This is a genomic window from Sphingomonas sp. MA1305 (assembly GCF_016107325.1).
In the GTDB taxonomy this organism is placed as follows: domain Bacteria; phylum Pseudomonadota; class Alphaproteobacteria; order Sphingomonadales; family Sphingomonadaceae; genus Sphingomonas.
Genome location: NZ_RCVT01000001.1, coordinates 1,457,264 through 1,514,769, shown reverse-complemented (window position 1 = coordinate 1,514,769; position 57,506 = coordinate 1,457,264). Strand labels below are relative to the sequence as shown.

Sequence of the window (57,506 nt, the reverse complement as noted above, 5' to 3'; positions counted from 1 at the left end):
GCACCGCCGCGAATGCCGCGCCCCCATCTACCGCGGCGCGGCCAACCATCGTGCCCACTGCCACCGCTGCCGACACGAGCCTGCCCCCTGCGGCCACAGAGAATCCGGAACTGGCGCGGCCGTTGGTGCCGCTGTCCAGCTTCGATACCACGCCGTTGCAGACGGCGGCCGACGTGAAGGACCCGAACCCGCCGCAAATCCGGTACGACACGGTGCTTAAGGGGCTGGATGCACTGAATCTCGACGGGCAGTTCAAGTCGCTGTCGGCACTCCGTGAGGGCGGCGGCAAGGCGGCCAATGCGACGCAGGTGTCGGCCCGCGCTCGCGAGGACGAGGCGCTGGCGGTGCGACTGATGAAGTCGCTCGGCTATTACGACGGCACGGCGGTGTCGACCGTGGAGACCATCCCCAACGACGCCGGCCGACTGCGCGCGACGGTGAGCGCGACGCCGGGCCGGCTGTATCACCTCTCGTCGGTGACGGTGAAGGCCGATCCCGTCGTCCCGGCCGACCTCATAACGCACAATCTGCCGCTGAAGGTCGGTGATCCGATCGAGGCGGCGCGGATCGAGGGGGCGGAAGCCAACGTCAGCCTGGTGCTGCCGCAGCAGGGCTATCCCTTCGTCAAGGTGGGCGAGCGTGACATCCTGCTCGACGACGTGGCGGATCAGGCGACCGGCGCCTATACGCTGCCAGTCGATTCGGGCCCGCGGTCGAGCTTCGGCCAGCTGACCACCAAGGGCGATGCGGTGTTCGATCTCGATCACCTCAACGTCTTCCCGCGGTTCGATCAGGGCGATCTGTACGACGCGCGAAAGACCGATGACCTGCGCGATGCGCTGGTCGCGACGGGTCTGTTCCGCGGCATCGCGGTCGAGCCGCAGCGGACGGGACGGCCGGGGCCGGACGGCACCGAGCAGGTCGACCTGCTCGTTACGCAGACCAAGGGGCCGCCGCGCAGCCTGGGCGGCACGCTCGGCTATTCGACCGGCCAGGGCTTCCGCGCGGAAGGGACGTGGACGCACCGCAACCTGTTCCCGCCCGAGGGCGCGCTGATCGGCAGCGTCATCGCGGGTACGCAGGAACAGGGTCTGTCGGGCACCTTCCGCCGCTCCAACGCCGGCAAGCGCGACCGGACGTTCCAGATCATCGCGTCTGCCAACCACAACAATTACGACGCCTATGATGCCTTCACCGGCACGCTGGGCGTGCGCTGGAGCTACGATTCGACCCCGATCTGGCAGAAGCGGATCACCTATGCTTATGGCGCCGAGCTGGTTGGCACCAACGAGAGCGTCTGGGACTTCAGCCGCAACGAAAGCGTTCGGCGGACCTATGGCATCGTCGCGCTGCCGGGCCAGATCCAGTGGGATACGTCGGACAGCCTGCTCAACCCGACCCGCGGTTATCGCCTGAAGCTCAACCTCAGCCCCGAGACGTCGGTGCAGGGCAGCGTCAGCCCCTATGTCCGCACGATGATCGAGGGGACCTTCTACTACCCCGTGTCGAGCTCGATCGTCATCGCCGGCCGTGCACGCGCCGGCTCGATCCAGGGCATCGATCGCGACGATCTGGCGCCGTCGCGCCGTTATTACGGCGGAGGTGGCGGATCGGTGCGCGGTTACGGCTATCAGCGGCTCGGGCCGCTCGATCCGCAGGGCAATCCGGTCGGCGGCCGCAGCCTCAACGAATTTGCGGTCGAGGCGCGCTACCGCTTCGGCAATTTCGGCATCGTGCCGTTCGTCGATGCCGGCAACAGCTATGAATCGAGCCTGCCCAAAGGCTCCGACCTGAAGTTCGGCGCCGGCATCGGCGGTCGCTTCTACACCAATTTCGGCCCGCTGCGCCTCGACGTCGCGACGCCGCTCAACCCGCGCAAGGGCGACGGCAAGGTCGCGCTGTACATTTCGATCGGGCAGGCCTTCTGATGGTGGACGAGACCGTGCCCGCCGCGACCGAGACCGTGGTCGTCGTGCGCCGCCCCTGGTGGCAGCGTATCCTCAAGTGGATCGGCATCGCGATCCTGGGGCTGCTGCTGCTCGTCGCGATCGTCGTGTTCGGGATCAATACCGATCCCGGCCGCCGCTTCGTCGCCAACCGGATCGGCAATTACACCACCGCCTCCGGCCTCAACATCAAGGTCGGACGGATCGACGGGTCGCTCTATGGCGAGATGATCCTGTCCGACGTGCGCGTCGCCGATCCCAAGGGCGTGTTCCTGACCAGTCCGCGACTGAGCGTCGACTGGCGGCCGTTCGCCTTCGCCAGCAACCATGTCGACGTTCGCGCCTTGTCGACCGACCTGGTGACGATGGCGCGACGCCCGGAACTCAAGGCGACGCCGCCCAGTCCGAAGAACGAGCCGCTGCTTCCCGACCTCGACATCGACGTCAACCGGCTGCACGTCGGTCGTCTGGTGCTGCAGAAGCCGGTGACCGGGCAGACGCATATCGTCCGGATCGACGGCAGCGTCCATATCGCCGACCGCCGCGCGCAACTGGTCGCCGATGCCGCCGCGTTGCGCGGGCCGGGCATCGCCGGCGGCGACACGCTGCGGCTGAAGCTGGACGCGGTGCCGGACCAGAACAAGCTCGACGTCAACGTGAAGCTCGCCGCACCGGCCGGCGGCGTCGTCGCGACCATGGCGTCGCTGAAGGCGCCGCTGACCGTGAGCGTCGACGGTCGCGGCAGCTGGGCGGCGTGGCAGGGCCGCGCCGCCGCGACGCTCGGCGCGGGGCAGCTCGCCGACCTCGGCGTCACCGCCCGCAACGGCCATATCGAGGTGCGCGGCTATGCGACGCCCGGCCTATACCTGCAGGGGCCGGTCGAACGGCTGACCGCGCCGCGGCTCGACCTGGCGATCGACACGACGCTCGACCAGCGTCGCGCCGACACGCGGATCAAGGCGCGTTCCAGCGCGCTGGCGGTGGACGCGGGCGGTATCCTCGATCTCGCCAACAGCAGGTTCGGCAACTTCGCGGTCGACGCGCAGTTGCTTACGCCCGGCGCGATCGCTCCCAATCTCAACGGCCGCGACGTGCGGGCGCGGGTTGTCCTCGACGGCGCCTTCGCGACGCCGACGGTCGACTATAAGGTCAGCGGCCGCACGATCGGCTTCGGCACCACCGTCGTGCAGGACGTCTATGCCGAGGGGCTGGCGCGGGTGAATGCCGACCGCATCCTGGTGCCGGTCAAGGCGCGGGCGCGGCGCGTCACCGGGCTCAACGCCGCGGTCGGCGGGCTGACCAACAACGTGCGCATCCAGGGCGACTTTGCCGTGTCGATGCCGAACATCCTGTCCGACAACCTGCGCATCCGTTCCGACAACATCGACGCCACCGCGGTGGTCGTCGCCAATGTCGCGACCGGCCGCTACACCGGCGCACTGAAGGGGCGGGTCAACAACTACCGGGTCGAGAGCATCGGCATCATCGACCTGACCACCGACGCCAAATTGGTGCCCGGGCCGAACGGCGGCTTCGGCGTCACCGGCCGTGTCGTCGCCCGCACCCAGCAATTGTTCAACAGCGGCGTGCGCAGCTTCCTCGGCGGCAATGCGATCGTCCGGGCGGACATCGGCTATAGCCCGGAAGGGATCGTCAGCTTCCGCAACCTGCGCCTCAACGCCCCGCAGTTCCGCGTCACGCGCGGCGACGGGCGCTTCAATCCGGCCAATGGCGCGGTGCTGGTCGATGCCGACGCCTATTCGACGCAATATGGCCCGTTGTCGGCGCGGGTCACCGGCAGCGCCGACGCACCCGTGGTGGTGCTCCGCGCGGCGCGGCCGAATGTCGGCATCGGTCTCGCCAATCTGGAGGCGCGGGTCGTCGGACGGAACGGCGCTTATGCGGTGACCGCCAAGGGCGGCACCAATTACGGCCCGTTCACCGCCGACGTGCTGGTGCGGCCGAGCCCCCGCCTGACCTTCGACGTGCGCAGCCTCGTCCTCGCCGGCATCACGGCGCGCGGGCAGGTGCAGGCGACGCCGCGTGGGCCGTTCGCCGGTCAGCTGACCTTCGCCGGGCGCGGGATCAGCGGCACGGCGCGCCTAGCGGATCAGGGCGGCTATCAACGCGCCGACGTCAACGCGCGCGCCTATAACGCCACCATCCCCGGCGCCGCGGACTTCACCATCGCCCGCGCGCTCGTCAACGCCAGCGTCGTCCTCTATCCCAAGGCGCCGGAAGTCATCGCCGACGTGCAGGTCGGCGACACGCGCTACAATGGCCTCGTCATCCAGGCGATGCGCGCCAAGGTGAATTATCGCGGCGGCCGCGGCACGGCGCAGGCGGTGCTGACCGGGTCGAGCGGCGTGCCGCTACGCGTCGCGGTCAACGCCCAGCTGTCGCCGGGGCAATATCTCGTCGCGCTACAGGGACAGGCGAACGGCATCCCGTTCCGGACGATCAACCCGGCGCGGATCACGCAGGCGGCGCCCGGCTATGTGCTGGCACCGACGCGGATCGACTTCGGCCAGGGGCCGACGGCGGGTTCGGCGCGGCTCGCCGGTTCCTACGGCGGCGGCACCACCGCGGCGCAGGTCCGGCTCGACCGGATGAACCTATCGATCCTGTCCGCCTTCGTCCCCAACCTCGGCCTGTCCGGGGCAGTCAGCGGCAGCCTCGACTATCGCCAGCAGGGCGCGGCGATCCCGCAGGCCGACGCGCGGCTGACCGTCGCGGGCTTCCAGCGCACCGGCCTGGCGGCGGTGTCAGAGCCGGTTGATATCCAGTTCGTCGGTCGCCTGCTGCCCGACGGTGGCGAGGCGCGGGCCCTGGTCAAGCGCGGCACGATGACGGTCGGGCGGATGCTGGCGACGTTGCGCCCGCTGCCGCCGGGATCGGGGTCGTGGACGACGCGCCTGATGCAGGCGCCGCTGTCCGGCGGCATCCGCTACAACGGTCCGTCCGCGGTGCTGTTCAGCCTGGCCGCCCTGCCGGGGCAGCAGCTCAGCGGGCCGATCGCGGTCGCCGCGGACTTTTCCGGCCGGGTGTCCGCGCCGCAGCTCAACGGCCTGATCCGCGCCGACAACCTGACCTACGACAACGAGACCTACGGGACCCGCCTGTCGCAGATGAAGATCGCCGGCCGGTTCAGCAACGACCGGTTGGAGCTGACCAGCCTGACCGCGCGCGCCGGCGACGGCAGTGTGCAGGCACAGGGGACGGTCGGCCTCGCGGCGGACAGCGGCTTCCCGATCGACGTGCAGGCGCAGCTGAACAATGCGCAGCTGGCGAAGAGCGATGCGATCGCGGCGACCACGTCGGGCACGATCCGCTTCACCAACGGCCGCGACGGCGCGCTGTTGAAGGGCGACCTGACCGTGCCGGAAGCGCGCTACCAAATCATCCGTCAGGGTGCGGCCGAGGTGCCGGAACTGACCGGCGTCCGCCGCAAGAGCGAGATCCGCGTCGCCCGGCCGACCGACCGGCCGAACGCGCCGCCCGCGCCGGCCAAGGTGATCAAGCTCGACCTCAGGGTGCGGGCGCAGAACCAGCTGTTCGTGTCGGGCATGGGCCTCGAATCCGAATGGTCGATGGACCTGCGCATCGGCGGCACCTCGGCGGCGCCGACGATCGGCGGCGGCCTGGACCTCGTCCGCGGCACCTATTCGTTCGCCGGCAAGCGCTTCGAGGTGACGCGCGGCACCATCCGCTTCCGCGGCGGTGCGCTGACCGATCCGGACATCAACATCCAGGCGTCGACCACGACCAACGGCATCACCGCGATCATCGCGATCACGGGCACGGGCCAGCGGCCGCAGATCAGCTTCACCTCGACCCCGACGCTGCCGCAGGACGAAGTGCTCAGCCGCCTGCTGTTCGGCACCAATCCGGAGAATCTGTCGGCGACCGAGGCGATCCAGCTGGCGAGCGCGCTCAACAGCCTGCGCGGATCGGGCGGCGGCGGGCTCAACCCGCTCGGCAAGCTGCGCTCGGCGACCGGGTTCGACCGGCTGCGCGTGCTCGGCGCCGATCAGGCGACCGGGCGCGGCACCAGCCTGGCGGCGGGCAAGTATCTGACCGACGACATCTACGTCGAAGTGGTCACCGACGCGCGCGGCTTCACGGCGACCCAGCTGGAGATTTCGCTGACCAAGGCGCTCAGCCTGCTCACCTCCACCGGATCGTTCGGCGGCTCCGACGTCCGGCTGAAATATTCCAAGGACTATTGAGCCGAGGACGACCAACGCGCATCTTGTCGCTGACATGAGTGTCAGCAACAGGAGCGCGGCGGTGGCCGAGCATTTCGACGTGGTGATCGTGGGAGCCGGCCTGTCGGGGATCGGCCAGGCCTATCATCTGCAGCGCGACTGCCCCGATCGCACCTTCACGATCCTGGAGGGGCGGGGGGCGATCGGCGGGACATGGGACCTGTTCCGCTACCCCGGTGTCCGCTCCGACAGCGACATGCACACGTTGGGCTTCGCCTTCCAGCCGTGGACCGCGGCCAAGGCGATCGCCGACGGGCCGTCGATCCGGCGCTACATCGAGGATACCGCCCGCACGCATGGCATCGACCGGCATATCCGGTTCGGCCATCGGGTGACCGCAGCGGACTGGTCAGACGAGACGGCGTGCTGGACGGTGGATGTCGAGGGGCCGGACGGGGCGGAATTGCGCTTCCGCTGCAATTTCCTGTGCCTGTGCTCCGGCTATTACAATTACGCGCGCGGCCATGCGCCCGCGTTCGCCGGGCAGGAGCAGTTCGCCGGCCAAATCGTCCATCCGCAATTCTGGCCCGAGACATTGGACTATGCGGGCAAGCGCGTCGTCGTGATCGGCAGCGGCGCAACGGCGATGACGCTGGTCCCGGAACTGGCGCGCAAGGCGGCGCAGGTGACGATGCTGCAGCGGTCGCCGACCTATGTCGTGTCGCGGCCGGCCGAGGACCGGATCGCCAACGGCCTGCGTCGCATCCTGCCCGACCGTCTGGCCTATGGCGTGACGCGCTGGAAGAACGTGCTGCTCGGCCAGCTGTTCTACACGATCGCGCGCAAGCGGCCGGAGGGGTTCAAGCGCCGGCTGATCGCGATGGTGCGCGACCAGCTCGGCTCGGACTATGACGTCGATAGCCATTTCACGCCGCGCTACGCGCCCTGGGACCAGCGGCTGTGCCTGGTGCCGGATGCCGATCTGTTCGACGCGATCAAGGCTGGGCGCGCCGACGTGGTGACCGACACGATCGACACCTTCACCCCCGGTGGCATCCGGCTGACGAGCGGCAGCGAGTTGCCGGCCGACATCATCGTCACCGCCACGGGGCTGGAGGTGCAGTTGCTCAGCGGCATCCGCTTCACCCTCGACGGCGTGCCGGTCGATTGGCCGAACCGCGTCCAGTACAAGGGGATGATGTTCTCCGACGTGCCCAATCTGTCCTACACCTTCGGCTACACCAACGCCTCGTGGACGTTGAAGGCGGATCTGGTCGCGGGCTACGTCTGCCGGTTGCTCCGGGCAATGCGGCGGCGGGGCATGGCGCGGGTGACGCCGCGCGTCGCCGACCCGGCCATGGCACGACTGCCGTTCGTTGATTTCACGTCGGGCTACGTTGCCCGCGCGATGCACCTGCTGCCCCAGCAAGGTTCTCGCAAGCCATGGAAACTGAACCAGAATTACGCGTTGGACGTGCTCGCGCTGCGCTATGGCTCGATCGATGACGAGATGGAATTCACGCCCCTGACCCAGGCGGGGACGCGTCGCGTCGCCTGACCCACGGCACTTTTTGCCGCATCCCGCGTCTAACATCCGGCAACAGGCGGGCAACAAACCCGCGCGCGAGCAAAGGGGCCGCAATGAGCGAAGGCGAACGCGCGCACGATCAGGGCGCAGGCGACGGGCACGACCAGGATCACGCGGGCGACAAGCGGCACGATTCCGACAAGACGAACGATCGCGACCGGTCCGGAAAGGGCGGCGACGACGAGTCCGACGAGGACGAGGGTGGCGACGCCAAGAGCGACGGCGATGGCGACGGTGAGGACGGCGACGGGGACGGTGGCGATCAGGACGGCGACAAGAAGAAGCCATCGATCTTCAAGAAGCCGCTGTTCTGGATCATCCTGATCGTCGTCGTCGCAACGCTGGTGATCGGCGGGACGCTCTACTATCTGCACGCCCGCCAGTTCGAATCGACCGACGACGCCTTCGTCGACACGCATATCGTCCGCATCTCCGCGCAATCCGCCGGCCGGCTGATCCAGGTCGCCGATCTCGACAACCGCCATGTCGAGGCGGGGCGGCTGCTCGCGGTGATCGAGCCGTCGGGTCCGGAAGCGCAGCTCGCCGAGGCGCGTGCGAACGTCGTCCAGTCGCAGGCGCAGGTGCAACAGGCACTGGCGCAGGTGTCGGCCGCGATCGCCAACCGCGAGCAGGCCGCCGCCGCCGCGCGTGCGCCGCTCGCCGCCGCCGAAAAGGCGCGCAACGATCTCGCCCGCTACGAGGCATTGCTGCGGCTCGACCCGAGTGCCGTCGCCGGGCAGCAGCTCGACCAAGCGCGCGCCCAGGCGCGCTCGACCGCGTCCGACGCGGCCGCCGCACGCCGCCAGGTCGACGCCGCCGAGGCGCAGGTCACCGTGGCGACGCGCCAGGTGAAGTCCGCCGAGGCCGTGGTCGGCGCCCGCAAGGCGCAGGTGTCGCAGGCGAATACGACGCTGGGCGACCTGCAGGTCAAGGCGCCGGTGCCGGGGCAGGTGGTCAACCGCCAGGTCAATTTGGGCTCCTATGTGCAGCCGGGTAGCCAGCTGCTCGCGATCGTGCCGGACCGGATGTGGGTGACGGCCAATTTCAAGGAGACGCAGCTGACGCTGATGCGAATCGGCCAGGCCGTGACGATCAAGGTCGATGCCTATCCGGACGTCGAATTCCACGGCCACGTCGACTCGATCCAGCGTGGGGCGGGTCAGGCGTTCGCGGTGCTGCCGCCGCAGAACGCCACCGGCAATTACGTCAAGGTGGTGCAGCGCGTGCCGGTCCGGATCGAATTCGATCATCGCGACGGCGATCCCGATCCGCGCCGCTATCCGATCGGGCCGGGCATGTCGGTGGTGCCGACCGTCAAGGTCCGCTGAGCGTGGCGAGCAAGAGCGCGGCCGGCAAGGGCGGCGGTGGCAAGAGTAGCGGCGGCAAGGGTAAAGGCGGCGACGCCGGCGGCGGCTGGAGTCCGAGTCGCTCCGCCGCGGGCCGTTATTCGCCCTGGCTGATCGTCGCGATCATCTCGATTCCGACCTTCATGGAGGTGCTCGACACCTCGATCGCCAATGTCGCGCTCGATCATATCGCGGGAGGCCTGTCGGTCTCGAGCGACCAGGCGACCTGGGTGCTGACCAGCTATCTCGTCGCCAACGCCATCGTCATCCCGATCTCCGGCTGGCTGTCCGACGCGATCGGGCGGAAACGCTATTTCCTGATCTCGATCGCGTTGTTCACCCTGTCGTCGCTGCTCTGCGGGCTCGCGCCGAACCTGTCGACGCTGGTGCTCGCCCGCGTCATGCAGGGAATCGGCGGTGGCGGCCTGGCGCCGGTCGAACAGTCGATCCTCGCCGACACCTTCCCGCCCGCCAAGCGCGGCATGGCCTTCGCCGCCTTCGCCATCGTCGTCGTGGTGGGGCCGGTGCTCGGGCCGACGCTGGGCGGCTATATCGTCGAATATTCGACCTGGCATTGGGTGTTCCTGATCAACGTACCGGTCGGCATTGCCGCCTGGTTCCTGGTCGAGATCTTCGTCGACGAGCCCGAGCAGGTGCAGCAGGACCGCAAGGAGAAGTTCAAGAACGGCCTGCGTATCGACTATATCGGCGTCGCGTTGGTCGCGCTCGGCCTCGGCTTCCTTGAGATCACCTTCGACCGCGGCGAGCGCGAGGACTGGTTCTCCAGCCCGCTGATCCTCGGCTCGGCGATCATCGCCGCGACATCGCTGATCGCACTGGTGATCTGGGAGCTCAATCACGACGATCCGGTGGTCGATCTCAAGCTGCTCAAGAACCGCAACTTCGCGCTGACCATCGGCGTGATGGCGATCACCGGCCTGATCCTGTTCGGCACCACCCAGCTCATCCCGCAGATGCTGCAGCAGGTGCTCGGCTATTCCTCGCTCGATGCGGGTCTGGCGCTCACCGCGGGCGGCGTCGCGACACTGATCGCGGTGCCCTTCGCCGGTCGACTGGCCGGCGCGGTCGACGTGCGCTTCCTGCTGTTCCCGGCGTTGCTCGTCCAGGCGGCGGCCTTGTGGAACATGTCGCACCTCAATGCCGATATCACTTTCTGGGATGCGGCGACGGCGCGCCTGTATCAGGCGATGGCCTTGCCCTTCCTGTTCGTGCCGATCAACGCGATCGCCTATGTCGGACTGCGCCAGAACCAGACCGCGCAGGCGTCGAGCCTGCTCAACGTCGCGCGCAACCTGGGCGGTACGATGGGCATCAGCCTGTCGCAGACATTGTTGTCAAACGGCCTGCAGAAGCATCAGAGCGAGCTGGTCAACACGCTCAACCCGCTCGACCCCAATTACAACCAATGGATCGCGACCGCCGGCCGCACCTTTGCCGGGCAGGGCGACCCCGGCACGCTGCCGCTGGCCGTCCTGTACAGCCAGATGCAGCGGCAGGCGACGATGCTCGCCTTTCTCGACGTATTCCGCACGCTGATGATCGTCGTGCTCGTCGTCGCGCCGCTGGTGCTGGTGATGCGTGCCAACAAGACGGGCCAGGCCCCGCAGGGAGGACATTGAGATGCGGCGGTTCGCGGCTCTGAATGGGGCAATGCTGGGCGCGGTGGCGCTGGCGGGCTGTACCGTCGGCCCCAATTACACGCCGCCGGCCGCGGCGGTGCCGCCGGCCTTCGTCGGGCCGCAGGCCGGCGTGCAGGCAGCGGGGCAGGCGGACGTCACGCATTGGTGGCGCGCCTTCGCCGATCCGCAGCTCGACCGGCTGGTGGAGCGTGCGCTGAAGGATTCGCCCGATATCGCCATCGCGGCAGCGCGGGTCCGGCAGGCGCGGACGCAGGAGATCGCGGCGCGCGCGCAGGGCCTGCCGCAGGTCAATGCGAGTGCCAATGCGACGCGCGTCGAGTTCAGCAAGAACGCCGGCTTCTCGTCGCTCGCCCGCCTGTTCGGCGGGAGCAGCGGCGGCGGGTCGTCGGGCGGGTCCGGATCGAGCAGCGGCATCGCATTGCCCGGCAGCGGCATCACCACTTATGCGGTCGGGTTCGACGCCAGCTGGGAATTGGATCTGTTCGGCGGCGTCCGGCGGCAGGTGCAGGGCGCGGTCGCCCGGACCGAGGCGGCGGAATGGAATCGGCGCGACGCGGCCACGATGATCGCCGCCGAGGTCGCCCAGGCCTATTTCGCGATGCGCTTCGACCAGCAGCAAACGGCGATCATCCAGTCCGAATTGCAGCGCCAGCGCGGCGCGCTCCGCATCGCCGGCAATGTCGCCAAGGTCGGGCTGGTGCCGCCGATCGACGTCACCCGCCAGCGCGGCTCGATCACCAGTACCGAGGCGAGGCTGCTGCCGATCGCGGCGGACATGGCGGTGCGCCGGCACGCGCTCGCCATCCTGCTCGGGCTCGAGCCGGCGGCGCTGGACGCGGAATTGGCCGCACCTGCCGCAGCCCCGATCGCGGCCCTGCCGGTGATCCCCGCCGGGCTGCCGTCGGACCTCCTTCGCCGTCGCCCCGACGTGCGGGCGGCGGAGCGCAATCTCGCCGCCGCTACCGCCGACATCGGCGTCGCAGTTGCAGACCTCTATCCGCGCTTCAGCCTGACCGGCATGGCGCAGCTGATTTCGACGGCCTTGGGCAATCTGTTCAGCGGCGACAGCCTGCAGTTGACCGGAACCGGCGCGGCGCAATTCCCGCTGATCGATTTCGGTCGCCGTCGTGCGACGGTGAAGGCGCGTGAGGCGGCGCGAGACGAGGCCTATCTGGAATATCGCCAGACCGTGCTACAGGCCCTGCGCGACGTCGAGGATGCGTTGGTCCAGCTGGATGCGGAACGACAGCGGCACGTGGTGCTGATGCGCGCCGTGGCCGACGCGGATGCGAGCGTTCGGGCGACGACCGCGCAATATCGCACAGGTTTCGTCGCACAGGACGCGGTGCTCAACACCGAGGCACAGTCGCTCTCGGCGCGGGAGCAGGTGGCGATGAGCGAGGCGCAGCTGCGTCAGCAGACGATCGCACTGGCCAAGGCTCTTGGCGGCGGTTGGGAGGACGTCACGCCGGCGAGGTAAGGCGTGAACTCACTGTAAAATAAACCCAACTCGGCAGAGAATATCGGCCCGGACGCAAGCGTCCGGGCCGACGAAACCGTTTACCAAGGCTTGATGTCGAGCCCGATAACCATCTTGATGATGAGCGCCAGCATTTGCTTTCTCCCTTAGTGGTGCGCGAACGCCGAAACGCCGCGCACGCATTTAGGTTAACCTGATGTTTACCAAAATTCAATCTCCAGAATCCAATGATTAACGCTATTTTTAATCCTTGGGCGGTATCCGCTTAGCTGATGTTTTCAGGCGATCGTCCGGAGTCGATGGTGCAGCAGAACGCCGCGTTCGAGCCGATTGGCGTATCCGAAACGGATGCGATCGATTGCCTGCTGCTCGTCGAACTGGCCAATTTCGTAGCGTTGCGACGTCGGCTCGGCTGTGTCCGTGCCGATCTTCTCGCCGGCCTGGCGTCTGAACGGCTTGGCCGCATTCTGCCGACGGCGAGCATCGCAAGCGTCGGCCGCACGCTCGTCACCTGCCGCTTCCGCGGCCAGGCGGCGGATGAGATCGATCGACGCATCGCCGCGATCGAGGCCTCGTTCGCCCGTCCGTTCGAGATCGATGAGGCGTCGATTCGCATCGAGCTGACCTTCGGCGCGGCGGCAGCCGAGATCGGCGTGGACGAAGTCGCGCTGGTCGAACAGGCCGAACTCGCGCTGGCCGAAGCTCGGACCGCCTATCGCGCCATACGCCACCAGGTTGCGCCGCGTCCTCAGCGTGACGTCGTCCGGATGGCGCGGGAGCTCGACAGGGCAATCGACAAAGACGAACTGGTCCTCGCCTACCAGCCCAAGGTCCATGTCCGCCGTCAGGAGATCACGAGCGCCGAGGCCCTCGTCCGCTGGCGCCATCCCGAACGCGGCATGGTGATGCCCAACGATTTCATTCCGATCGCCGAGCAATGCCAGCTGATCGACCGGATGACGCTGTGGACCATCCGGCGCGCCATCGCCGACCAGCAGGAGCTGGCCAGGCGGGGTCACCATCTGCGATTGTTCATCAACATTTCCGGCCAGTTGCTCGCGGACGCGGCCTTTGTCGAAGAGGCGTGCCGCCTGGTCGGCAGCAGCGACGCGAACTTGGGATTCGAGATTACCGAGACCTCGGTGATCCGCGACCCGGCCAGCGCGATCGCCAACCTCCAACGGTTCGCCGATTACGGCATCACCATCGCCATCGACGATTACGGTGCCGGCCTGTCGTCGCTCGCCTATCTCAAACAGCTGCCCGCGCGCGAACTGAAGATCGACAAGCTGTTCGTCACCCAGCTGACCAGTTCGAACCGCGATCCGCTGATCGTGCGTTCGACGATCGATCTCGCCCATGCCTTGGAGATGGAGGTCGTGGCAGAGGGGGTTGAGACCCACGCCGCCCTGGCGTTGCTGACGGTGATGGGCTGCGACATGGTGCAGGGCTATCTGATCAGCCGCCCGGTGGCTCTCGATGCGCTGATCACCTATCTCGATGATGGATCCCATCGGCGCCCGGGACCCGACCCGTTGACCTTGTTCGGAGGGCTGACCTCGGTTCGCCGGGAAGCCTAGAGTGCGCTGTCCCATCGCTATCGTCGGGCTGCTGTCGTTCTTCCTCGTGGCGACGCAACCTGCGCCTGCCGCAACCCCGGAACAGTTCGACCGGCTGATCGCTGATGCCAAGGGCGCGATGCTCGCGGACCCGAATGTCGCGATCGTCAAGGCGCAGGACGCCGAACGATGGGCAGGAAGCCGGCCGCCGTCGACCGACCGCGAGATCATGCGTGCCACGGCGCAATGGCTGCAAGGCGAGGCGCTGTTGCGGATCAACAATGTTGCCGCGGGAAAACTACTGGTGACGCGGGCGCTGGCAACCGCATCGCGGCTCGCCCCTGGGTCCAAGCTGCAGGCGGACCTGCTGCTGTCCGACGGCTGGATCAATACGGTTGAGGCGAACGTCGCAAAGGCGCTGGTCGACTATCAGCGCGCGCATGCACTGTTTGTCACACTAGGCGAGGTGCGAAGTCAGGCGAAGGCGCTGCAGTCAATTGGCTCGCTTTACAGCAGTGGTCGGGATTTTGCTGCGGCGCTGAAATATTACGATCAGGCGATTGCTGCCTACAATGCCGACCCCAATCTGCTGCTCTCGATCTATAACAATCGCGGCAACACATTGCGCGAGCTGCATCGCTATCGCGATGCGGAAAAGCAGTTTCGGGAAGCCTTGGCTCTAGCGACGAGCATGCAGAGCCCGCTGCTGCGGGCGATGGTGCTCGGCAACATCGCGGAAACGCAGCTTGCCGCCGGCAATGTCGCCGGCGCTCAGCGCAACATCGACGAGGGGCTGCGGCTCGCGGGCCGGCCCGAAGCCGCTGGCTTCAAGGCGCTGCGCGAAACGCTGCAGGCGCTCGCAGCGCAGTCGGCGTTCCAGAGCGGTGACCTGACCGCTGCGCAACGTCTGATCGGTCAGCGCTTCGCGGGGCAGGATCCGGCGCAAGCCACGGTGGTGGACCGCCCCGCGCTTAAGACCGCCTATGACATCTACCGTGCCGTCGGGCGCGACGATCTGGCACTGGCACACCTGGCTGCGTGGAAGCGGCTGGACGACGAGGCGACCAACCTGGCGCGGTCGACCAATGCGGCGCTGATGGCGGCGCGGTTCGATTTCGCCAATCAGGAACTGCGCATCGCCAATCTGCAGCGCGACGAGGCGCGGCGCAGCGTCGCCTTCGAACAGGCGCGGGCCAAGACGCAGCGGACGATCTTCTTCGTCGCGGCGGGCGCGACCGCGATCGTCATCGCATTGCTCGGCATCGGCCTGTTCACTATCCGCCGCAGCCGCAATCAGGTGCGGGCCGCCAACGACGATCTCGCCGTCACCAACACGGCTTTGGGTAAGGCGCTGGCGGCGAAGACCGAATTCCTCGCCACCACCAGCCACGAAATCCGGACGCCGCTGAACGGCATCCTCGGCATGACGCAGGTGATGCTGGCCGATCCTACCTTGGGCGACCCGATCCGCGAACGCATCGGTATCGTCCACAGTGCCGGTACGACGATGCGCGCGCTGGTCGATGACATCCTGGACGTTGCGAAGATGGAAACCGGCAACCTTACAATCGAGGCGGCACCGTTCGACTTGTGCGCGATGCTACTCGAGGCGAGCCGGATGTGGGAGGAGCAGGCCAGGGCCAAAGGCATTGCCTTCGTTCGCGACCTGCACGACAGTCCAAAGCGGATCATCGGGGACGTGACACGACTGCGGCAGATCGTGTTCAACCTGACAGCCAATGCGCTCAAATTCACCGCCATCGGTCAGGTGACGCTGCACGTCGCTGCGGTCGGTGAACGGCTGCATATCGCCGTAGCAGATACCGGCGTGGGGATCGCGGCGGACAAGATGGAGGAAATTTTCGAGTCCTTCCGCCAGGCCGACGCCAGCACGACCCGCCAGTTCGGGGGTACGGGGCTCGGCCTGTCGATCTCACGCAATCTGGCGCGCGCCATGGGCGGGGATGTGCGGGTCGAAAGCGAGCTGGGCCGCGGGTCGCGGTTCACCGTCGATCTGCCGCTGGCACGGGCCGAAGATATCGAGGAGCGGGAGCCGGCAGGGGGCGGCGCAGCCTTGCTGATCGTCGACCGCAATCCGATCACGCGCAACATGTTGAAGGCGGTTCTGTCACCGCTGGTCGAGGAGGTTCGGGCGGTCGCCAGCCTCGCGGAGGCGGTCGCTTGCTGTGCCGCAGAGGCGGTGGGGCGGATCGTCGTCGATGCCTCGGCGATCGGGAACGATGTCGCGGCATTCGCGGCGCTCAGCGCTGCTGCGGGAGACCGGCGCATTGCGGTGCTGTTGCCCGCCGGTCAGGCAGCGCCAGAGGGAGCGCTTGCCATCGCTAAACCAGTGTCCGGCACCGATTTAATCGCCGCTTTGTACGGTATCGGCGATCAGCCGCTTGTGTCCCGGGCGGCATGAAGCGTAGAGGCGCGTCCATGCCCCGTGCAGACTTTCACTTCGGGATTTCCCGACGGCCATGAACATTCTGTTTATCGAGGACGACCGGATGAACCGCCGCGTCGTGCGCGACATGCTCGACGTGGCTGGGGCGGCGATGGACGAGGCGGAAAATGCGGAGCAGGGGCTCGGCAAGATTGACGCCGCCACCTACGACATGCTGCTGATCGACCTGCGCATGCCGGGGATGGATGGGCTGACCGCGATCCGCCATATTCGGGGGCGCGACGATGCAAAGGCGTCCGTGCCGATCATCGTGATCACTGCCGATACCGCGCTCGATTTACGCGAGCGCTGCCTGGAAGCGGGGGCGGATGAGGTGCTGTTCAAGCCAGTGGCGATGGACGCGCTGTTCGAGGCGATGGGCCGGATCCTTGCCCGCGACGCCGATGGCGTGATCCGCTGAAGATCGTATCGCGGTCGGCAACCTGCCGTTAGGCCGAATCCGGTTTGGGCGCGAGAGCGGCCGCCAGCGAGGCGGTGCCGCTGCCACGACGGGCGGGTTGGGGCTGCGAGGCGTCCGGCGCCCAACCGGTCAGGAAGATGATCGAGAACCGTTCAGTGGTGCGGCCGTCCGGGCCAGCAGCGTCGGCGAAGGCAGCGGCGGTACGCGCCAACGTCTCGCGCGACAGCGCCGTACGGCTGGCGAGCAGGTTGGATGCCGCCATGCCGCGCAGATCGTCGAGCAATCGCCCGAGACTGGCGTAACGCACATCCAGCGTCTCGACGTCGGCGACAGGCAGGGTGAAGCCGGCGCGGACGAGCAGATCGCCCGCCGACCGGACGTCGATCTGCGGATGCAGCCGCGCCGCCGGCCGTTCGCCCTCGGCCGCGCGCAGTGCGGCGCGCAAGGCCGGCAGGCTGCCCGCCCCCAGAAACGCACCGAGGAACAGGCCATCCGGCCGCAGAGCCCGTCGGATCAGCGTTAGCGCGCCGGGAAGATCGTTGACCTGGTCGAGCACGCCGGCGCTGACCACGCAGTCGAAGCTGGCGCTTGCGAAGGGAAGGCGGTCCTCGTCGCCCTGGATGCCGCCTGTCACGCGGGCAAACCGGGCGCCGGCATCGATCCGCGCCATGCGTGCCCCGGGGACCGCCAGGCTCTGGTCGCTAGCGCCGATATCCAGCGCCTCGCCGAACGGCCGCTTCACCGCCGCGAGCCGCTCCAGCAGCCCCTCGACCATGACGTCGCGGAGAAAGGCGTGGGCGGCAGGATCGCCCGCCGCAGCACGGTCGCGGCGTAGCCGGCGCGCCGTGCGATCGAAGATTTCCGTGGCAATCACGCGGCGGCTTGTGCCGTTTCCCGACGCGGGCGACAAGCATCGATCATGGGCTTCGGGTCGATGGCGGCAGGCTTGGGCAGGGGGGCGGTAGCGCTGGTGCTGCCGCCGCGCTGTCCCGGCTGTGGGGTGCCGGTGGCGGACGACCATCACTTTTGTGCATCGTGCTGGAACGACTTGCGGCTGATCGCGCCGCCGTGGTGCGCCGCCTGCAACCGGCCCTTCGCCTTTGACCGCGGTGAGGGTATATGCTGCGCGCGCTGCCTTGCGGAGCCGCCGCGTCATGCCGGGGTGCGCGCCGCCGTTGCTTATGGCGCGATCGCGCGATCGCTGGCGCTGAAACTGAAATACGGCGGCCATATCGGCATCGCGGCGACGATGGCGGAGCGGATGCGCGCGATCGTGCCCGCCGGAACCGAGCTGCTGATCCCCGTGCCGCTGCATCGGTGGCGGCTGTGGAGGCGCGGCTACAACCAGGCTGCGCTGATCGCCGCCGCACTGGCCCGTCGGACGGGCATCGCCCACGATCCGCTGGCGCTCGTTCGACGGCGTGCGACGCCGGCGCTGCGCGGCCTAGGCGCGCGCGAACGGGCTCGGACGGTAGCCGGCGCTTTCGCCGTTCCGGATCGGCAGCGGGTCGCGGGACGGACGATTGGGCTGGTCGACGATGTCTATACCAGCGGCGCGACGACCGACGCCTGCACGGCGACGCTGCTACGCGCCGGCGCGGCATCGGTGACCATCCTCTGCTGGGCGCGGGTGCTGGGCGACGGCGACGATTGACAAGCCGCGTGCCAGTCCACACCTCCTGCCTATGGCAAAGGTTGAAATCTACACCAAGGCATTCTGCCCCTATTGCAGCCGGGCGATGCGACTGCTCGCGTCGAAGGGCGTGGAGCCGGTCGAATATGACATCACCTTGGGTGGTCCGAAGCGCGGCGAGATGATCGAGCGCTCGGATGGCCGCACGACCGTGCCGCAGGTGTTCATCGATGGCCGTCATATCGGCGGTTCCGACGATCTGGCGGCGCTGAACGCATGCGGAGGGCTCGACCCACTGCTCGCCGCATGAAGGCGGCGGTGCTGCAGATGACGAGCGGGATCGATCCCGCCGTCAATGCCGCGACCCTGGTCAATGCGGTGCGCGAGGCGGCGGCGGACGGTGCGGCGATGCTGTTCACGCCAGAGATGTCGGGGCTGATCGATCGCGATCGGCAGCGCGCGGCGGCGTCGATCCGGGTCGAGGCGGAGGATCGGGTACTTGCCGCGGTCTGCACAGCGGCAAAGGATCACGGCCTATGGGTGCATCTCGGCTCGCTGGCGATCCGGCGGCCGGACGGACGGCTGGCCAATCGCGGCTTCGTCATCGACCCCGCGGGCGCGATCCGCGCGCGCTACGACAAATTGCATCTGTTCGACGTCGACCTGCCGACCGGGGAATCGTGGCGGGAATCGGCGGCTTATGCCGCCGGCGAAGGTGCGGTGGTGGTCGACACGCCGCTCGGCCCGCTCGGCCCGACGGTCTGCTACGACCTGCGGTTCCCCGCCCTCTATGCGACGCTGGCGGAAAGTGGCGCCACAGTACTGGCCGTGCCGGCGGCGTTCACGCGGCCGACCGGGGCGGCGCATTGGCATACGTTGCTGCGCGCCCGCGCGATCGAGAATGGCTGTTTCGTGGTGGCGGCGGCGCAGACCGGCCAGCATGACGATGGCCGCGCCACCTATGGCCACAGTCTGGTCGTCGATCCCTGGGGCGAGGTGCTGCTCGACATGGGCGAAACGGCGGGGGTCGGCTTTGCCACCATCGACCCAGAGCTGGTGACGGCGGTGCGATCGCGTATCCCGGTGCTGGCACATCGCCGGTCGATCCCGACCCCGGTCGTGGCATGATCGTCTTCGACCTGCGCTGCAGCGGCGGCCACGTCTTCGAAGCGTGGTTCGGATCGAGTGAGGCCTATGCCACGCAGCGCGACGCCGGCCAGATCGCCTGTCCGCTCTGCGCGGACACGCGGATCGACAAGGCATTGATGACGCCGCATCTGCCGGCGAAGGGCAACCAGCGCGCCGACACGCCGCCCGCGTCGATCAAGGCGGCGCTGCAGGAGCTGGCGGCGGTGCAGAAGCGTGCACTGGCGGACTCGCAATGGGTCGGCAGCGATTTCGCCACCCGCGCCCGGGCGATGCATGACGGCGAGGAACGGCATGCGGCGATCCACGGCCAGGCGACGCTGGCCGAGGCCAAGGCGCTGGTCGACGACGGCGTGCCGGTCGCGCCGCTGCCCTTTCCGGTGATCCCGCCGGAGGCGGCGAATTGATTGACCGGTCCAGCGCGAAAAACTAGGAACGCTGGCGCTGCCCCCGTAGCTCAGCCGGATAGAGCGACGGTTTCCTAAACCGCAGGTCGGAGGTTCGAGTCCTCTCGGGGGCACCATTCCAGTCACATCGAACCGGCTATTGAACGAGGCTGGGCGTCGAGCCTGATCCCGTCGCTTCCCGGCTAAGATTCCGATTGACTTGTTGGATTTTGTTCCTCAAATGTTCCTACCGTCTGAAGCGACGGGGGTGGCATGATTCTCGTATCTGACAGCGAGCGGCGACGGGCTTTCTCGATCTGGCTTCGAACCGGCAGATTGCCGAGCATAGCCGCGGCGGATGGCGTCGAGCTCAAGTTCAATCCTTGGCATGATCCGGCGGACGGGCGTTTCACGTTCGCCGGGTCGGGACGCGCTTCCGGCCAAGATGGCAGAGGCCAGTTTCGAGGTGGGGGAGGAGGCTCGTTTGGCGGCGGGGGTGCCTCGTCACACGAGGCGTGGCCACGCGATGCTCGATCGGACGCCAATCGTCAGCGGCCCCGCATGACGCCCACCCCCAGGGCACAGATATCAGGTTCGACCTCTCGCTCTTCGTTGCCGAAGCCAGACGCGGCACGGCCGATCTCGCAGAATGGCTGGGGCGGCGGTGGCTTCACGGGTGGTGGGGGCGGGCGCGGCGGCGGTGCGGGGGCATCAGGATATTGGGGTAATGATGGGCCGGCACAAAGGACGGTGCCAAAAGCTTCCACCACTGTCGTCACAAGCCGGCAATTACCATCCCGGACAATAAGGCCGTCCCCCCATTCCGCAACATCGACACCGCTTCGTCGCGAAGTGCGCAACGGCTACGAATACCAGATCGACGGAACGGGACGCACCCGCAGAGTTTCGGGCACCCTGAAAATCGTCGATAAGCGGTGCGATCGAAATCAGCGCAGGCCCAGGCCGGTGGGGCCGATCGCCGGCCGACTGACGACGGCGGTCACTATATCGCGGCACGTTTTGATGGACCGACCGACGCGTTCAACCATTTCGCGCAGGATGCGAATTTTAATCGCGGCGAATATCGCCGCCTTGAAGATCAATGGGCGAGCGCGAAGCGGGCGGGACGGAACGTCACCGTCAGAATCCTGCCGAGCTATGACGGCGCGTCGAAGCGCCCTTCCGAGATCAACATTTGGTTCAACATAAACGGCCATCGACAAAGTCTGGCAATTCCGAACGAGCCAAAGGAGAAGCGTGGTGGCAAATGACGAGACGGACCGCCTGCTCGGGGAAATCGGCCAGCTTCTAGCCGAGGACACGGCGTATCCGCTTGACGGCACGTTGCTCTATGCGCGCGTGAGATCGTCGTTGGTCGCCCCCTCAATCTTCAAAAACCGCGCGAACAGCATTGTATACCGCGACCCCGACTTAAGTCGATGGTTCCAGCTGCTTCTTGACCTCTGGGAGGCCGAGAAGCCGGAACACCGCTGGGCGGAAATCGAATATCTCATCACCGGCGACACGTTCGAAGTGGCTTACACCTACGCCGACGAAATCGATCCAGACGAGGACACGTTCGAGCGTCGCGACCGGATTGTCAGGCGGTATTTCGGGGATAAGCCAATCGTCTATCCGCCAGGCCCACCCGACGATGACGATGCCCCGTACTACGACCTCTAGAGCCGATGGGCATTCGGGTATGGCAGGCCATGGTTCGTCATCCCCGCGGAGGCGGGGATCCAGAACCCCTGACGTCACGGCTCTCCAAGCAGCCCCCGCGCGTCTGGATTCCCACCTTCGCGGGAATGACGGCAGGGCGTTTCTAAAGCCTGTGATGCTGAATGGCGACCGGTCCTAGTCGTCCACACCGCGGCCAGAGAATTAGGGAGCCGGATCGCCTGAAGTATTAACGTCAATCCGTATCGTCTATGGGGTGCCCGGCTTGGCGGTCCCGCTCGCTACGTCACGGGGAGTTGACGGCCAAGTCGGAGATGTGTTCAGCGGCGACTACGGGGACCACCGGCTGAACCGGTGCGGTCAGGAGCTGCCAGCCGGTCGGCAGATAGTCCGTCGACATATAGAACCAGAAGGCACAGCTGCCGTCGGCGCGATAGCTGCCGCCCTTGAGGATGCCATAGGCGACGGTGCCGAGGAACACCGGGCTGCCGCTGTCGCCCGATTTGCAGATCGGGCCGGCGACCGTGGTCCAGGTCGGCAGGCAGGCGCCGCCGCACAGGTCGCCGGCCGGCGCGAAATCGGTCAACTCGACCTCCGAACAGCTGTAGCCGGTGCGCTCGCCGCGGTGGCAGACGACGTCGCCCGCGCGCATCCCCGCCCGGGCGCGCGCGGCGGTGACCGGCCGGCTGATCGTTCGCGCCGCGTCGGTATAGAAGGTCGGCGGCAGGGGCAGCGGGCTGGCGTTGACCTGTACGTCCTGATTGCCCCAACCCCATTGGCCGACGAACGGCAGCACGGTTTCCTGCCCGTCGGCATCGCGCGTCGACAGCGTGTCGGGGCAATGGGCCGCGGTCGACAAGGCCGTGCGCTGGCCGTCGGTGACGACAAAGCCGGCGGTGCACAGATAGCGGTGCGGATCACCCGGCACGCTGCCGGTGACGCGGGTGCCGCCGGCAATGCCGCTCATGTCGAGTTCGGGCTGGTCGATGACGCGCAGCCGCACCGGCACGCCGGCCAGAGTTGCGAGGCGGTCGCGCAGGGCCGTGGCGCCTTCGCGCTCGACATCGCGGCGGGCGACTACCGCGACCAGTTCGCCGGTGCGGGGATCGACGCCCAGGCCCGGCGGCGTCAGCAGACTGGCGCGGATTTCCGCCTGATGCGCGCTGATCGCCTGGACCAGCGCCAGACGTGTGGCAGCGGCACCGGTGGCGAAGCGGACCGGCACCGCCTCCCCATCGACGACGAGCGTCGTGTCGGCAATCGGCTCATTGCCGGTCAGCAGGATGCGGATCGCGAAGTCGGGCTGATGAAGCACGGCAATGCCGGCGAGCCGCTCGGCGTAGCGGTCGGCGAGGGCATCGGTCGCGGCGACGCTGTCCGCCTGCAACCGGAGCTGGTGGGCCGCCGCGTCGGCGGTAACGCCGAGCCGTTCGGCGATCGCCGCCCCGTCCTGTGCAAAGGCCGCGTCGATCGATTGCGGGTTTAGGTCGCCAGCTTGCGCCTGCGCGACGCTCGCACCGAACGTCGCCGCCAACGCCGCCAGAATGATGCCGACCCGCCCCACTGTTACTTCATAGCGCGGGACAGATAACCGCGTGCTGAACGGCGCGAAGCGATCATCGGCTCCGCGTCGCGGTGGAAGTCGCGATCATGCCTGGCCGAGCCACGACCAGTCGCGATCGCCACCGCCCGCGGCGATGATCGCATCCATGCGCTCGGCGAGCAGGCTGGCGAGCGGCAAGGGCGCACCGTCGGCGGCGCTGATCGCCAGGCCGACGTCCTTGCGGCCGAGCGTCAGCGGAAAACCGGCCGGCTCGAACCGCTGCGCGGCGATCATCGGCGCATAGCTGCCGAAGATGCGGCTGCCGAAGTCGCTTTCGACCAGCAGCGCCGCCATGCGGTCGGCGGCGATGCCTTGTGCCCCGGCGATGCGCATCTGTTCGCTGATCGTCTCGATCACCGCGGCGATACCGAAATTGGCGGCGGCCTTGGCGGCGGCGGCCATCGCGGGCCGATCGCCCATAACGATCGTCTTGGCGCCGATCGCCGCGAACACCGGCGCCGCAGCGTCGAGATCGTCGGCCGCGCCGGCCGCGATCACCGCCAGCTTGCCCGCCGCCGCGACGTCGGGTCGGCCGAGCACCTGGGCCGAGACGAAGCGCTGGCCGGCCTCGCGATGCGCCGCAGCGAGCCGGTCGGTCAGCGCGACGCTGACAGTGCTGCACGCGATGTGGAGCAGCCCCGGACCGGCGGACAGCAGCCCGTCGTGCCCGAAGCAGACCGCCTCCAGCGCCGCGTCATTGGCGAGCATCGTGACCGCGACGCCGCTGCGCGCCGCGTCGGCAGGATTGGCGGCGACGGTCGCGCCACGCGCCGCGAACGGTTCGGCCTTGCCGGTGTCGCGGTTCCAGACGGTGACGCGGTGGCCGGCGTCGATCAGCCGCCCGGCCATGCCGTGGCCCATCTGACCCAATCCGATAAAGGCGACGTCCATATCCACGCTCCTGCCGATGCGGTGAGGCCGGCAGATGATGCTCCGGTCGGCGATCGGCAAGGGCGCGCCGCGCCGGCCGATCAGAAGGCGGGCAGCACCGCGCCTTGATAGCGGCGGACGATGAAGGCCTTGGTCGCCGGGCTGCGCAGCGCGGCAACGAGCGCGCGGACGCGGGGATCGTCACCGGCGCCGGGCCGGCCGACGACGAAGTTGACGTAGGGCGAATCCTTGTTCTCGATCGCCAGCGCGTCACGCACGGGATTAAGCTTGGCATCGAGCGCGTAATTGGTGTTGATCAGCGCCAGATCGATCTGGTCCAATACCCGCGGCAGCGTCGCCGCCTCCAGTTCGCGGAACTGCAGTTGGCGCGGATTGGCGGCGATGTCGCGCACGGTCGCCAGCGGGTCGGTTGGGTTTCTGAGGCGGATCAGCCCAGCCTGCTGGAGCAGCAGCAACGCACGGCCGCCATTGCTCGGCTCGTTGGGGATCGCCACCGTCGCATGCTGCGGCAGCGCCGCGATCGACCGCCAGCGGCGCGAATAGGCACCGAGCGGTTCGACATGGATGCCGGCGATCGGCACCAGCTTGGTGCCGCGCGAGGCGTTGAATTCGTCCAGATAGGGCTTGGTCTGAAAGTAATTGACGTCAATCTGGCCCTGATCGACCTGCAAATTGGGCTGGACATAGTCGTTGAACACCCGGACCTCCAAGGTCAGGCCCTGCTTGGCGAGCACCGGCTTGACCTGCTCGAGGATTTCCGCATGCGGCACAGCGGTGGCGGCGACGGTGAGATGGTGCGGGTCGCTGTCCTTGTGACCGCAGGCGGCGAGCAGCAGGGCGGGGAGGGCGGTGAGCAGCAGCCGGCGGGGGAACATGGGCAACCTCAGCGATGGTCCAGCCGGCGGGCGAGCCAGTCGCCGCCATATTGGAGCAGTTGGACAAGGGCGACCATCAGCGCGACGGTGACGAGCATCACGTCCGTCTGGAATCGCTGATAGCCATAGCGGATGGCAAGGTCGCCGAGGCCGCCGGCCCCGACCACGCCGGCCATTGCGGTGAAGGAGACGAGCGCAACGGCGGTGACGGTCACGCCCGCGACGAGGCCGGGCAGCGCTTCCGGCAACAACGCCTTGGTGACGACCTGCCACTTCGTGGCGCCCATCGCCTGTACCGCCTCGATCGTGCCGCGCGGCACCTCGCGCAGTGCCTGTTCGACCAACCGGGCGTAGAAGGGAGCAGCACCGACGACGAGCGGCGGGATTGCCCCCGCCACTCCCAGAGACGTGCCGACCAGCCGCAACGTCAGCGGGATCATGACGATCAGCAAGATGACGAAGGGGACCGAGCGCAGCACATTGACGAGGATTCCGGCCGTTTGGTTGAGCCAGCGGCGCTCCGCCAGCTGGCCGCGGTCGGTCAGGAACAGCAGCACACCGAGCGGCACGCCGACGAGGATGGTGAGGATCAGCGACACGCCCAGCATCACCAGCGTGTCCCGGCTCGCGGTCAGCATGTCGCCCCAGACGATGTTGCCGAGCCAGCCGCTCATGCCGCGTCTCCAAGCAAGGCGAGCGTCGTTCCGTGGGCCGGATCGGCAAGCATGGCGTCGGTGGTGCCGCTTTCGACCAGACGACCGGCATCGAGCACCGCGACACGATCGCAGACGGCGCGGATCACCGCCATTTCATGGGTGATCAGCACGACAGTCAGTCCCAATTCCTGGTTTAGCTCGCGCAGCAGACCCAGCACCGAACGGGTCGTCTCCGGATCGAGCGCGCTGGTTGCCTCGTCGCACAAAAGGATATCAGGCCGGGTGGCGAGGGCGCGGGCGATGCCGACCCGCTGGCGTTGGCCACCCGACAGCCGTGCGGGATGGACGTTGGCCTTGTCGGCGAGACCGACGCGGGCCAGCAGCGCGGCGGTCCGTTCGTGCCGCTCGGCGTGGGGGATGCGGGCGAGTTCGAGCGGCAAGGCGACATTGGCGGCGACCGTGCGATTGGCGAGCAGGCCGAAGGACTGGAAGATCATCGCGGCACGGCGGCGTACCGTTCGCACCGTCTCCGCATCCGCCCCGGCGAGGGACAGGCCATCGACCGTCACCGTGCCGGCGCTCGGCTGCTCGAGGCCGTTGATCAGGCGGAGCAGGGTCGACTTGCCTGCTCCAGAACGCCCGATGATGCCGAACATCGCGCCGCGCGGCACGGCCAGCGACACGTCCGCCAAGGCAGCGGTGCCGTCGGGAAAGCGCTTCGACACGCGGTCGAGCAGGATGATCGGATCGGGGGACAGGTTCATGGCGGTGCGGTACCGCCGCCGCAGCTAGCCGAAGACTGCCGGCGATCGGCGCAAGTTCGTCTTCGTCGGCGGTAAGCTCCGCTTGTCGGGTTCGCGCCAGCCCGGTCTCTAGCGCCGCCGGCGGTGGCCCTGCGTCATCGGATCGGGCTTGGGCGGGGGGCGCCAGCCGGCGCGTGGCTCGACGCGCTGCTGACTGGTGCCGAGACCCATGGAGCCCGGCCGCTGACGGGTCAGCGCGACCGCGTCGACGGCCGCCGCCTCGCTCTCGGAAGCACCGCCGCGGATCAGAGCGATCCGGTCGCGCAATCGGCGAGCCTCCTCGAAGTCGAGCGCCGCCGCGGCGGCCTCCATACGCATCTGCAGGTCCGCGATCGTGTCGGTCATCGCGCCATAACGAACGGCCGCCGCGAAGGTGGCGCCAGCCTAAGCCCTAGGTGCTTGTCGCTTCTGAATTGTTTGTCTTGCGGGAAACTGCCAGAGCGGTCGTGTATCGCGTCGCGATGCCATGCTTGGGTTGCAAGGATGGCGCGTGCGACGGGACGGGCGCGTGACGAGGGGGGTTGGCCACGGCGATGCCACAGACGAACAGGTCCGCAGCGACGGAGGAGGCGGCCGCAACGGGAGAGATCGACCGTTATCGATCGATCGTCTTTCCCAATCGGGTCCGCGATGTCCGGCGGCAGTGCGGCATCCCGACCTTGCTCGGCCTGGCGGCGCGATTGCCCGACATCCCCTATGTCCGACTGTCGAAGATCGAACGGGGCGAGGTCGTCGCCAAGGCCGCCGAGCTGCGCCGCATCGCATCGGCGCTCGACGTCGCGCCCGAGGCGCTGTTGCTCGACATCGACGCGCCCGATTTCGACATCGCCGACTGGGCGGTCGATCTGCAGGACTGGACCGAGGAGGACATCGAGGAGGATCGCTTCGCCGTGCTGTTGGCCGCTGCGATCCGCGCCCGGCGCGAGGCGGACCGCAGCCTGTCGATCCCGCAGGTCGAACGCCTGTACGGCATCGCTCCGGTCATTCTGTCGCGGCTCGAAAATGCCTTCAAGCCGATCGGCCGGTGGAATGCGCAAGCCGTTCGCGCCGTCTGCAAGATGCTGGGTGCGGACAGCGTCGCCGCATTGCGGGAACAGGTGCTGCGGGCAGCTGACGCCGGTGAATACGACCGCCATATCCCGCTGATTGCCGGCGTCGATGTACGCCGCGACAAGACGCGGGCGCGGATCGCATCGCTGCGGGACGAACTGGCGGCGAACCCGCCTCAGACCGAAGAGGGTGCCGTTGGCGCTGAAACCGTTGCGCGTTCGGCACCGCCGCCGCGTCAGGGCGATCATGGCACCGACAGTACCGTCCTCGCGGCGATCCATGCCGCCGACAGCGTCGTCGTGCGATTGGTACCGGTGTTCGGCGTGCCATTGCGTGATGGCTTGATGCGCAGCATGCGCAGCACCACCTCCGCGAACAGCTCCTGCGGCAATTCGGCCAGCACGCGCGCCGCGTGATCGGGGCGGAGCTTCTGCAGGATCACGGCGATGGTCTGCGGATATTCGTTCTTCAGGTAATTGGCGAGCAGGCTCTCGCTGACGTTGGACAATTTGTCCCACATCGTCCGGCCGGAGGGGCCGCGGATATTGTCCATGATCTCGCGGACACGATCCTCCGGCATCACCGCGCGCAGCAGCCGCTCGGTCGAATCGAACGAGCCGTGGAGGTTCGCCATGCCGGCGACCTCGCTGGAAAACTGCACCAGCAGATGCTCGACCACCGAAGACGGCACGCGGCCGAGCTGGGCGATGCAGCCCGACAGTTCGGTCACCTCGTCGATCGACAATTGCTCCCAGATCGGCGCGCCGTGGGTTTCGCCGAGCGCCAGCATCAGCGCGCCGGCCCGTTGCAGACCCGAATATTTCTTCAGGTCGGCCGGTTCGATGACCGGCGCCGTCATGCTCATGCAATCCCCCGAAAGTCGACGGTGCGCGACCGAACCGGCCGCGTTTCGTCTATCTTATAGGAGGAATGCGCCGGTCTGGAGCAGGGAGGCGGCTATGGTCGACATTTACGGCGGGATCATCGGACTGAGTTTGCTGGGCGGTGGCGGCAACGCCTTCGGATTCGGCACCGCGAACGTCCCGGTCGAAACCGCCGCGGCCCGTGCCGCGCGCAAGCTGTTCACCACCCCCGCGACCCAGGCGCCGTGGCGCACTGCAGCCAAGGACCCGACTTCGCTCGATGCGATCGAGGGTCAGGCGGCGAGCGTCCGCGGGATGCATACGATCGTCGACGCGCCGCGCCCGTCCGAGGCGGCGGGGTCGGACGACGTCGAGACGACCTTCGTCACCTATCGCGCGCTCGACCGGCTGAAGGCGCTGGCCCGCGCCGGGCAGCAGGCGGGGCTGGGCGACGTCGAGCGGCAGGGGCTGCAGCGCGCCTTCGCCAAGGGGCTGGCCGATCTGCGCACCTTCCTGGCCAATGCGCCGGGAGGGAAGGTTGCGCTCGCCTTCGGCCCGCCGACGACCAATGTGAAGAGCGCGCCCGGCCTCGCGACCAAGGATATCGGCAGCTTCACCGGCACCGGCGTCGTCGCCGATCTCGATGCCGGCCTGCCCGGCATCACCGGGCAGGAGCGATTCACCGTGCAGCTGGACAACGGCACGCATCACGACAGCGTGACGGTCGATCTGTCCTCGCTGCCGCAGCAGCCGCCGACGCTCAAGCAAGTGGCCCAGGCGTTCAACGACGCCATCGCCGCGTCGTCCAGTGGCTTCAACTATGAGGTCAAGTTTGCGCCCGCGATGATCGGCGACAAATACGGGCTGACCATGACCACGACGGCGGCGACGACGGTGTCGCTGCAGCAGGCGGGCGCGGGCGATGCGCTGACCGTGGTCGGCAGCGGCACGCAATTCGGCGCGCCCGCGGGGGCCAGCCTGTCGCGGGTGGCGGACCCCTCGGCCTCGCTCGACCGACAAATGCTGGGAACGATCGTCGCCACGGATCGCGCCGGGACCGCGGCGGCGCAGGCCAAGGCCGATGCCAAGGCCGCCGACGCCCGTAACGCGGAGACCTACGATCCGACGGCCGATCCGGCCGCCGCGGCGGCACCGGTCACCGTCAACGCCAAGCTGCAGGCGCGCGCCACCGTCACCGCAGCGGACGGCTTCACCTATGTCGTCGGCACGACGCAGGGCGACATCGGCACCTCACGGGTCAATGGCCACGACGACCTGTTCCTCAGCAAGCTCGACAGCGAGGGCAAGGTCGTCTGGCAGCATGCGCTGGGTCCGACGGGCACCTCCGAAGGCGCCGCGATCAGCCTGACCCCGCAGGGCGACGTGGTCGTCGTCGGCACGGTCACCGGCCAGTTCGACGGCACCGCGATCAGCGGCAGTGCGATGATGCTCGCCCGCTACGATGCGACCGGCGAGCGCAAGTTCGCCACCGCCCTGCCAAGCGCCGGGAACGACGAGGCGACGGCCGTCGTCGCCGCGGCGGACGGCAGCATCTATGTCGGCGGCCGCTCGGACAATGCCAATGGCGGCGCCGCCTATCTCGCCCATCTGGATGCGCAGGGTCATCTAATCGAACAACGGGCGATCGCCGGCAGCGGGTCCGGACGCGTCAATGCGCTCGCCATCGACGGTGACGGCCGGCTGCTGGCCCTGACCCGCGAAAACGGGACCGCCCAGCTGCGCAAGGTGGACGCAGACGCCCTCGGCACCGACCTGGGCAGCGTCGACTTCGGCAGCGCGAATGCCCGCGCGCTCGCGGTCGCCGTGGACGGTCATATCGCGGTCGTCGGCGCGACGACTCAGGCCGTACCGGGTAGCAGCGGCCTCGCCCCCGATCACGGCACCGACGCCTTCGTGACGCGGCTGAACGCCGATTTCAGCGGCGCGAGCACCACATATATCGGCACGGCCGGGGAGGATCAGGCGGACAGCGTCGCCTTCGTCAACGGGACGATCTACGTCGGCGGCCGCACCACGGGCAGCCTGAGCGGCCAACGCCAGGGAACGGTGGACGGTTTCGTGGCGCGGATCGATCCCTCGACCGGCGCTGTCGGGGCGGTGTCGCAGTTCGGCGTCACGGAAGGCGTCAGCGACCCGGTACTCGTCGCGACCGCCAAAGGCGGCAACAGCGTGCTGGGAGCGCTCGGTCTGCATCGCGGGTCGCTCAACGACGACGTCGCCACCTCGCTCGCCGCCCAATTCGGGCTGGTCGCCGGCGACAGCTTCACCGTCCAGCTCGACACGCAGGTCGCGCATCGCGTCACGATCGATGCGGGGGAAACGATGACGAGCCTGCGGCTGAAGCTGCAGCAGCTGCTGGGCAGCGATGCAGTCACGGTCATGACGCCGCGGAACGACGACGGCAATGTCCAGCTCAGCCTGTCCGTGCGTCCCGGCCATACGCTCAGCCTCACGGCCGGCCCCCAGGATCGCGATGCTCTCGCCAAGCTCGGCCTCGCACCGACCCGCATCCACGCCGACTCGCCGCGCAAGGCGAGCGATCCGAAGGTCACGCCAGGTGGCAGCTTTGGCCTGTCGCTCACCGATACGCTCAGCATCGCCACCATCGACGCCGCAAAGGCGGCGGGAAGCGCGGTCGACGACGCGATTTCGATGACGCAGAGCGCCTATCGCTCGCTCTATTGGGACAGCGGCAAGGCATCGCGCGTCAACGGCACGATCGGTCCCGGTACGGCGCGGCAGCAGGCGCAGCTGGCATCTTACAAAGCGGCGCTGGCGCGGTTGAACGCCGGTGGTGGCGGCGGCGGGCTGTTCTGACCTTCGAACCTGCAAGGACGTTTGCGTTGACCGACGCCATTCCCCTGATCGACGGCCTGACCCGCGCGATGAAGAATCTCGCCGAACGCCAGCGGGTCGTCGCTCAGAATATTGCAAACAGCGAGACGCCGGCCTTCCGCGCGCAGGAGGTGGAGGCGCCGGACTTCTCCGCATTGCTGGTCGACCAGGGCAAGCCGCATGTCGCGCGCCCGCGCGTGCGCGCCACGGGCGGCATGGTCGCGCTCGGCCTCGCCCCGAGCAGTGATGGCCACATCTTCGCCGATCCGCAGGTCTCCGAGACGAAGCCGGACGGCAATACGGTGACGCTGGAGGATCAGCTGCTCAAGATGGGCGACATCCAAAGCCGTTTTCAGACGATGACCGATCTGTATCGCAAACAGATCGGCCTGATCCAGGCGGCGATCGGTCGCTGACGGAACAGGGCGTCGTTCAGCCCGCCTGGTGGATCGCCAGCTCACTGGCCAGGGTCGCGACCAGCGCCGCCGCCGGCATCGGTCGCGACAGCGGCGCGCCCTGACCGGCCCAATAGGCGCCGTAGCCGCTTTCGCCGCCGGATCGGGCGGCGACATGCAGCGCCTTTCCGGCATCATAGGCGATCGGATAATCGGGCGGCCTCAAGGTATGGAGCGTATCGGCAAGAGCATCGAACCGACCGGGCAGGGCACGCGCCGGCCGGCCCGAGATGCGGTCGGTCATCCGCGTATGCCAGGCGCCCGGCCCGGCCAGTCCGGCGCGATAGGCCGCATCCGCTGCGCTTTCCGGGCAGCCGATGAAAGCGGTGCCGAGCTGTGCCGCAATGGCGCCGAGATCGAGCGCGGCTGCGATCCCGGCACCGTCCATGATGCCCCCGGCGGCGATAATCGGCGACTCCACGTGGCGCACGAGCAGTCGCGTCAGTGGTAATGTGCCGAGCGCATCATCCGGTGCGGCGGGGTCGAAATGGCCGCGATGGCCGCCCGCCTCGATCCCCTGGGCGACGATCGCGTCGATCCCGACTGCGGCGGCCGCCTGCGCCTCCGCAAGACTGGTTGCGGTCGCCAGCATGAGTGTACCGCGGGCTTGGAAGGCGGCGACCGTCGCCGCATCTGGCAGTCCGAAATGGAAGCTGACGACCGGCGGCGCCTCGGCGAGCAACATGGCGCGCATTCCGGCATCGTCGCCGAAGCTGGTGTAGATCGCGCGCAAGGCGACGGGCGGCTGCGCGCCGACTGCTGCGAAGCTGGGCGCCAGCGCGGCGATCCACGCAGCTTCGCGGACCGGATCCGGCGTCGGGGTGGCATGAACGAAGACATTGACGTTGAAGGCGCGATCCGTCCTGGCGCGCACCTCCGCGATGGCGGCCTGCGCCGCGTCGACACCCAGCGCACCGATCGCGATGGCGCCGAGCCCGCCCGCGTTCGATACCGCCGCCGCCAGCGCAGCGGTGGAGACGCCGGCCATCGGCGCCTGCAGGATCGGCAGCGCGACGCCGAGCCCGGCGAGCAGGGGGTGGATCATGACGCCTCCATCCCGGCCGCGGCGGCGCCGGACGATCAGCGCCGCCGGCCGAGCTTCACGCCGACATAGATGTACCGACCGAGCGACGAAATCGGATAATCGTAGCTGTCGGCGTCGGGCTTCTGCCCGGTCAGATTGTTGACCCCGCCGTAGAATGCGAAATCGTCGGCGACGGCATATTGCAGCTGCACGTCATGCTGCCACAGCTCCTTGTAGCGCAGCAGGTCCGGCGCGGCATAATCCGGGTTGGCGTCGGTCGCCGCCTTGGGGAAGCGCCGGGTACGGTCGAACCAGCGCAGATTGTAGCTGATCGTCAGCCCGTCGAGCGTCCAGGTCGGCGAGGCGACGAAGTTGAACTTGGGTCGACCGGGCTGGTCGACCTGATCCTCCGGCGTCGCGCCCGGCGTTGCGATCTGCTCCAGTCGGTCGAGATAGCCGCCGACGAACCGCAGGTCGAAGGTGCCGGCGCGGGCGGTGCGCACGACATAGCTGAGGTTGACGTCGAGCCCGGCGGTGCGGAAGCTCGCGACATTCTGCGGCTGGACCGAGAAGCCGTTGATATAGGCGGTGCCCTGTCGACGCCGGATCGCGCTGCAGAAGACGTTGTCGAGCGTCGGCTGGTCGACGCACAGATTGGCGATGGTGTTGGCATCGGCGGTGTTGATCGCGTTGCGCAACCGGATGTCATACCAGTCGGCGGAAATCGACAGGTCGGGCAGGAAGCGCGGACGCAGCACCGTGCCGGCGGTCCAGGTCCGCGCCGTCTCCTCGCGCAGGCCCGGATTGCCCGTGCGCGAGCCGTTGATCAGCACCGCGGCATCGGGATTGTTGTTGGCGGTGAAGGTCGCCGGATTGCCGCCGAGCGAAGTGATCAGCGCGACGCAATTGGCGGCGCGGGTCGCCGATCCGGCGTTGCGGTTCTCAAGATAGCAGGGGTCGACGAAGTAGTTCGTCGTCGGGCTGGTCGGCTGGAACAGCTCGCCGATGTTGGGCGCGCGCACCGACTGGCCGTAGGAACCGCGGAAGGTGATATCACGGATCGGCGCCCAGACGCCGTTGAACTGCCACGCCTGGGTGCGGCCGACGGTGGAATAGTCGGACAGGCGGCCGGCGGCGCCGACCGACAGGGTTTCCGCGAATGGCACGTCCTTGAGCAGCGGCAGATTGAGCTCGCCGAACGCCTCCCACACGTCGAACGCGCCGCGCGACGGCGAGATGACGTAATTGGGGTCGAAGCTGTCGCCCTCGTCATATTGATACCATTGCTTGCCGGTCAGGAAGCTGTTGGGATTGAAGCGGCTGGTCTCTCGCCGATATTCGCCGCCGACCGCGAACTGGACGGGCCCGCCGGGCAGCCGGAACAGCGCGCCGAAGTCACCGGTCAGCTGCGCGCTGGCGACCGATTGGGTCAGCCGGGCGGTGCTGATGTTGTTGCCGTTGGTCGCCCAGGCGAGCGCGGCGGGGTCGTAGACGCCCGTGCCGAAGGTGTTGAGCGGCAGGCAGCCGCTGTTGGCGCCCGGCGTGAAGCTGTATGCCGCCACCTGCAGCGCGGCGGGGTTGAGGTTGGACCGGCAGGTCGCCTTGCCGGTCGCCGGATCGGTGACGACGTCGAGCGCGGCGGTGAAGCGGTCGTTCCAGCGGCTGTTGAGCTTGGTGATGCGCACGTCGGTCTGGCCGTAGGTGAACGACACGTCGTATTGCGCATGATCGGTGATGCGGCCGCTCGCATCGATCACGCCGCGCCAGGTGCGCCGGCGGTCGCTTTCGCCCAGGCGGGGAAAGTCGGTGTTGTTGCGGTTGGAGACGATCGTCGTGTCGCCGGCGAGCAGCGCGGCATTGCGCAGTGTCGTCGGGATATACGGATTGTCGAGCGTGAAGACCGCAGGGTAGTTGCCGGAGAAGCCGCCAAAGGTGGTCGCCGTGGTCTGGACGAACTTGCCCTCCAGGCTCAGCTTGAATGCGTCCGAGACATCGTAGTGGGTCAGCAGATTGACCGCGTGGCGTTCGGTCGCCGGCAGCAGGTCGCCGACATAGCCGGCGACGGGCGTCGCGCTGCCGCCGCTGACGAAGCCGCCGCCGACCTGCGTGCCGGGGTCGTAGCGGGTGCCGTCGCCGTTGTAGGCGTTGCCGCCGATCTCGATATAGCCGCTCGGCGTGCCGTACGGATAGCGCAGGTCGCCTGCCAGCACCTGCTGGTACGATCCGGCGGCCGGGCCGTTATAGGCGAGGTTGGGAACGAGATACTGGCGGTTCTCGCGGCGCAGGAAGGCGCGGTCGTCGTTACGCAGCGGGCTGTCGGCATTGTATTCGTAGAAGAGCGTGACGTTGCCGCGCCCGTCGCCGAAGTTCCGCCCGGCGCCGATCGAGGCGAAGCGGTTGCCGGCGTCGCCCTGATCGGAAATGCCCATCTGCGTCCGCGCGGTGACGCCGTCGAAATCGCGCTTCAGGATGAAATTGACCACGCCCGAGACGCCGTCGGCACCGTAGACGGCGGAGGCGCCGCCGGTCAGCACGTCGACCCGTTCGATCAGGTCGGTGGGGATGGCGTTGACGTCGACCGCGGCGCTGTCGATCTGGCTGGCGACGTGGCGACGGCCGTTGACCAGCACCAAGGTGCGCGCGGTGCCGAGCCCGCGCAGGTCGAGCAGATTGAGGCCTGCGGCGCCGTACAGCTGGCCGCCGGGCCGGTCGGAACCCGCCGATTGCGTGCTGTCGACGGAATTGGTCAGCGCCGGCACGCGCTGCAGGAACGACGTGACGTTGGTGTTGCCCGACTGCTGGATGTTCGCGGCGTTGAACGAGACGATCGGATTGGGCGCGGCATAATCGGGGCGGGCGATGCGCGATCCGGTGACGACGATGTCGCTGCCCGATGCCTGATCCGGGGTCACGCTCTGGTCGGCCGGGGCGGCGGTCTGGTCACTCGGAGCGGCGGTCTGCGCCGCGGGCTGGGACTGCGCGTCTTGCGCCTCTGCCTGGCCGATCGACGACAACAGCACGCCCGCGACGATCGCGGCGCGGCACACAGACCTGTCCTGCATCCGAAACACCCCTTTTGATAACGCCGCGCGCTTCTTTTTTGATGCGACGTTAACCCAAGGGAACGTTTCGGCTGCGCAATCGCTCCACAAACATGGGTTATATATTTGAGGCTGGATGAAAAATGCCCGCCGGCGGCAGGGCGTGCCGTCGACCGGTTCTCGCACGCGCCGTCCCGACGCAAGCGGCGGCGTGATCGATCCGACGCGACGGTCGCTGCTCGCCGCCGTGCCGGCCGCGATGCTCGCCGGTTGCATCACCCGTCGCGATCCGCGGGCGCTGTCGGTCTGGGCGATGAGCTATGAAGGCGATTATTCGCCGCTGCTGATGCCCGCCTTCACCCGCGCCACCGGCATCTCGGTCGAGGTGCAGACCTTGCCGTGGACCGCCGCGCACGAAAAGCTGCTCACCGCCTTCGCCGGGGGTTCGCTGCCCGACGTGCTGATGCTGCCCAACGGGTGGGTCGGCGAGTTCGCGATGATCGGCGCGCTCGCCCCGGTCCCGGATCCCGCCTTGAATGCCGACGTCTTTCCGTCGGTGCGCGGCGCGATGCACCATGCCGGTCGGGACTATGCCGTGCCCTGGTCGGTCGCGCCGCAGATGCAATATTACCGGTCGGACCTGCTCGCCGCAGGTGGCTTCGACACCGTACCCGACGATTGGGACGGCTGGCGTAGGATGGGCGTCGCGCTCAAGCGGCGGCGGCCCGACGATTATGTCCTGCTCTCCTATCTCAACTGGCCGGATACGCTCTTCACCTTCGCCGGCCAGATCGGCGCGCCGTTGCTGCGCGACCGGAACACGCGCGGCGATTTCGCCGGCCCGGCGTTCCGCGAAGCGTTACGCTATTACAAGTCGCTGTTCGACGACGGTCTGGCCCCGCGCGCGCTGTCGACCGAGTTGCAGGACCCGGTCGCGGCCTTCGCACGCGGCTATTTCGCCATTTATCCGAGCGGGCCGACGCTGCTGCTCGACCTGCGCCGCCGCGCCGCGGAAATACCCCCGAAGCGCTGGTCGGTCGCGCGCATGCCAGGGCCGCGCGGTCCCGGCCCGGTCGACGGGATCAGCGCCTGTCTGGCGGTGGCGGCGCACAGCCCGCGCCGGGCGGAGGCCTGGTCGCTGGTCCGCCATATGACCTCGCCGGCGAGCGAATTGCAGTTCCAGGCGCTGATCGGCAACCTGCCCGCGCAGCGCAGTGCCTGGTCGTCGCCGCAGCTCGCGACGGCCCGCCTCGCCCCCTTCGCCGCACAGATGCGCCAGCCGGCGTCGCAGCCCGCGATCGTCGAGATGGAGCGCATCCGCACCGAGGTGCAGCTGGTCGCCGAGCGCGTCGTCCGCGACCAGCTGTCGGTCGACGAGGGCACGATGCTGATGGACCGCCGCGTCGACGCCCTGCTCGCCAAGCGCCGGTCGCTGGTCGAGGCCGGGCGGATCGCATGACCCGCCAATCGCGCACCGCCTGGCTGTTCACCGCACCGGTGCTGGCGATCATCCTGCTCGTCTTCGTCGTGCCGACGGTGCTGGCGCTGGCCCTGTCGGTCACCGATTACAGCATCTACGCGCTCGCCGATCCCGCCAATCTCCGCTTCGTCGGGCTCGGCAATTTCGCCGACCTGTTCGCGACGCCGCTGTTCTGGCGGGCGATGGCCAATACCGGCCTGTTCGCGCTGCTCGGCGTGCCGATGGCGATCGGCACCTCGCTCGCCGTCGCGCTGCTGCTGCACGAACGTACGGTGCGCTGGAAGCCGCTGTGGCGGGTGCTGCTGTTCGCACCCTATGTCACCAGCGTCGTCGCCACCGCCGTGGTCTGGCGCTTTGTGCTCAACACCCAATTCGGCCTGCTCAATTATGCGTTGCGGGCGATCGGCCTGCCGGCGATCGACTGGCTCGGCGATCCGCGCGCCTCGATCCCGGCGATCCTGCTGTTCGTGACGTGGAAGGTGTTCGGCTATAATATGATCGTCTTCACCGCCGCGCTCGCCGCGGTGCCGACCGACCTGATGGAGGCAGCGCGGCTCGACGGGGCGGGGCGCTGGACGCGCTTCCGCCACGTCACCCTGCCGGCGATCGGCCCGACCCTGCTGCTCGCCGCGGTGATGAGCGTCGCCGGCTTCCTGCAGATCTTCGCCGAACCCTATGTGATGACGCTCGGCGGCCCGTCGCAGAGCACGACGACGGTGCTCTACTTCATGTTCGACGAGGGGTTCAAATGGTGGAACCTCGGCCAAGCGTCGGCGGTCGCCTTCATCCTCCTCGTGCTGATCCTGCTGCTGACGCTGGTCCAGACGCGGATCGGGCGGCGTTACGAATGGCTGTGAGACGCGCCCGCGCCGTGCTGATGAACGCCGCGGTGGCGCTGGTCACGCTGGTCACCATCCTGCCGCTGATCTGGATGGTGCTGGTCTCCTTCATGCCGCGCGGCGCGTCCAGCGCCTATCCGCCGCCGCTGTGGCCAAGCCGGTGGACCTGGGACAATTACTATGAGCTGCTCGCCCGGCGGCTGATCGACGGCGCCTGGTTCGACTATCGTGTGCTGCCAGCGCTCGGCAACAGCGTGCTGGTCGCGGTGATCTCCACCGTCCTCGGTCTGCTGCTCACCGTGCCGGCCGGCTATGCCTTCGCCAAACTGCGCTTCCGGGGGCGCGAGCGGCTGTTGCAGCTGCTGATCGGCGCGCTGGTCGTGCCGGGACAGGTGGCGATGCTGCCGCTTTTCCTGATCTTCAAGCAGATCGGCCTGGTCAACAGCTATGCGGGGGTCATCCTGCCCGGCCTGGCCGGTGTCTTCGCCGTCCTGTTCGTGCGCCAGGCGACGCTGTCGATCCCCGACGAGATGCTCGACGCGGCGCGGCTCGACGGCGCGAGCGAGACGCGGATCTTCGTCTCGATCGTGCTGCCGTTGCTCGCGCCGGTAACGGTGACCCTGGCGGTGTTCCTGTTCCTCGGCAGCTGGAACGACTTCCTCTGGCCGCTGATCGTGCTCGCCGACCAGCATCTCTACACCTTGCCGGTGGCGGTAGCGGCGATCGGCCGCGAACATGCCGCCGATGGCGAGCTGATGATGGCGGCGGCGGTGGTGACGACCCTACCGGTGCTGGCGATCTTCCTGGCGCTGCAGCGCTACTACATCACCGGCCTGCTCGGCGGCAGCATCAAGGGGTGAGGCGCGGATAGGCTCGGCCGTCGCCGTCGAACAGCAGCACGTCGACCGCTGCCGCGCCCACCCGCAGCGGCTCGCCCAGCGTCACCTGCCGGTCGCCCGGCAATTGCGCGACCACCGGTGCCTCGCGCCCGCCGATGCCGAGATGCGCGAAGGAGAGGGGCCCGAGCCGTTCGAACAGCTCGATCGGCCCGGCAAAGGCGCCGTCGGGCCGCGGCGCCAGATGCTCCGGCCTGACGCCCAGCGTCACCGCCCGGCCGACCGCCCCCGCAGGCACTTCTGCCGCCACGGCCTGCGTCGCGCCGCTGGCCAGCCGGACGGTGGCCCCCGCCATATCGGCGGCGACCAGCGTGCCGGGCATCAGGTTGATCCCCGGCGAACCGATCGCGCAGGCGACCGCCAGCGAGGCCGGTCGGCGATACAGGTCCATCGGCGCGCCGACCTGCTCGACGCGGCCGTGCGCCATCACGACGATGCGGTTGGCGAGCGTCATCGCCTCCAGCTGGTCGTGGGTGACGTAGATCATCGTGCAGCCCAAACTCTGGTGCAGCCGGGCGAATTCGTGGCGCATCCGCACGCGCAGGGCGGTGTCGAGGTTGGACAGGGGCTCGTCGAGCAGCAGCACCTGCGGCTGGCGGATCACCGCGCGGGCGATCGACACGCGCTGCCGCTGGCCGCCCGACAGCGCCCGCGGCCGGCGGTCGAGCAAGGCCCCGAGGTCGAGCGTGTCCGCCACCGCCGCGACCCGCGCGGCGATCTCCGCCTTCGGACGTCCGGCGATCTTCAGCGGAAAGCCGATGTTCTCCGCCACGGTCAGATGCGGGTAGAGGGCATAGGATTGGAACACCATCGCCAGCCCGCGCTCCGCCGGCGCCGCATGGGTGACGTCGCGGCCGCCGATCGCGATCGTGCCGCTCGACGGTTCGTCGAGGCCGGCGATCAGGCGCAGCAGCGTTGACTTGCCACAGCCCGACGGACCGACGATGACGACGAACTCGCCATCCTCGATGTCGAGGCTGGTCGGTTGCAGCACCGTCGCGTCCCCGAAACGCTTGCTGACCCCCTCGATCGCGACGCTGGCCAATCCGGCACTCCCCTGACGAGTGCCATCTGTCGGCGTGTTCGCGTGGCGGTTCAAGCGTTTGTACGGATACCCCCGGTGGCGGCCCGCGCCCCCGTATCGTCGTTCGCCGCCGCCTGGGTCAGGCCGCCGTCGCGGGCAAGCGCGGCGAAGGCGCCGCCGGCCGCGATCAGCGCGTCGAAGCTGCCCTGTTCGACGATCCTCCCCTGGTCGAGGACGATGATCCGATCCGCCGCGCGCACCGTCGACAGGCGGTGGGCGATGACGAAGGTGGTGCGCCCTTGCCGCAGCCGGTCGAGGCTCTCCTGCAGCCGCGCCTCGGTGGCGACGTCGAGCGCGCTGGTCGCCTCGTCGAGCAGCAGGATCGGCGCATCCTTGAGCAGCGCGCGCGCGATCGCGATCCGCTGGCGCTCGCCGCCCGACAGGCCCTGGCCGCGATCGCCGACCGGCGTGGCGAAGCCCTGCGGCTTGCGCGCGATGAAGTCATAGGCGCCGGCGATGCGGGCCGCCTCCTCGATCGCGGCCATCGTCGCACCGGGATTGCCCATCGCGATATTCTCCGCGATCGAGCGGTTGAACAGGCCGGCTTCCTGGAAGACCACGCCCGTCGCCGCGCGCAGCGAGGCCAGGGTGACGTCGCGAATGTCCTGACCGTCGACCAGAATACGACCTTGGCCGGGATCATAGGCGCGCTGCAGCAGGCCGAGCGCGGTCGACTTGCCCGAACCGGTCGGGCCGACGATCGCCACCGTCTCGCCGGGCGCGACGGTGAAGTCGAGGTCGTGCACCGCGCCCGAGCCGGTCGGGTAGCGGAACGAGACGCCTTCGAAGCGGACCTCGCCGGTGGCGACGCGCAGGGCGGGGGCGCCGGGCCGCTCGGCGATGTGCGACTCCTCGTCGAGCACCGCGAAGAACTGGCCGAGCGTCGGCAACCGTTGCGCGACGTCGACGATGAAGGTGGTCAGCGTTTCCAGCCGCGCGATCATCAGCGTCGCGAAGCCGACGAAGGCGACGACGTCGCCGATCGTCGCCTGGCCGCGCGCGACCAGCATCGAGCCGACGCCGAAGATCGCCACGATCGCGATCGACGAGGCGCCGCGGGTCAGCACCGCCGACAGCGCCCACCAGTTCAGCACCGGATATTGCGCATGCAGCAGATCGTGCAGCGAGGTCTTTACCTGGCGCAGCTCGCCCGGCACCGCCAGGAAGCTCTGCAGCACCGAGACGTTGCCGAGCAGATCGCCGAGCTGCCCGGACAAATCGGTGAAGCGCGTCTCCACCTGCGCCTGGCCGCGGGCGGTATGCTGCATGACGATCAGGTTGACGAGCGCGTAGACGACGAGCAGCGCGACCAGCACGAGCGCCAGCCGCCAGTTGGTCAGCATCGCGATCGGCAGCACCGCGATCAGCACCACGGCATTGGTGACCTGGTCGCGCAGCAGCGGCAGCCACAGGAAAAAAGAGGCTCTCGCAACCGGCGATCATGATGCGCATCAGACGGCCGGAGCGCGCCTGATGGTGGAAGGAGGGCGGCAGCGCGAGCAGATGCTCGACGAAGCTCGCCATCGCCGCCAGCCGCCGCCGGTGGGCGAGCCGATCGGAGCCGAGCGAGATCACCATCGCCGACAGAAAGGCGGTGACGCTGATCGCGCACCACCAGGCGACGTAATGGAGCGGGCTCGCCCCCTGGGTCAGGCCATTGATCGCGCGTCCGAACAGCACCGGCTCGAGCACCTGCAGCAGCGCGACGAGCGCGCCGGCACCGACCAGTGCCGCGACCTTGCGTCGCTCGGGCTTTAGCATCGTGATGGCGCGGAGGAAGACGAGGCGCGGGCGCGCGACGGCACGGGTGAAGGGCATGGCTCTGCTCGAGACGGATGTGGGGCACGCCGGGCCGCGGCGCGCGGGCGCCCTAGGCGCCGAACCTCGGCAAAACTATGAACGTCCGGCAGGTTTCGCCGCTCAATCCGATGAATCGTTCTTAAGCAGCGCCAGAACGTGAGATATGCTGGGAACAAACGGCGCTTAGAGGCATCGGTCTTGGGCAGCGACCGAAACGGGCGTCGGTCATGTTGCCCGGTCTGCAAGAAGCGGCCTTGGCCTATCGGGCAGGGCAGGGGGCGGCGATGATGTTCGATCGAAGGACGATATGTGGCGGTTTGACAGCAGCGGCCGTGACCACCGGTGCCCGAGCCGCGCGTAGCGACGAAGCCACCGGCGGCTACCTCTTCACCCATTTCCGCAATGCCGACAACGGGCGCGCCGGCCTGCGGCTGGCGATCAGCGCCGACGGCTGGCACTATCGCCCGGTACGCGACGGCGCGCCGATGCTGGTGCCGACCGTCGGCGAGAACAAGCTGATGCGCGATCCCAGCGTCGTGCGCGACCCGCGCACCGGCCTGTTCCATCTGGTCTGGACGACGAGCTGGACCGGCACGACGATCGGCTATGCCAGCTCACCAGACTTGGTCCGCTGGTCGCCGCAACAGGCCTTGCCGGTGATGGCGCGCTTCCCCGGCACTCGCAACGCTTGGGCGCCGGAGGTAACCTGGGACGCGGCGGCCGGCCGGTTCCTGATCGTCTGGGCGAGTACGATCGGCGCGGCGGGCAAGGAAGGCGACCATCGCCTCTATGCCACCACGACCCGCGACTTCGACCGCTTCACCCCGACGACGCTGTTCTGGGATCCCGGATACAGCGTCATCGATGCGACCTTTGCGACTTTCCGCGGGCGAACGCTGATGTTCGTCAAGGACGAGCGCAAGGAGCCACTGCGCAAGGTCGTGCAATGGTGCGACGCGGCGCTGTCGCCGCCGCGCTTTGGCCCGCTCTCCGCGCCGATCACCCCGGCGTGGAGCGAGGGTCCGACCGTGGTGACGATCGGGCCGGAGATCGTCGTCTTCTTCGACCGCTATCGCGAGCATCGCTACGGCGCGGTCGCCTCCGCCGATGGCGGGCGGAGCTGGCGCGACGTGTCCGACCGTATCGCCATGCCCGCCGGCGCCAGCCACGGCACGATCATCCCGATCCCGCGGGTCACGTACGACGCCTTGGCGGCGCTGGGCTGAGCAGGATCAGGGGATCAGGCGATCCGCGCGCAACCGGGCGAACAGAGCATGAAAGGCGTCGTCGGTCGGCTGATAGGCGGTGAAACCGAGCCGCCGGCTCTTGCTCATGTCGGTGACCACCTCAATCGGTCGGCCGAGGTCGGCGTCGGTATGCCAGGGCGACACCAACCGCGCGAGCTCCGGCTCGGCCAGGTCCGCGCGCGTCGCCAGCTCGCGCCAGAGCGGCGCGTCCCCCGCCATCTGCTCGGCGAGCGGGCGGACGGTGCCGTCGAACGGTACCGGCTCCACGCCGAACCATTCCGCGATCCGGCCCCACATCCATTGCCAGCGGAAGACGTCGCCGTTGACGACGTTGAACGCCTGATCGTGCGCCGCCGGTGTTTCGGTGGCCCAGAGCAGATGCCGGGCAAGCTGGCCGGCATCGGTCATGTCGGTCAGCCCGCTCCACTGCGCGGCGGACCCGGGAAAGACGAACGGACGACCGGTCGCCCGGCACAGGCTGGCATAGACGGCGAGCGTCGTGCCCATGTTCATCGCATTGCCGACCGCCAGTCCGATCACCGTGTGCGGCCGATGGACGCTCCAGGTGAAGCCGTCGCGCGCCGCCGCGGCGAACACCTCGTCCTCCTGCGCATAATAGAAATTCTCGACGTCGAGCCGACCCTGTTCCTCGCGGAACGGGGTCTGAGGCAGAACGCCCTGACCATAGGCCTCGAACGGGCCGAGATAATGTTTGAGCCCGGTGACCAGCGCTACGTGCCGCGGTCCGGTCGGTGCCGGCAGGCCGTCGAGCAAATTGCGCACCATCGCGGCGTTGACCCGGATGTTTTCCGCCTCGCTGTCCTGGCGCAGCCAGGTGGTGATGTAGACCGCGTCCGGCGCCAGATTCTGCAAGGCCGCTCGGGTTTGCGCGGCATCCTGCAGATCCGCGACCACCGGCGTGACGTCCGCCTGCGCGACCGGCCGCCGTGCCAGTCCGTGCACCGTCCAGCCCTCCTCGACGAGCCGCGCCGCCGTCGCGCTGCCGACGATCCCGCTCGCCCCGACTACCAATGCTGTCTTCGCCATTGTCTCATTCTCTCGCTATCTGTCGCCCCGGCAGCTAGGCATGGCGGGGGCAGGGTTCTAGACGGCACCATTCCCCACCCCAGGTACCCAAAGGTAACCGCATGGACCCCGGCACGCCCGACGACGAATGGCGCGAGGATTGCGCGCCGCGGCGCGTGCTGGAACTCTTCGCGACCAAATGGACCAGCATGGTTTTGCACACGCTCCATGCGCGGCATGGTGGTGCCGCGCGCACCGGTGTGTTGCTGCGCAGCCTGCCCGGCATATCGAAGAAGATGCTGACGCAGACGGTGCGGGACATGGAGGCAAGCGGTCTGATCGATCGCCACGTCGCCAGCGTCATGCCCCCGGTGGTCGAATATCGGCTGACCGACCTCGGCCGGCGCTTCGTCGAGCCGGTCGAGTTGCTTTACGGCTGGGGTCGGGCCAATGCGGATGCGCTCGACGCCTTGCGCCCGAGGGCGACATCACGCCGGGGATGAGGGTGCTGAAGGCGAAGGTCGTCCGGCTGTTGTTCGCAGCGCCGCGCAACCGCACCGCCCGTTACATCACCAAAGTCGCGACGGAGCAGCCGTTTGGGTTCCGCACCGTCTTGGTGCGAACGAAGGGCTTTACCTCGACGGGCAGCGGAGCATGCTGAAGGGTGTCAACCGGCTCAGCCTCCGCCCGCAACCGGGCGAGCAATCGGCTGCGGCGAGGCCAGTGCCGACGTCCGACTGATTTGATCGCTCAACGCGAATCCGGTGCGCGTAACGCGCCGGAAAAGGAGTTTCTGGAGGCCGCGGACCAGCTCGCCGGGCGGTGATTCCGGCAAGATGGATGGTCGGCGCCATATCGTCGTGGCGGGTCATCCTGTTGCGGATGATGTGCCGGCGGACGCCGTTCGGGCCTCGCGCAACTTGAAGGGGCGCTGCTGGCGATCGCTCGTGATGATGGTGACCCCTACGGGACTCGAACCCGTGTTTCAGCCGTGAAAGGGCCGCGTCCTAACCACTAGACGAAGGGGCCATGCGATGGCGTTGGGTGCGCCTAGAGAAGGTCGCGGGCAGGGTCAAGCCCTTGTTGGTCACGATGCCCAGGCGGCGTCGTCGAGATGCAGTTCGGCGACGTCGCGACCGCTCCAATCGTCGCGGCGGGCGCGACCGGCGAGCCACAGCTTGCGGTGCGGTGCCGCGGCGAGCAGCGCCTGGCCGAGCGGCGTGTCGGCGGCGCGGAACGCCATGGCCTTGAGACTGCGGCCGTCGTCGCCGGCGACGATCGCGCGGACATGGTCGCTGCCGACCCGGTCGGCGCGCACCACGCGGACGGGGCCGACGGCGATACGCGGCGGCGCCCAACCGGTGCCGTACGGCCCGCCGGCGTCGAGCGCCTCGACCAGTCCGGTGGTGACCCCGCCCGGCGCCACCACGGTGTCGAGCAGCAGTGCGCGGCCGGCCATCGCCCGCGATACCGCGATCGAGAGCCGATCCTCCAGGAAGTCGGCCAGCGGCTGCACCTGATCGGCGGCGATCGTCAGCCCGGCCGCCATGGCATGGCCGCCACCGGCGACCAGCAGGCCGTGTTCGCGGGCGGCGAGGATCGCCGCGCCGAGGTCGACATTGGCAATCGAGCGGCCGGAGCCCTTGCCGACGCCGTCCTCGTCGATCGCGATGACGATGGCGGGGCGGCCGAACCGTTCCTTCAGCCGCCCCGCCACGATGCCGATCACCCCGGGGTGCCAGCCGCGGCCGGCGACGACGAGGACGCGGCGATCGCCGCTCGCGCCGGCTTCCGCCGTTTCGCGGACCAGCGTTTCGATCGCGCGGCGTTCTTCGTTGAGCCGATCGAGTTCGGCAGCGATCGTCCGTGCTTCCTGCGGCTCGGCCGTGGTAAGCAGCCGGACGCCGAGATCGGCGCGACCGACCCGGCCACCGGCGTTGATCCGCGGGCCGAGTGCGAAGCCGAGATCCTGGCAGGTCGGCGCACGGGTGAGCCGCGATGCCTCGATCAGCGCGTCCAGCCCGATGTTGCGCCGCTGCGCCATCACCTTGAGCCCTTGCGCGACGAAAGCGCGGTTCAGCCCTTTCAGCGGCGCGACGTCGGCGACGGTGCCGAGCGCGACGAGGTCGAGCATTTCAAGCAGTCGCGGCTCGTCCCGTGCGGCAAAGAAGCCGCGGGCGCGCAAGGTGCGGACCAGGGCGGCGGCGAGCAGGAAGCAGACGCCGACCGCGGCAAGGTGACCATGCGCGGCGCCTTCACCCTCGTCGAGCCGGTTGGGATTGACCAGGGCATGGGCCGGCGGCAGCGCCGATTGGCATTTGTGGTGGTCGACCACGACGATATCCACCGCCGCGGCGCGCACCGCTTCCAGCGCCTCGAATGCCTGCGCACCGCAATCGACCGTGACGATCAGCGAGGCGCCCTCGTCGGCGAGGCGATGCAGTGCGGCGCCAGATGGGCCATAGCCCTCCGTCAGCCGGTCGGGAATATAGGGGCGGGCGGAGAGCCCGAGCTCGGCGAGAAGGCGAACGAGCAGCGCGGCGGAGGTGGCGCCATCGACGTCATAGTCGCCGAAGATCGCGACCCGTTCGCCCGTCTCCACCGCGTCGGCCAGCCGCGCGGCGGCTTTGTCCATGTCCCGGAATATCGACGGGTCGGGCATGAAGGCGCGGATCGATGGCGCGCGGTGATCGTCGAGCGCCTCGCGCGGGCAACCGCGGGCGAGCAGCAATTGGGTGACCAGATCGTCGGTGCCGAAGCCGTCGCGCGCATCCGCCGCCAGCCCTCGCCAGCGCCACGGCTGGCCCAGGATCGAGGCGGCGATGCCGAGCGCCGCGGGCGGCGCGGCATCGGCAGCACCGACGCTGGCGGTGGCGAGATCAGAGGGACGCGGTGGCACGGGTCACTTCATCCACGGCTTTTCGCGAAACCATTTGGTGACGACATATTTCGTTCCACGCACCACCGCCGTCCCCTCGTGGAGCGTCAGCAGATTGGGACTGCCATCGGGATTCATGTTGTTCCAGGCGAGCAGCATGCCGGCACGCGGCGGCACCTGGAAGCCGGCCTGCGGGAACCAGGTCGCGCCACCCTCCTCGACGTCGTTGAGGTAGATCATCGCGGTCCAGGTCCGCTGGCCACCCGACGCCTTCATCGCGCCCCAATAGCTTTCGCCCTCGTGGAAATAATCGTGATGCGCCTTGAACTGCTGGCCGGGCGCGTAACGCTGCCCCTGCATCGTCTCGCCATGGCGCGGATCGATGCCGAGCAGCGCGGCGATCGCTTCGTCGATCGGGCGGATGTCGGGGGAGAAGCGATCCATGTCGCAGCTCTCGCTGGTGCGAAAGTCGCTGCCGGCCCTGTCAGATAGCAGGGTCGACGGCCGGCGTCCGGCATCGATGATCCCGATCAGCCGTGCGCAGGTCGCCGGATCGATGAAGTCGAGCTGATAATAGGCCTGGACGTTGGGCACACCGGCACTGGTCACCGCCGGATTGGCTTCGAGGCGGGCCGCGACCGACTCGCCGATCGAACGTCGCAAGGGATTGGCGCCATTGGGCTTGCGGGCGAACATCGCAGGGAGATGCCGCCCGGCTGGAATAATGGCAAGGGGGGAGCGGGGGCGAGCAGCTGCCCCTGCGACGGGCCGCGCCGCCCCCGCGCCGTTTACCAGAAGATGTCGTAGACGACGTCGACCACCCGGCCGTTGCGCACGTCGACGAGCAAGGCATCGTGATAATAACGGACCCAGCGATAGGGACCATATGCTTCCGGCAGGCGATAGGCGAACGGATCGTCGATCCAATAGGACGATCCCCATAGGCCCGACCACAATGTCGTGCCGACCGCGAAGCGACGATAGCCATAGCCCCAACCTGCCGGCGCGTAATAATGCGGCAGGCGATAGGCGGCCCGATTGCCGTCGCGGTAGCGGCCCCAATCGTAGCGGCGATCATCGCGCCAGCCGCGGCTCCAGGCGCCGCGGTCGTCGCCCCGCCTGTCCCAGCGGCGCTGGTCGCCGTCCCGGCCGTCCCAGCCAGGGCGGTCGTTGCGATCGATGCGGTCGCCGTTCCAACCGGCGCGGCGATCGTCCACGCCCGGACGGCGATCGTCGAACCCGCGATGGACGGTCACACCGTCACGGCGGTCGTCCCGCTGCCGGTTCCAGTTGCCGCCGCGCCAATCCGGCCGTCCCTCGGCAAGCGGACGGTCGCCGCGCGTGTCGACCTCCAGCCGGTTCGGGGCAGGGCGGTCCGGCGTCAATCGCTCCGGGCGAACCCGCTCCGGACCCGGCCGTGCGCCCTCGGGCCGGTCGGGGCGCGCCTCGGGCGGACGGTCGAACCCACGATCGGGACGATCGAAGTTGCGGTCGGGGCGGGCGCCGGGCTGCGCCTGGAACGGCTGGGGGCGTTCGCTGCGGAAATCGGGACGGGCGCCCTGCAAATTGTCTGTCGGACGGGGGCGGTCGCCGCCCCGTCGATCGTATCCGGGTCGATCATAGCCGCGGTGGCCATCGCCCTGCGGCGGTCGCGGCGGGGCGTCCTGTGCCTGAGCCGCCACCGGGATCAGCATCGTGGCGGCGAGCAGCGACTTGATGAAGGTCCTCATCACCTCTTGGTCCTCGTCTGCCGGCGCACAAGCCGGCCCTCATGATGACCTGCAGATAGCGTGACGTCGATGTGGGCAAGCTGAATTGGTCGGTCAGCGATCCGACAGCTTTCGCCCTCAGGGCGCGACCGATGACACCGTCAATGCTCGGGCTTGGCAACGAAGGCAGGCACCAGCCGCCCAGCATCGGCCGGGTCGATGCCGGGTCGCACGCCGGCGGGGATCGTCTCCTCGCCGCGCAGGGCGCGAGCGGCACGTTGGATCGCCTCGATCAGCCGCGGGTAGACGCCGCAGCGGCACAGATTGTCGATCGCCGCGCCGATCGCATCCTCGCTCGGATCCGGATTCTTCTTGAGCAGCGTCGCCGCCGCCATCAGCATGCCCGGGATGCAGAAGCCGCATTGCGGCAGATTGGCCGCGATGAAGGCGAGCTGGAGCGGATGATTGCGTTCCCGCGACAGCCCCTCAATCGTGGTGACGTAGGTGCCCTCGATCGTGCCGATCGGGGTGCGGCAGGACAGGGCCGCACCGCCGTCGATGTCGACGGTACAGGCGCCGCAATCGCCCGTGCCGCAGCCATATTTAGTCCCGGTCAGGTTGGATGCGTCGCGCAACGCCCAGAGCAGGGGCGTTTCGGGGTCGAGCCGATATTCGACAGGCTGGTTGTTGACCGTGAGGCGCGCCATGGCCGCCGCCATAGGCGAAGCGGGGCAGGGCGATCCAGTCCTGGCGCATTTCGGCGCGGGGTCGGGACAAGCTTGGCCCAGATCAGCGTTTTGAGCGGTTGCCAGCGCCGCCTAGCCGTGCTTGTGCGGTGCCGGAAACGATTACGAGAGGGGCGCCGACCATGGCAATCAACGTCAGCACATCGCCGCAGGAGTCGGCCGCCGCCGGCGACGCGGTCCACGGCTATGATGCGCCGGACCTGCGCGTCTTCGTCTTCGCGCTGTTCTTCATCTTCGGCGGGATTACGTCGCTCAACGACGTCATTATCCCCAAGCTGAAGGAGCTGTTCACGCTCAACTACGCGCAGGCGCTGCTCGTCCAGTCGGCGTTCTTCGCCGCCTATGCGATCTGCTCGATTCCCGCCGCGGCGATCGTGCGGCGCGCCGGCTACATGCGCACCGCCGCGATCGGCCTGCTGACCATGATGGTCGGCTGCCTGCTCTTCGTGCCGGCCTCGTCGTCCGCGACCTTCGGCGTCTTCCTGTTCGCGCTGTTCGTGCTCGCCGCCGGCATCACGGTGGTGCAGGTCGTCGCCAATCCGCTGATCTCGCTGCTCGGCCATCCGCGCACCGCGTCGAGCCGCCTCACTTTCGCGCAGGCGTTCAACTCGCTCGGCACGACCATCTTCCCCTATGTCGGCTCCATCGTCATCCTCGGCGGGCTCGCGACGGTCGATCCGGCGACGCTGTCGGGGGCCGCGCTCGACGCCTATCGCGCCGCGGAAACGCATACCGTCGTCGTCACTTATCTCTGCCTCGCCGCCGCGCTCGCCATCGTCGCCGCCGTCGTCTGGTCGCGCCGCAATCGCCTGCACGAGGAACAGAGCCACAACGGTAGCATCCTCCAGGCCTTCAATCTGCTCGGCCGCCCGCGCTTCGGTATCGGTGCGCTGTGCATCTTCCTGTACGTCGGCGCCGAGGTCGCGATCGGATCGCTGATCGTCAACTATCTGATGCAGCCGTCGACGCTGGCGCTGACCGGCCAGGAAGCCGGCAAGCATGTGCCCTTCTACTGGGGCGGCGCCCTCATCGGCCGGTTCATCGGTGCGGGAATCCTGGCACGGGTCTCGCCGGGCAAGGTGCTGGCCAGCGTCGCCACCGGCGCGATCGCGCTGATCCTCATTTCCGCCAACACCACTGGTGCGGTCTCGGGCTGGTCGCTGCTCGCCATCGGCCTGATGAATTCGATCATGTTCCCGACGATCTTCAGCCTGGCGAGCGAAGGGCTCGGCAAGCGCGCGGCGGAAGGTTCGGGCGTGATCGCCACCGCGATCGTCGGCGGCGCGATCATCCCGCCGCTGACCGGCATGCTCGCCGACCAGAGCGGCTCGCTGCACTTCGCCCTGCTGCTGCCGGCGATCTGCTATGCGATCATCCTGTCCTATGGCCTCTATGCACGCCGCCCGGCGCCGGAGGTCGAGCGCGCCGCCTGAACGACCGCGCCGGCGCAGGGATCAGGCGTCGCCCGATCCTTTGCGCGGCGCGGGGCGGCCTAACGCCAGTTCCGCTTCGGAAAAGCGGATCGGGGTGCGCAGGCCGCGGATCGGCGGCTGGTCGATCACCATGCCGCGTGCCGCGATCTGCGGATCGGCCAGGGCCTGCTCGACCGTGTTGATCGGGCCCGCCGGTACGCCGGCCGCCTCTAGCCGGGCGAGCAGGTCGTCGCGGGCGAAGCGGCGGGTGGCGGCGGTCACGACCGCCGTCAATGCGTCACGATCGGCGACACGGCCGGCATTGGTCGCCCAGCCGGGGCGGGGTTCGATGCCAGTGACCGTGCAGAAGCGCGCGAACTGCCCGTCATTGCCGACCGCGAGGATGAACCAGCCGTCCGCCGTCTCGAACACCGCATAGGGTGCGATATTGACGTGTGCGTTGCCGAGCCGCGGCGGATTGATCCCGTTGGCGAAGTAATTGGCGGCCTGGTTGGCGAGCACCCCGACCATCGTGTCGAACAGCGCCACGTCGATATGCTGGCCGCGCCCGGTGCGTGTCCGCATCGCCAGCGCCGCCTGGATCGCGATCACCGCATACAGGCCGGTGGTGATGTCGGCCATGGCGACGCCGATCTTCTGCGGGGCGCCGTCCGGCTCGCCGGTCAGGCTCATCATCCCGCTCATGCCCTGGACGATATAATCGTAGCCGGCGCGATGGGCGTAGGGTCCGTCCTGGCCGAAACCGGTGATCGAGCAATAGACGAGCCGCGGATTGATCGCCGAAAGGCTGGCATAGTCGAGCCCGTATCGGGCGAGGCCGCCGACCTTGAAGTTCTCGATCAGCACGTCGGCTTCGGCGGCGAGCGCCCGGACCTGCGCTTGCCCCGCCGCGGTGGTGAAGTCGATGACGTGGCTGGTCTTGCCGCGGTTGCAGGCATGGAAATAGGCGGCATCGCGGCTGCCGTCGGGATGGTCGACGAAGGGCGGCCCCCAGGTCCGGGTATCGTCGCCCGCCGGGCTCTCGACCTTGGTGACCTCGGCGCCGAGGTCGGCGAGCACCTGACCCGCCCAGGGGCCCGCGAGAATGCGCGCAAGCTCGAGGACCTTGAGGCCGGCGAGGGCGGTGGTCACGCCGCCCCGCTCAAAACGCCGCGATTCCCGTGATCGCGCGGCCGAGAATCAGCGCGTGGACGTCGTGCGCGCCCTCGTAGGTGTTGACCGTCTCCAGATTCATGACGTGGCGCATCACCTGATATTCGCCGGAAATGCCGTTGCCGCCGTGCATGTCGCGCGCCGTCCGGGCGATGTCGAGCGCCTTGCCGACATTGTTGCGTTTGACGATGCTGACCATCTCTGGCGCGAAGCGGCCCTCGTCCATCAGCCGCCCGACGCGCAAGCTGGCCTGCAGGCCGAGCGCGATCTCCGTCTCCATATCGGCAAGCTTCTTCTGGTACAGCTGCCGCCCGGCGAGCGGCGTGCCGAACTGCTTGCGATCGAGGCCATACTGCCGCGCGGCGTGAAAGCAGAATTCGGCGGCGCCGAGCGCGCCCCAGCTGATCCCGTAGCGGGCGCGGTTGAGGCAGCCGAACGGGCCCTTCAGCCCCTCGACATGCGGCAGCAACGCGTCCTCGCCGACCGCGACCTCGTCCATCATCACCATGCCGGTGATCGACGCGCGCAAGCTGAGCTTGCCCTCGATCTTCGGCGCCGACAGGCCGGCCATGCCCTTGTCGAGGATGAAGCCGCGGATCGCCCCGCCATGCGCATCGGACTTGGCCCAGATCACGAAGACGTCGGCGATCGGGCTGTTCGAAATCCAGGTCTTGGCGCCCGAGATCACGTAGCCGCCGTCGATCTGGCGCGCGCGCGTGGTCATGCCGCCGGGGTCGGAACCGGCGTCAGGTTCGGTCAGGCCGAAACAGCCGATCCATTCGCCACTGGCGAGCTTGGGCAGATATTTGCGTTTCTGCGCGTCCGAGCCATAGGCATGGATCGGATACATCACCAGGCTCGACTGGACGCTCATCATCGAGCGGTAGCCGGAATCGATCCGTTCCACCTCGCGCGCGACCAGGCCATAGGCGACGTAGCTCGCCCCGACGCCGCCGAACTCTTCGGGAATGGTCGGGCCGAGCAGGCCGAGTTCGCCCATCTCGCGGAAGATCGCGGGATCGGTATGTTCGTGCTGGAAGGCCTCGACGATCCGCGGGGCGAGCCGGTCCTGCGCATAGGCGCGCGCCGTATCGCGGATCATCCGCTCGTCTTCGGTCAGCTGCTCGTCGAGCAGGAACGGATCCGCCCAGTCGAACTTGCCCATACCGGCCATGCGTCACTCTCCTCTGGAGGGTGCGGTACGGGGGAAGGGGCGGGGAGGCAAGCCGTGCCCCTCCCGTTCGCGGGAGGGGCAGGCGGCGCCCTACTCGTTCCGCCGGAGTTTCGACCCCGGCTTACAGGCCGAAGCGCAGGGTGGCGCGCAGGTCGCGTCCGGCAAGGGGGGCGAAATCCTTGAGGAAGCTGGAATGACGGCGGGCGACGACATCGAAGACGTTGTTCGCTGACAGCAGCAGGCTGGTCCGGCTCTGGCTGCCCCAGGGCTTCAGCGACAGCGACGCATTGACCATCGTATAGTCGCTGGTCCGCGTCTCGAACGCCGCCAGCCGGTTCTGCGCGAAGGCATGTTCCACCTCCACCCGGCCGCTCAACCGGTCACCCTGCGCCTCGACGCCGCCGAGCACGCGGGCCGGCGGGATACGCGGCGCCGGCCCCAGGTCGACGATCGTCGCGCGGACATAGTCGCCGAGCAGATCGGCGTTGATCGCATAGTCGCCGAGTTGCGCCAGCTTCACCGACCCGTCCGCCTCGAACCCCCAATAGCGGGCGTCGCGCTGCTGATATTGGAAGCAGGGCAGGTCGACATCCCGCCCCGACGGCGCGGCGGCGGCGGCGCACACCGCCTGGTCCATCTGATTCTCGGAGATATAGTTGGTGAACCAGTTGTAATAGGCCGAGGCATCGAAACTGAACCCGGTGCCATGGGCGTGCAACGTCGCCTCCAGCCCCCAGGATTTTTCGAGCCGGAAGTCAGGGCTGCCGAGTTCATAGGCCTGGGTGCCGGCGTGGGCGCCGTTCGCGAACAACTCCTCCGCCGACGGCGCGCGCTCGGTGCGGGAGCCGTTGATGCCGACACGGATCGCATCGCTCAGCGCATAGGAGGCGCCGAGCGACCCCGACACCGCCTCGAAATGACGCCTGCCCGCAAAGAAGCGCAGATCGTCGGCCGGGGTGCGCGCGGCGAGATCGCTGATCTCGTAGCGCAAGCCGCCCTCCGCCCGGAACGGCCCGCTGGCATATTGCTGCAGGGTGAAGAGGCCGGTTTGATTGGTCTCGTTCTTCGGCAGGAAGGCCTCATCGCCCTTCACATCGAACTGACGATTGAAATATTGAACGCCGCTAGCACCTTGCCAGCCGCCGCGATTGGCTTGGACGAGCTCCAGCCGACCCTCGAGACCGTTGTTGTAGAAGGCGGTGCCGACGCTGCCGTCCTCCTCCAGCTCGAAATGGCGATACGTCGCCTGGCCGGCGCGGATGCGGATACGGTCAAGGAAGCCGCCGCCGGTCTGCACTTCGCCGCGCAGGTCGACGCGGTTTTGCACGACGGACAGACGCGGGGCCTCCTGCTCCTGGCCAACCTGCGTCGCGAAACGGATCGGCACGCCATAGAGGCTGTCGTAATGGCTGTAGCTGATGCCGAGACTGCCGGTGTCGGTGATGATCGTCGCACCGGCCCCGGCGGTCCACGTCTCGGCGGCGCTATTGGGCAGCCGGTCGCGCAGCGCGGCGGAGGCGGCGAAATCGATCGGCTCGTCGGTACCCGGCTGCGGCAGGCCGACCTGGCTAAGCGCCGCGGCGCGCGCCTCTGGCGACAGCAGATAGCCGTGGCCGGTGCGCAGGTCGTCGGACTTCAAGTAGGAGCCGTCGGCGTGGAGGACGAGATGGTCGCCGACGGCGACGTCACCCGCCATGCCGCCTGACCGCTCGTTCGCCGCAGAGCCGTAATTGGCGATGCCGTTCAGCCGATAGCCGTCTTTCGGCACGGTGCGCGGGATGCGCGTGTCGATGACGTTGACGACGCCGCCGACGGCGGACGATCCGAACAAGAGCGCCGACGGGCCACGCAGCACCTCGACGCGTTCCGCGAGCAGCGGGTCGATGATCACGGCATGATCGACCGAGGTGTTGGACACGTCGATCGAGCCGATGCCGTCGGTGAGTACGCGGATACGGTCGCCCTGGAAACCGCGCAGGATCGGCCGTGAGGCGCTCGGCCCGAAGGAGGTGGCGGAGACGCCGGGCTGACGGGCAAGCGTTTCGCCGATCGTCGGGCGCAGTTCGCGGGTCAGTTCCTCGCCGGACAGGACGGTGGTACCCTGCAGCACGTCGCGCTCGCTCTGATCAATCGGCGCGGACACGATGATGTCGCGGCTGCGATCCTGTTGTGCGGTGCTGCCGGCAATGGTGTCGGTGGCGACCTGGGCGCCGGCCGGAACGGCGGTCAGGGCAAGGCCGGCGGTACCGGCCAACAGGGCAAGACGTGCCATTGATACTCCAAGCATACGAATTTGGTGCGATGCAGCGCTGTCTAACGGTGATGTTACATTATATCAAAGGCAAATTTCATCAGTGTGGCGGTTTCTCGCCGATCAGCGTGCGGCGATCAGGAGAATCGCAAGCGTTATCGACCCGGGTGTAGCCAATTCCACGGCGAGATCGGCGACCAGCGCGCCATGGACGTCAAGCTCGGCCTCCGGCAAACAGGCGAGCCAAGGTTGCACGTCACCGTCCGTGGCGCAGCGGAGCATCACCCTGCTACCGTCGAAGGTCGCGCTGGCCCAAGGCTCTTCGCTGATCACCACCGGCTCGATCTGGATCCCGGCGAGGGCGGCGTCACGGCGCAGGGCGCGGATCAACCGCCCGGTTTGGCCGTGAAAATTCGTGTCGATGCTCATGACATCGCCCCCCGAATGGCAGTTACGTCGCCGACGAGGCAGGGGCGGCCGGTCCTGACGGCATTCTCGCTGCGAGGCGTAGCCGGATCGCGCGCGATGAAATCGCGGATGCGTCGCTCCATCGCCGGCCGCGGCTGACGGCCGCGCCTCAGGTCGTGAACCAGGCGGGGATCATTGACCGCCAATCGGCCGAACAGCGTCGCCGGCATCCGCGTCCGCGCGAGATATAGGTTGATGTCATACAGCACCGTCATTGCTCCCTCCCGAGTCCCGAGTCCGTCGGTATGTTCATGAGGTGTTCCGCCAAATCCTACTTGTCTAGGAAAAAATCCTAGGGTACCGAAGGACGGTGGACGGACATGATCCGAGAGCGCGATTGCGCGACCTCGCGCTGGAGCGGGGGGCAAGCCTTGCCGCCTTGTCGGCGATGATCGGGCGCAATCCCGCCTATCTTCAGCAATTCGTCACACGCGGGTCGCCCCGCGCGCTGCTGCCGGACGATCGGCGGCGGCTGGCCGATTTCTTTGGTGTCGATGGGGCGGAACTGGGGGCGGAGCGGAGCCGCCCGGCCTTTGTCCTGCCGCGGCTCGACGTATCGGCATCGGCCGGTCCCGGCGCATGGGTCGACGGCGAGATCATGCTGGGTGCGGAAGCGCTCGACCCGGCGCTGGCGACGCGCCTGCGGCTGAAGGCCGGGCAAGCGGCGATCGTGCGGGTGCGCGGCGAGTCGATGGAGCCGACGCTGATCGACGGCGACCTGATCGTGGTCGATCAGGCGCAGCGCCGGCCCGATGCGCAGGCCGCGCTATTCGTCTTGCGCTTCGACGATGCGGTGATGGTCAAGCGCGTGCGCTGGACGCGGGACGGGCTGGCGGTGACCAGCGACAATCCCGCTGCCGCTCCGGTCCCCGCCGGCACACCGACGATGATCGGCAAGGTGGTGTGGCTGATGCGCGCCCCGCGCTGATTCAGCCGCGGCGGTCGCGCAGCCAGACGGCGATCGCGCCAGCGCTGCCGATCGCCAATCCAGCAAGGAAGCCGATCGTCACCTGGCCTTCGAACAGGCCGATCACCGCGCCCAGGATCGAGCAGGCTGCGACGAGGACACCGCCGGCGGCGGAAGCGGGGGGATTGGCCATGGCACGGCCCTGCCACGTCCCGGCCTGGGACGCCAGTGCCCCGCTTCGGGACGGTCGGGGCAGTGACGGAAAGTACCGTTTACCTTCGTCCGCCGCGGTTTACGGCTCCGCGACGCCATCTGGCACGGCGCATGTATAATAAGAAACGATGATGCCATTCCGCGACACCGCCGCTCCCTTGTATCTCGCCGACGCCGATCAGGTGATCGAGGCGACTGATCTGATCGCCGCCTTCGGCGAACATGCCGTGCTGGAAGCGGCGGTGCGTGCCGGCGCGATGCGCGACATCGGCAACCACGTCCGCTTCTGCCGTTGGCGGCAGACGGAGCGGCTGATCGCCGTGATGGTCAGCGACGAGGCCGTCGGCACCGTCCACTGAGCGGTTGCGGCCAGGTCCGGCGACCGCCGGCCGCGGGCGTGCGGCGGCCGGTGCGGCGGGGGCTGTCCCCGACGGGGGTGGCGCGCTAAGACCAGGATCATGGTGGCGCGCGTTGGGTTGGTCGGGCTGAGCGCGACTGCCGTCCTTTTTCTTGGCGACCCGGCGGCGGCGCAGCTGGCGACGACGGCCGGCGAGCGTACGAACGGCAGTGCCGCGCCCGCCGACAC

The 57,506-nt window shown here is 68.3% G+C and carries 51 protein-coding genes, 2 tRNA genes and 1 pseudogene (2 of these 54 running past the window's edge); 30 read left to right on the top strand and 24 right to left on the bottom strand.

All coding sequences use genetic code 11. The annotated features are described in order from the left end of the window. From D9601_RS07535 to D9601_RS07495, 9 genes are all read left to right on the top strand, one after another. Positions 1–1,928: the 3' portion of an autotransporter assembly complex protein TamA gene (locus D9601_RS07535; protein ID WP_232473862.1), read on the top strand. The gene continues 250 nt to the left of window position 1, outside the view; 1,928 of the gene's 2,178 nt are visible here — the last part of the coding sequence; its start codon lies beyond the left edge, outside the window; it ends in the stop codon at positions 1,926–1,928. Beyond that, the gene (locus D9601_RS07530) at positions 1,928–6,175 is read left to right on the top strand and encodes a translocation/assembly module TamB domain-containing protein (RefSeq protein ID WP_198353202.1); all 4,248 of its coding nucleotides are present in this window, start codon (positions 1,928–1,930) and stop codon (positions 6,173–6,175) included. The genes D9601_RS07535 and D9601_RS07530 overlap by 1 nt, the downstream gene beginning before the upstream one ends. A 34-nt stretch (positions 6,176–6,209) precedes the next feature. Continuing rightward, positions 6,210–7,712 (top strand): flavin-containing monooxygenase, encoded by a 1,503-nt coding sequence (locus tag D9601_RS07525; protein WP_443024708.1) that lies wholly within the window; start codon positions 6,210–6,212, stop codon positions 7,710–7,712. 83 nt (positions 7,713–7,795) lie between these two features. After that, positions 7,796–9,070, top strand: a complete 1,275-nt coding sequence (locus D9601_RS07520; RefSeq protein ID WP_198353200.1) for an HlyD family secretion protein — start codon at positions 7,796–7,798, stop codon at positions 9,068–9,070. A gap of 2 nt (positions 9,071–9,072) precedes the next feature. After that, positions 9,073–10,728 (top strand): DHA2 family efflux MFS transporter permease subunit, encoded by a 1,656-nt coding sequence (locus D9601_RS07515; RefSeq protein ID WP_332837935.1) that lies wholly within the window; start codon positions 9,073–9,075, stop codon positions 10,726–10,728. A 1-nt stretch (position 10,729) separates the two neighbouring features. Beyond that, the gene (locus D9601_RS07510; RefSeq protein ID WP_198353199.1) at positions 10,730–12,229 is read left to right on the top strand and encodes an efflux transporter outer membrane subunit; all 1,500 of its coding nucleotides are present in this window, start codon (positions 10,730–10,732) and stop codon (positions 12,227–12,229) included. 299 nt (positions 12,230–12,528) lie between these two features. After that, on the top strand, positions 12,529–13,809 hold the full coding sequence (locus D9601_RS07505) for an EAL domain-containing protein (RefSeq protein ID WP_198353198.1): 1,281 nt from the start codon (positions 12,529–12,531) through the stop codon (positions 13,807–13,809). A gap of 1 nt (position 13,810) precedes the next feature. After that, positions 13,811–16,210 carry an ATP-binding protein gene (locus tag D9601_RS07500; RefSeq protein WP_332837934.1) on the top strand — a complete coding sequence of 800 codons (2,400 nt, stop codon included), beginning with the start codon at positions 13,811–13,813 and terminating at the stop codon, positions 16,208–16,210. A gap of 58 nt (positions 16,211–16,268) precedes the next feature. After that, entirely contained in the window at positions 16,269–16,655 is a 387-nt protein-coding gene (locus D9601_RS07495; protein ID WP_198353197.1) for a response regulator, read from the top strand. 28 nt (positions 16,656–16,683) lie between these two features. Here D9601_RS07495 and D9601_RS07490 read toward each other — a convergent pair whose 3' ends face one another. Beyond that, positions 16,684–17,529, bottom strand: coding sequence for a class I SAM-dependent methyltransferase (locus D9601_RS07490; RefSeq protein ID WP_198353196.1), 846 nt, complete (start codon positions 17,527–17,529; stop codon positions 16,684–16,686). Positions 17,530–17,574: 45 nt separating this feature from the next. Between D9601_RS07490 and D9601_RS07485 the strand changes: the two genes are divergently transcribed. The 7 genes from D9601_RS07485 to D9601_RS07455 all read left to right on the top strand — a co-directional run bounded on the left by D9601_RS07485 (position 17,575) and on the right by D9601_RS07455 (position 21,503). Beyond that, positions 17,575–18,309, top strand: a complete 735-nt coding sequence (locus tag D9601_RS07485; protein ID WP_232473860.1) for a ComF family protein — start codon at positions 17,575–17,577, stop codon at positions 18,307–18,309. A gap of 31 nt (positions 18,310–18,340) precedes the next feature. After that, positions 18,341–18,598 carry a glutaredoxin 3 gene (gene grxC / locus D9601_RS07480; protein WP_198353195.1) on the top strand — a complete coding sequence of 86 codons (258 nt, stop codon included), beginning with the start codon at positions 18,341–18,343 and terminating at the stop codon, positions 18,596–18,598. Continuing rightward, on the top strand, positions 18,595–19,416 hold the full coding sequence (locus D9601_RS07475; RefSeq protein WP_198353194.1) for a carbon-nitrogen hydrolase family protein: 822 nt from the start codon (positions 18,595–18,597) through the stop codon (positions 19,414–19,416). The genes grxC and D9601_RS07475 overlap by 4 nt, the downstream gene beginning before the upstream one ends. Further along, a complete protein-coding gene (locus D9601_RS07470) occupies positions 19,413–19,841 on the top strand; it encodes a DUF1178 family protein (RefSeq protein ID WP_198353193.1) in 429 nt (142 codons plus the stop codon). Before D9601_RS07475 ends, D9601_RS07470 begins: the two co-directional genes overlap by 4 nt. Before the next feature lie 39 nt (positions 19,842–19,880). Further along, positions 19,881–19,957 (top strand) — tRNA-Arg (locus tag D9601_RS07465). 798 nt (positions 19,958–20,755) lie between these two features. Further along, positions 20,756–21,091 carry a DNA/RNA non-specific endonuclease gene (locus D9601_RS07460; RefSeq protein ID WP_198353192.1) on the top strand — a complete coding sequence of 112 codons (336 nt, stop codon included), beginning with the start codon at positions 20,756–20,758 and terminating at the stop codon, positions 21,089–21,091. Next, entirely contained in the window at positions 21,081–21,503 is a 423-nt protein-coding gene (locus D9601_RS07455; RefSeq protein ID WP_332837933.1) for a hypothetical protein, read from the top strand. Before D9601_RS07460 ends, D9601_RS07455 begins: the two co-directional genes overlap by 11 nt. 283 nt (positions 21,504–21,786) lie before the next feature. Here the strand turns inward: D9601_RS07455 and D9601_RS07450 are convergent, their stop codons facing one another. The 6 genes from D9601_RS07450 to D9601_RS07425 all read right to left on the bottom strand — a co-directional run bounded on the left by D9601_RS07450 (position 21,787) and on the right by D9601_RS07425 (position 26,673). Next, positions 21,787–23,064 carry a hypothetical protein gene (locus D9601_RS07450; protein ID WP_198353190.1) on the bottom strand — a complete coding sequence of 426 codons (1,278 nt, stop codon included), beginning with the start codon at positions 23,062–23,064 and terminating at the stop codon, positions 21,787–21,789. An 84-nt stretch (positions 23,065–23,148) separates the two neighbouring features. Next, entirely contained in the window at positions 23,149–23,994 is an 846-nt protein-coding gene (locus tag D9601_RS07445; protein ID WP_198353189.1) for an NAD(P)-dependent oxidoreductase, read from the bottom strand. 80 nt (positions 23,995–24,074) lie between these two features. Then, positions 24,075–24,869 carry a MetQ/NlpA family ABC transporter substrate-binding protein gene (locus D9601_RS07440; RefSeq protein WP_198353188.1) on the bottom strand — a complete coding sequence of 265 codons (795 nt, stop codon included), beginning with the start codon at positions 24,867–24,869 and terminating at the stop codon, positions 24,075–24,077. Positions 24,870–24,877: 8 nt separating this feature from the next. After that, a complete protein-coding gene (locus D9601_RS07435; RefSeq protein WP_198353187.1) occupies positions 24,878–25,543 on the bottom strand; it encodes a methionine ABC transporter permease in 666 nt (221 codons plus the stop codon). Next, the gene (locus D9601_RS07430; protein WP_232473859.1) at positions 25,540–26,289 is read right to left on the bottom strand and encodes a methionine ABC transporter ATP-binding protein; all 750 of its coding nucleotides are present in this window, start codon (positions 26,287–26,289) and stop codon (positions 25,540–25,542) included. Before D9601_RS07430 ends, D9601_RS07435 begins: the two co-directional genes overlap by 4 nt. Before the next feature lie 108 nt (positions 26,290–26,397). Next, a complete protein-coding gene (locus D9601_RS07425; RefSeq protein WP_198353186.1) occupies positions 26,398–26,673 on the bottom strand; it encodes a UvrB/UvrC motif-containing protein in 276 nt (91 codons plus the stop codon). Between the two features lie 188 nt (positions 26,674–26,861). On the opposite strand from D9601_RS07425, the gene D9601_RS19770 reads away from it, so the two are divergent. Then, entirely contained in the window at positions 26,862–27,794 is a 933-nt protein-coding gene (locus D9601_RS19770; RefSeq protein ID WP_232473858.1) for a helix-turn-helix domain-containing protein, read from the top strand. Here the strand turns inward: D9601_RS19770 and D9601_RS07420 are convergent. Continuing rightward, positions 27,722–28,243 (bottom strand): annotated as a pseudogene (locus D9601_RS07420) (flagellar motor switch protein FliG); the annotation flags it as partial. The gene D9601_RS19770 and the pseudogene D9601_RS07420 overlap by 73 nt on opposite strands. Positions 28,244–28,337: 94 nt before the next feature. Between D9601_RS07420 and D9601_RS07415 the strand changes: the two are divergent. Both D9601_RS07415 and D9601_RS07410 read left to right on the top strand, forming a co-directional pair. After that, on the top strand, positions 28,338–31,079 hold the full coding sequence (locus D9601_RS07415; RefSeq protein ID WP_198353184.1) for a hypothetical protein: 2,742 nt from the start codon (positions 28,338–28,340) through the stop codon (positions 31,077–31,079). Positions 31,080–31,105: 26 nt separating this feature from the next. Then, positions 31,106–31,513, top strand: coding sequence for a flagellar biosynthesis protein FlgB (locus D9601_RS07410; RefSeq protein ID WP_198353183.1), 408 nt, complete (start codon positions 31,106–31,108; stop codon positions 31,511–31,513). Between the two features lie 16 nt (positions 31,514–31,529). Here D9601_RS07410 and D9601_RS07405 read toward each other — a convergent pair whose 3' ends face one another. Together D9601_RS07405 and D9601_RS07400 are read right to left on the bottom strand one after the other, a co-directional pair. Then, positions 31,530–32,597 (bottom strand): NAD(P)H-dependent flavin oxidoreductase, encoded by a 1,068-nt coding sequence (locus tag D9601_RS07405; protein ID WP_198353182.1) that lies wholly within the window; start codon positions 32,595–32,597, stop codon positions 31,530–31,532. Positions 32,598–32,632: 35 nt separating this feature from the next. Continuing rightward, positions 32,633–35,638, bottom strand: a complete 3,006-nt coding sequence (locus D9601_RS07400; protein ID WP_198353181.1) for a TonB-dependent receptor plug domain-containing protein — start codon at positions 35,636–35,638, stop codon at positions 32,633–32,635. A gap of 115 nt (positions 35,639–35,753) precedes the next feature. Here D9601_RS07400 and D9601_RS07395 point away from each other — a divergent pair, with 115 nt between their 5' ends. The 3 genes from D9601_RS07395 to D9601_RS07385 are packed head-to-tail and all read left to right on the top strand — an operon-like array spanning position 35,754 to position 38,796. Next, positions 35,754–37,076, top strand: a complete 1,323-nt coding sequence (locus tag D9601_RS07395; RefSeq protein ID WP_198353180.1) for an extracellular solute-binding protein — start codon at positions 35,754–35,756, stop codon at positions 37,074–37,076. Beyond that, positions 37,073–37,954 (top strand): carbohydrate ABC transporter permease, encoded by an 882-nt coding sequence (locus D9601_RS07390; RefSeq protein ID WP_198353179.1) that lies wholly within the window; start codon positions 37,073–37,075, stop codon positions 37,952–37,954. The genes D9601_RS07395 and D9601_RS07390 overlap by 4 nt, the downstream gene beginning before the upstream one ends. Next, positions 37,945–38,796 (top strand): carbohydrate ABC transporter permease, encoded by an 852-nt coding sequence (locus D9601_RS07385; RefSeq protein WP_232473857.1) that lies wholly within the window; start codon positions 37,945–37,947, stop codon positions 38,794–38,796. The genes D9601_RS07390 and D9601_RS07385 overlap by 10 nt, the downstream gene beginning before the upstream one ends. Here the strand turns inward: D9601_RS07385 and D9601_RS07380 are convergent. Then, the gene (locus D9601_RS07380) at positions 38,786–39,877 is read right to left on the bottom strand and encodes an ABC transporter ATP-binding protein (protein ID WP_198353178.1); all 1,092 of its coding nucleotides are present in this window, start codon (positions 39,875–39,877) and stop codon (positions 38,786–38,788) included. The genes D9601_RS07385 and D9601_RS07380 overlap by 11 nt on opposite strands. Positions 39,878–39,927: 50 nt before the next feature. Next, positions 39,928–41,289: an ATP-binding cassette domain-containing protein gene (locus tag D9601_RS07375; RefSeq protein ID WP_198353177.1), complete on the bottom strand. Its 1,362-nt coding sequence runs from the start codon at positions 41,287–41,289 to the stop codon at positions 39,928–39,930. Between D9601_RS07375 and D9601_RS07370 the strand changes: the two genes are divergently transcribed. Both D9601_RS07370 and D9601_RS07365 read left to right on the top strand, forming a co-directional pair. Further along, on the top strand, positions 41,249–41,674 hold the full coding sequence (locus tag D9601_RS07370; protein ID WP_198353176.1) for a hypothetical protein: 426 nt from the start codon (positions 41,249–41,251) through the stop codon (positions 41,672–41,674). The two genes, D9601_RS07375 and D9601_RS07370, sit on opposite strands and share 41 nt — an antisense overlap. Positions 41,675–42,033: 359 nt before the next feature. Then, a complete protein-coding gene (locus D9601_RS07365) occupies positions 42,034–42,942 on the top strand; it encodes a glycoside hydrolase family 43 protein (RefSeq protein ID WP_198353175.1) in 909 nt (302 codons plus the stop codon). A 6-nt stretch (positions 42,943–42,948) separates the two neighbouring features. On the opposite strand, the gene D9601_RS07360 is transcribed toward D9601_RS07365, so the two are convergent. Further along, on the bottom strand, positions 42,949–44,010 hold the full coding sequence (locus tag D9601_RS07360; protein ID WP_198353174.1) for an SDR family oxidoreductase: 1,062 nt from the start codon (positions 44,008–44,010) through the stop codon (positions 42,949–42,951). 101 nt (positions 44,011–44,111) lie between these two features. On the opposite strand from D9601_RS07360, the gene D9601_RS07355 reads away from it, so the two are divergent. Together D9601_RS07355 and D9601_RS07350 are read left to right on the top strand one after the other, a co-directional pair. Continuing rightward, a complete protein-coding gene (locus D9601_RS07355) occupies positions 44,112–44,492 on the top strand; it encodes a winged helix-turn-helix transcriptional regulator (protein WP_198353173.1) in 381 nt (126 codons plus the stop codon). Continuing rightward, positions 44,489–44,650: a hypothetical protein gene (locus D9601_RS07350; protein ID WP_198353172.1), complete on the top strand. Its 162-nt coding sequence runs from the start codon at positions 44,489–44,491 to the stop codon at positions 44,648–44,650. The genes D9601_RS07355 and D9601_RS07350 overlap by 4 nt, the downstream gene beginning before the upstream one ends. Before the next feature lie 293 nt (positions 44,651–44,943). Here the strand turns inward: D9601_RS07350 and D9601_RS07345 are convergent. From D9601_RS07345 to D9601_RS07325, 5 genes are all read right to left on the bottom strand, one after another. Further along, positions 44,944–45,018 (bottom strand) — tRNA-Glu (locus D9601_RS07345). A 58-nt stretch (positions 45,019–45,076) separates the two neighbouring features. Beyond that, positions 45,077–46,813, bottom strand: a complete 1,737-nt coding sequence (gene recJ, locus D9601_RS07340) for a single-stranded-DNA-specific exonuclease RecJ (protein WP_198353445.1) — start codon at positions 46,811–46,813, stop codon at positions 45,077–45,079. Positions 46,814–46,891: 78 nt separating this feature from the next. Then, on the bottom strand, positions 46,892–47,563 hold the full coding sequence (locus tag D9601_RS07335) for a prolyl hydroxylase family protein (RefSeq protein WP_198353171.1): 672 nt from the start codon (positions 47,561–47,563) through the stop codon (positions 46,892–46,894). Positions 47,564–47,655: 92 nt separating this feature from the next. Then, a complete protein-coding gene (locus tag D9601_RS07330) occupies positions 47,656–48,597 on the bottom strand; it encodes an RcnB family protein (RefSeq protein ID WP_198353170.1) in 942 nt (313 codons plus the stop codon). 140 nt (positions 48,598–48,737) lie between these two features. Further along, a complete protein-coding gene (locus D9601_RS07325) occupies positions 48,738–49,283 on the bottom strand; it encodes a (2Fe-2S)-binding protein (protein ID WP_198353169.1) in 546 nt (181 codons plus the stop codon). 161 nt (positions 49,284–49,444) lie between these two features. Here D9601_RS07325 and D9601_RS07320 point away from each other — a divergent pair, with 161 nt between their 5' ends. After that, complete coding sequence (locus tag D9601_RS07320) at positions 49,445–50,755, top strand: sugar MFS transporter (RefSeq protein ID WP_198353168.1); 1,311 nt, start codon at positions 49,445–49,447, stop codon at positions 50,753–50,755. A 21-nt stretch (positions 50,756–50,776) separates the two neighbouring features. Here D9601_RS07320 and D9601_RS07315 read toward each other — a convergent pair whose 3' ends face one another. The 5 genes from D9601_RS07315 to D9601_RS07295 form a co-directional block, all read right to left on the bottom strand. Continuing rightward, positions 50,777–51,886 (bottom strand): CaiB/BaiF CoA transferase family protein, encoded by a 1,110-nt coding sequence (locus D9601_RS07315; RefSeq protein WP_198353167.1) that lies wholly within the window; start codon positions 51,884–51,886, stop codon positions 50,777–50,779. 10 nt (positions 51,887–51,896) lie between these two features. Continuing rightward, positions 51,897–53,081 carry an acyl-CoA dehydrogenase gene (locus tag D9601_RS07310; RefSeq protein WP_198353166.1) on the bottom strand — a complete coding sequence of 395 codons (1,185 nt, stop codon included), beginning with the start codon at positions 53,079–53,081 and terminating at the stop codon, positions 51,897–51,899. A gap of 121 nt (positions 53,082–53,202) precedes the next feature. Further along, positions 53,203–55,353, bottom strand: a complete 2,151-nt coding sequence (locus D9601_RS07305) for a TonB-dependent receptor (protein ID WP_198353165.1) — start codon at positions 55,351–55,353, stop codon at positions 53,203–53,205. 102 nt (positions 55,354–55,455) lie between these two features. Then, complete coding sequence (locus D9601_RS07300) at positions 55,456–55,761, bottom strand: hypothetical protein (RefSeq protein WP_198353164.1); 306 nt, start codon at positions 55,759–55,761, stop codon at positions 55,456–55,458. Beyond that, entirely contained in the window at positions 55,758–56,015 is a 258-nt protein-coding gene (locus tag D9601_RS07295; protein WP_198353467.1) for a hypothetical protein, read from the bottom strand. The genes D9601_RS07300 and D9601_RS07295 overlap by 4 nt, the downstream gene beginning before the upstream one ends. 122 nt (positions 56,016–56,137) lie before the next feature. Between D9601_RS07295 and D9601_RS07290 the strand changes: the two genes are divergently transcribed. After that, positions 56,138–56,728, top strand: coding sequence for a S24 family peptidase (locus D9601_RS07290; RefSeq protein ID WP_232473856.1), 591 nt, complete (start codon positions 56,138–56,140; stop codon positions 56,726–56,728). Position 56,729: 1 nt separating this feature from the next. Here D9601_RS07290 and D9601_RS07285 read toward each other — a convergent pair whose 3' ends face one another. Next, positions 56,730–56,900, bottom strand: coding sequence for a hypothetical protein (locus tag D9601_RS07285; RefSeq protein ID WP_198353162.1), 171 nt, complete (start codon positions 56,898–56,900; stop codon positions 56,730–56,732). A 148-nt stretch (positions 56,901–57,048) separates the two neighbouring features. Here D9601_RS07285 and D9601_RS07280 point away from each other — a divergent pair, with 148 nt between their 5' ends. Then, on the top strand, positions 57,049–57,279 hold the full coding sequence (locus D9601_RS07280; protein ID WP_443024707.1) for a hypothetical protein: 231 nt from the start codon (positions 57,049–57,051) through the stop codon (positions 57,277–57,279). A gap of 99 nt (positions 57,280–57,378) precedes the next feature. Then, positions 57,379–57,506, top strand: the beginning of a protein-coding gene (locus D9601_RS07275) for an autotransporter assembly complex protein TamA (protein ID WP_198353161.1). It continues 1,849 nt past the right edge of the window; the window shows 128 of its 1,977 coding nt (coding positions 1–128); the start codon lies at positions 57,379–57,381; its stop codon lies off the right edge, out of view.

Bases quoted from the DNA above. Each gene is read 5' to 3' on its own strand.
- D9601_RS07530 (WP_198353202.1), top strand. From the start codon at position 1,928: ATGGTGGACGAGACCGTGCCCGCCGCGACCGAGACCGTGGTCGTCGTG.
- D9601_RS07525 (WP_443024708.1), top strand. From the start codon at position 6,210: ATGAGTGTCAGCAACAGGAGCGCGGCGGTGGCCGAGCATTTCGACGTG.
- D9601_RS07520 (WP_198353200.1), top strand. From the start codon at position 7,796: ATGAGCGAAGGCGAACGCGCGCACGATCAGGGCGCAGGCGACGGGCAC.
- D9601_RS07510 (WP_198353199.1), top strand. From the start codon at position 10,730: ATGCGGCGGTTCGCGGCTCTGAATGGGGCAATGCTGGGCGCGGTGGCG.
- D9601_RS07505 (WP_198353198.1), top strand. From the start codon at position 12,529: ATGGTGCAGCAGAACGCCGCGTTCGAGCCGATTGGCGTATCCGAAACG.
- D9601_RS07495 (WP_198353197.1), top strand. From the start codon at position 16,269: ATGAACATTCTGTTTATCGAGGACGACCGGATGAACCGCCGCGTCGTG.
- D9601_RS07485 (WP_232473860.1), top strand. From the start codon at position 17,575: ATGGGCTTCGGGTCGATGGCGGCAGGCTTGGGCAGGGGGGCGGTAGCG.
- grxC (WP_198353195.1), top strand. From the start codon at position 18,341: ATGGCAAAGGTTGAAATCTACACCAAGGCATTCTGCCCCTATTGCAGC.
- D9601_RS07475 (WP_198353194.1), top strand. From the start codon at position 18,595: ATGAAGGCGGCGGTGCTGCAGATGACGAGCGGGATCGATCCCGCCGTC.
- D9601_RS07470 (WP_198353193.1), top strand. From the start codon at position 19,413: ATGATCGTCTTCGACCTGCGCTGCAGCGGCGGCCACGTCTTCGAAGCG.
- D9601_RS07445 (WP_198353189.1), bottom strand. From the start codon at position 23,994: ATGGACGTCGCCTTTATCGGATTGGGTCAGATGGGCCACGGCATGGCC.
- D9601_RS07440 (WP_198353188.1), bottom strand. From the start codon at position 24,869: ATGTTCCCCCGCCGGCTGCTGCTCACCGCCCTCCCCGCCCTGCTGCTC.
- D9601_RS07435 (WP_198353187.1), bottom strand. From the start codon at position 25,543: ATGAGCGGCTGGCTCGGCAACATCGTCTGGGGCGACATGCTGACCGCG.
- D9601_RS07430 (WP_232473859.1), bottom strand. From the start codon at position 26,289: ATGAACCTGTCCCCCGATCCGATCATCCTGCTCGACCGCGTGTCGAAG.
- D9601_RS07425 (WP_198353186.1), bottom strand. From the start codon at position 26,673: ATGACCGACACGATCGCGGACCTGCAGATGCGTATGGAGGCCGCCGCG.
- D9601_RS19770 (WP_232473858.1), top strand. From the start codon at position 26,862: ATGCCACAGACGAACAGGTCCGCAGCGACGGAGGAGGCGGCCGCAACG.
- D9601_RS07415 (WP_198353184.1), top strand. From the start codon at position 28,338: ATGGTCGACATTTACGGCGGGATCATCGGACTGAGTTTGCTGGGCGGT.
- D9601_RS07405 (WP_198353182.1), bottom strand. From the start codon at position 32,597: ATGATCCACCCCCTGCTCGCCGGGCTCGGCGTCGCGCTGCCGATCCTG.
- D9601_RS07400 (WP_198353181.1), bottom strand. From the start codon at position 35,638: ATGCAGGACAGGTCTGTGTGCCGCGCCGCGATCGTCGCGGGCGTGCTG.
- D9601_RS07395 (WP_198353180.1), top strand. From the start codon at position 35,754: ATGAAAAATGCCCGCCGGCGGCAGGGCGTGCCGTCGACCGGTTCTCGC.
- D9601_RS07390 (WP_198353179.1), top strand. From the start codon at position 37,073: ATGACCCGCCAATCGCGCACCGCCTGGCTGTTCACCGCACCGGTGCTG.
- D9601_RS07385 (WP_232473857.1), top strand. From the start codon at position 37,945: ATGGCTGTGAGACGCGCCCGCGCCGTGCTGATGAACGCCGCGGTGGCG.
- D9601_RS07360 (WP_198353174.1), bottom strand. From the start codon at position 44,010: ATGGCGAAGACAGCATTGGTAGTCGGGGCGAGCGGGATCGTCGGCAGC.
- D9601_RS07355 (WP_198353173.1), top strand. From the start codon at position 44,112: ATGGACCCCGGCACGCCCGACGACGAATGGCGCGAGGATTGCGCGCCG.
- D9601_RS07350 (WP_198353172.1), top strand. From the start codon at position 44,489: ATGAGGGTGCTGAAGGCGAAGGTCGTCCGGCTGTTGTTCGCAGCGCCG.
- D9601_RS07335 (WP_198353171.1), bottom strand. From the start codon at position 47,563: ATGTTCGCCCGCAAGCCCAATGGCGCCAATCCCTTGCGACGTTCGATC.
- D9601_RS07330 (WP_198353170.1), bottom strand. From the start codon at position 48,597: ATGAGGACCTTCATCAAGTCGCTGCTCGCCGCCACGATGCTGATCCCG.
- D9601_RS07325 (WP_198353169.1), bottom strand. From the start codon at position 49,283: ATGGCGCGCCTCACGGTCAACAACCAGCCTGTCGAATATCGGCTCGAC.
- D9601_RS07320 (WP_198353168.1), top strand. From the start codon at position 49,445: ATGGCAATCAACGTCAGCACATCGCCGCAGGAGTCGGCCGCCGCCGGC.
- D9601_RS07310 (WP_198353166.1), bottom strand. From the start codon at position 53,081: ATGGCCGGTATGGGCAAGTTCGACTGGGCGGATCCGTTCCTGCTCGAC.
- D9601_RS07305 (WP_198353165.1), bottom strand. From the start codon at position 55,353: ATGGCACGTCTTGCCCTGTTGGCCGGTACCGCCGGCCTTGCCCTGACC.
- D9601_RS07300 (WP_198353164.1), bottom strand. From the start codon at position 55,761: ATGAGCATCGACACGAATTTTCACGGCCAAACCGGGCGGTTGATCCGC.
- D9601_RS07295 (WP_198353467.1), bottom strand. From the start codon at position 56,015: ATGACGGTGCTGTATGACATCAACCTATATCTCGCGCGGACGCGGATG.
- D9601_RS07285 (WP_198353162.1), bottom strand. From the start codon at position 56,900: ATGGCCAATCCCCCCGCTTCCGCCGCCGGCGGTGTCCTCGTCGCAGCC.
- D9601_RS07280 (WP_443024707.1), top strand. From the start codon at position 57,049: ATGATGCCATTCCGCGACACCGCCGCTCCCTTGTATCTCGCCGACGCC.